General features: G+C 55.3%; 55 protein-coding genes and 2 pseudogenes (2 of these 57 only partly in view). 20 read left to right on the forward strand and 37 right to left on the reverse strand.

What is annotated here, in order from left to right:
* Window positions 1–254: the end of an MFS transporter gene (locus ACOKCT_RS17405; protein WP_103180036.1), read on the forward strand. 1,120 nt of this gene lie to the left of the window's left edge; 254 of the gene's 1,374 nt are visible here — the last part of the coding sequence; its start codon lies off the left edge, out of view; its stop codon occupies window positions 252–254.
* A 47-nt stretch (window positions 255–301) separates the two neighbouring features.
* Here ACOKCT_RS17405 and htpX read toward each other — a convergent pair whose 3' ends face one another.
* From htpX to ACOKCT_RS17425, 4 genes are all read right to left on the reverse strand, one after another.
* Complete coding sequence (gene htpX / locus ACOKCT_RS17410; protein ID WP_103180037.1) at window positions 302–1,183, reverse strand: protease HtpX; 882 nt, start codon at window positions 1,181–1,183, stop codon at window positions 302–304.
* A 195-nt stretch (window positions 1,184–1,378) separates the two neighbouring features.
* On the reverse strand, window positions 1,379–3,427 hold the full coding sequence (prc, locus tag ACOKCT_RS17415; protein WP_103180038.1) for a carboxy terminal-processing peptidase: 2,049 nt from the start codon (window positions 3,425–3,427) through the stop codon (window positions 1,379–1,381).
* 19 nt (window positions 3,428–3,446) lie between these two features.
* On the reverse strand, window positions 3,447–4,130 hold the full coding sequence (gene proQ / locus ACOKCT_RS17420; RefSeq protein ID WP_103180039.1) for an RNA chaperone ProQ: 684 nt from the start codon (window positions 4,128–4,130) through the stop codon (window positions 3,447–3,449).
* Window positions 4,131–4,227: 97 nt separating this feature from the next.
* Entirely contained in the window at window positions 4,228–4,725 is a 498-nt protein-coding gene (locus ACOKCT_RS17425) for a GAF domain-containing protein (protein ID WP_103180040.1), read from the reverse strand.
* Between the two features lie 131 nt (window positions 4,726–4,856).
* On the opposite strand from ACOKCT_RS17425, the gene yebS reads away from it, so the two are divergent.
* The 5 genes from yebS (at window position 4,857) to ACOKCT_RS17450 (ending at window position 10,900) form a co-directional block, all read left to right on the forward strand.
* Window positions 4,857–6,140: a membrane integrity lipid transport subunit YebS gene (gene yebS / locus ACOKCT_RS17430; RefSeq protein ID WP_103180041.1), complete on the forward strand. Its 1,284-nt coding sequence runs from the start codon at window positions 4,857–4,859 to the stop codon at window positions 6,138–6,140.
* The gene (locus tag ACOKCT_RS17435; RefSeq protein WP_156654707.1) at window positions 6,109–8,742 is read left to right on the forward strand and encodes a PqiB family protein; all 2,634 of its coding nucleotides are present in this window, start codon (window positions 6,109–6,111) and stop codon (window positions 8,740–8,742) included. Before yebS ends, ACOKCT_RS17435 begins: the two co-directional genes overlap by 32 nt.
* A gap of 76 nt (window positions 8,743–8,818) precedes the next feature.
* Window positions 8,819–10,261: a 16S rRNA (cytosine(1407)-C(5))-methyltransferase RsmF gene (gene rsmF, locus ACOKCT_RS17440; protein ID WP_263950620.1), complete on the forward strand. Its 1,443-nt coding sequence runs from the start codon at window positions 8,819–8,821 to the stop codon at window positions 10,259–10,261.
* A 103-nt stretch (window positions 10,262–10,364) separates the two neighbouring features.
* On the forward strand, window positions 10,365–10,604 hold the full coding sequence (locus ACOKCT_RS17445) for a YebV family protein (RefSeq protein ID WP_263950619.1): 240 nt from the start codon (window positions 10,365–10,367) through the stop codon (window positions 10,602–10,604).
* A gap of 104 nt (window positions 10,605–10,708) precedes the next feature.
* Window positions 10,709–10,900, forward strand: coding sequence for a YebW family protein (locus tag ACOKCT_RS17450; RefSeq protein ID WP_039030805.1), 192 nt, complete (start codon window positions 10,709–10,711; stop codon window positions 10,898–10,900).
* On the opposite strand, the gene pphA is transcribed toward ACOKCT_RS17450, so the two are convergent.
* On the reverse strand, window positions 10,901–11,545 hold the full coding sequence (gene pphA, locus ACOKCT_RS17455) for a protein-serine/threonine phosphatase (RefSeq protein ID WP_263950618.1): 645 nt from the start codon (window positions 11,543–11,545) through the stop codon (window positions 10,901–10,903).
* Between the two features lie 176 nt (window positions 11,546–11,721).
* On the opposite strand from pphA, the gene ACOKCT_RS17460 reads away from it, so the two are divergent.
* A complete protein-coding gene (locus tag ACOKCT_RS17460) occupies window positions 11,722–12,669 on the forward strand; it encodes a VirK/YbjX family protein (protein WP_236560459.1) in 948 nt (315 codons plus the stop codon).
* A gap of 399 nt (window positions 12,670–13,068) precedes the next feature.
* Here the strand turns inward: ACOKCT_RS17460 and ACOKCT_RS17465 are convergent, their stop codons facing one another.
* From ACOKCT_RS17465 to yobA, 3 genes are read right to left on the reverse strand one after another with little or no spacing between them, the layout of a single operon-like run.
* The gene (locus ACOKCT_RS17465; RefSeq protein WP_420193706.1) at window positions 13,069–13,407 is read right to left on the reverse strand and encodes a YebY family protein; all 339 of its coding nucleotides are present in this window, start codon (window positions 13,405–13,407) and stop codon (window positions 13,069–13,071) included.
* 14 nt (window positions 13,408–13,421) lie between these two features.
* Complete coding sequence (copD, locus tag ACOKCT_RS17470) at window positions 13,422–14,294, reverse strand: copper homeostasis membrane protein CopD (RefSeq protein WP_263950617.1); 873 nt, start codon at window positions 14,292–14,294, stop codon at window positions 13,422–13,424.
* A 1-nt stretch (window position 14,295) separates the two neighbouring features.
* A complete protein-coding gene (gene yobA / locus ACOKCT_RS17475) occupies window positions 14,296–14,661 on the reverse strand; it encodes a CopC domain-containing protein YobA (RefSeq protein WP_103180047.1) in 366 nt (121 codons plus the stop codon).
* A 136-nt stretch (window positions 14,662–14,797) separates the two neighbouring features.
* Here yobA and ACOKCT_RS17480 point away from each other — a divergent pair, with 136 nt between their 5' ends.
* The 3 genes from ACOKCT_RS17480 to exoX all read left to right on the forward strand — a co-directional run bounded on the left by ACOKCT_RS17480 (window position 14,798) and on the right by exoX (window position 16,479).
* A complete protein-coding gene (locus tag ACOKCT_RS17480; RefSeq protein ID WP_420193707.1) occupies window positions 14,798–15,028 on the forward strand; it encodes a DNA polymerase III subunit theta in 231 nt (76 codons plus the stop codon).
* Window positions 15,029–15,135: 107 nt separating this feature from the next.
* On the forward strand, window positions 15,136–15,792 hold the full coding sequence (locus ACOKCT_RS17485) for a nitrilase-related carbon-nitrogen hydrolase (protein WP_103181103.1): 657 nt from the start codon (window positions 15,136–15,138) through the stop codon (window positions 15,790–15,792).
* Window positions 15,793–15,816: 24 nt separating this feature from the next.
* On the forward strand, window positions 15,817–16,479 hold the full coding sequence (gene exoX / locus ACOKCT_RS17490) for an exodeoxyribonuclease X (RefSeq protein WP_103180049.1): 663 nt from the start codon (window positions 15,817–15,819) through the stop codon (window positions 16,477–16,479).
* Here the strand turns inward: exoX and ptrB are convergent.
* The 3 genes from ptrB to yebF all read right to left on the reverse strand — a co-directional run bounded on the left by ptrB (window position 16,461) and on the right by yebF (window position 19,715).
* Window positions 16,461–18,542 carry an oligopeptidase B gene (gene ptrB, locus ACOKCT_RS17495; protein WP_159339513.1) on the reverse strand — a complete coding sequence of 694 codons (2,082 nt, stop codon included), beginning with the start codon at window positions 18,540–18,542 and terminating at the stop codon, window positions 16,461–16,463. The two genes, exoX and ptrB, sit on opposite strands and share 19 nt — an antisense overlap.
* A gap of 90 nt (window positions 18,543–18,632) precedes the next feature.
* Window positions 18,633–19,280, reverse strand: coding sequence for a tellurite resistance TerB family protein (locus ACOKCT_RS17500; protein WP_214422143.1), 648 nt, complete (start codon window positions 19,278–19,280; stop codon window positions 18,633–18,635).
* 87 nt (window positions 19,281–19,367) lie between these two features.
* The gene (gene yebF / locus ACOKCT_RS17505; protein WP_325941140.1) at window positions 19,368–19,715 is read right to left on the reverse strand and encodes a protein YebF; all 348 of its coding nucleotides are present in this window, start codon (window positions 19,713–19,715) and stop codon (window positions 19,368–19,370) included.
* A 148-nt stretch (window positions 19,716–19,863) separates the two neighbouring features.
* Between yebF and purT the strand changes: the two genes are divergently transcribed.
* On the forward strand, window positions 19,864–21,042 hold the full coding sequence (gene purT / locus ACOKCT_RS17510; protein ID WP_420193708.1) for a formate-dependent phosphoribosylglycinamide formyltransferase: 1,179 nt from the start codon (window positions 19,864–19,866) through the stop codon (window positions 21,040–21,042).
* Between the two features lie 104 nt (window positions 21,043–21,146).
* Here purT and ACOKCT_RS17515 read toward each other — a convergent pair whose 3' ends face one another.
* From ACOKCT_RS17515 to zwf, 3 genes are all read right to left on the reverse strand, one after another.
* Complete coding sequence (locus tag ACOKCT_RS17515; RefSeq protein WP_039030817.1) at window positions 21,147–21,788, reverse strand: bifunctional 4-hydroxy-2-oxoglutarate aldolase/2-dehydro-3-deoxy-phosphogluconate aldolase; 642 nt, start codon at window positions 21,786–21,788, stop codon at window positions 21,147–21,149.
* A 39-nt stretch (window positions 21,789–21,827) separates the two neighbouring features.
* Window positions 21,828–23,639, reverse strand: a complete 1,812-nt coding sequence (gene edd / locus ACOKCT_RS17520; protein WP_103180054.1) for a phosphogluconate dehydratase — start codon at window positions 23,637–23,639, stop codon at window positions 21,828–21,830.
* Window positions 23,640–23,873: 234 nt separating this feature from the next.
* The gene (gene zwf, locus ACOKCT_RS17525; RefSeq protein WP_103180055.1) at window positions 23,874–25,349 is read right to left on the reverse strand and encodes a glucose-6-phosphate dehydrogenase; all 1,476 of its coding nucleotides are present in this window, start codon (window positions 25,347–25,349) and stop codon (window positions 23,874–23,876) included.
* A gap of 323 nt (window positions 25,350–25,672) precedes the next feature.
* Here zwf and ACOKCT_RS17530 point away from each other — a divergent pair, with 323 nt between their 5' ends.
* Window positions 25,673–26,578 carry a MurR/RpiR family transcriptional regulator gene (locus tag ACOKCT_RS17530; RefSeq protein WP_103180056.1) on the forward strand — a complete coding sequence of 302 codons (906 nt, stop codon included), beginning with the start codon at window positions 25,673–25,675 and terminating at the stop codon, window positions 26,576–26,578.
* Window positions 26,579–26,701: 123 nt separating this feature from the next.
* On the forward strand, window positions 26,702–28,144 hold the full coding sequence (gene pyk / locus ACOKCT_RS17535) for a pyruvate kinase (RefSeq protein WP_180209320.1): 1,443 nt from the start codon (window positions 26,702–26,704) through the stop codon (window positions 28,142–28,144).
* A gap of 111 nt (window positions 28,145–28,255) precedes the next feature.
* Here the strand turns inward: pyk and lpxM are convergent, their stop codons facing one another.
* The 3 genes from lpxM to znuA all read right to left on the reverse strand — a co-directional run bounded on the left by lpxM (window position 28,256) and on the right by znuA (window position 31,626).
* Entirely contained in the window at window positions 28,256–29,227 is a 972-nt protein-coding gene (lpxM, locus tag ACOKCT_RS17540) for a lauroyl-Kdo(2)-lipid IV(A) myristoyltransferase (RefSeq protein WP_156654755.1), read from the reverse strand.
* Window positions 29,228–29,343: 116 nt separating this feature from the next.
* Window positions 29,344–30,666 (reverse strand): murein DD-endopeptidase MepM, encoded by a 1,323-nt coding sequence (gene mepM / locus ACOKCT_RS17545; protein WP_103180059.1) that lies wholly within the window; start codon window positions 30,664–30,666, stop codon window positions 29,344–29,346.
* Window positions 30,667–30,681: 15 nt separating this feature from the next.
* Window positions 30,682–31,626, reverse strand: coding sequence for a zinc ABC transporter substrate-binding protein ZnuA (znuA, locus tag ACOKCT_RS17550; protein ID WP_159339660.1), 945 nt, complete (start codon window positions 31,624–31,626; stop codon window positions 30,682–30,684).
* A 77-nt stretch (window positions 31,627–31,703) separates the two neighbouring features.
* Between znuA and znuC the strand changes: the two genes are divergently transcribed.
* Window positions 31,704–32,459 (forward strand): zinc ABC transporter ATP-binding protein ZnuC, encoded by a 756-nt coding sequence (gene znuC, locus ACOKCT_RS17555; protein WP_103822382.1) that lies wholly within the window; start codon window positions 31,704–31,706, stop codon window positions 32,457–32,459.
* Window positions 32,456–33,241 carry a zinc ABC transporter permease subunit ZnuB gene (gene znuB, locus ACOKCT_RS17560; protein WP_103180061.1) on the forward strand — a complete coding sequence of 262 codons (786 nt, stop codon included), beginning with the start codon at window positions 32,456–32,458 and terminating at the stop codon, window positions 33,239–33,241. Before znuC ends, znuB begins: the two co-directional genes overlap by 4 nt.
* Before the next feature lie 101 nt (window positions 33,242–33,342).
* Here the strand turns inward: znuB and ruvB are convergent, their stop codons facing one another.
* The 6 genes from ruvB to aspS all read right to left on the reverse strand — a co-directional run bounded on the left by ruvB (window position 33,343) and on the right by aspS (window position 38,598).
* A complete protein-coding gene (gene ruvB, locus ACOKCT_RS17565) occupies window positions 33,343–34,353 on the reverse strand; it encodes a Holliday junction branch migration DNA helicase RuvB (protein WP_103180062.1) in 1,011 nt (336 codons plus the stop codon).
* Between the two features lie 8 nt (window positions 34,354–34,361).
* Window positions 34,362–34,973, reverse strand: coding sequence for a Holliday junction branch migration protein RuvA (gene ruvA, locus ACOKCT_RS17570; protein ID WP_103180063.1), 612 nt, complete (start codon window positions 34,971–34,973; stop codon window positions 34,362–34,364).
* A gap of 83 nt (window positions 34,974–35,056) precedes the next feature.
* On the reverse strand, window positions 35,057–35,578 hold the full coding sequence (gene ruvC / locus ACOKCT_RS17575; protein WP_103180064.1) for a crossover junction endodeoxyribonuclease RuvC: 522 nt from the start codon (window positions 35,576–35,578) through the stop codon (window positions 35,057–35,059).
* Window positions 35,579–35,612: 34 nt separating this feature from the next.
* Window positions 35,613–36,353: a YebC/PmpR family DNA-binding transcriptional regulator gene (locus ACOKCT_RS17580; protein WP_103180065.1), complete on the reverse strand. Its 741-nt coding sequence runs from the start codon at window positions 36,351–36,353 to the stop codon at window positions 35,613–35,615.
* 27 nt (window positions 36,354–36,380) lie between these two features.
* Window positions 36,381–36,824, reverse strand: coding sequence for a dihydroneopterin triphosphate diphosphatase (gene nudB, locus ACOKCT_RS17585; protein ID WP_103180066.1), 444 nt, complete (start codon window positions 36,822–36,824; stop codon window positions 36,381–36,383).
* Window position 36,825: 1 nt separating this feature from the next.
* Window positions 36,826–38,598 (reverse strand): aspartate--tRNA ligase, encoded by a 1,773-nt coding sequence (gene aspS, locus ACOKCT_RS17590; protein WP_103180067.1) that lies wholly within the window; start codon window positions 38,596–38,598, stop codon window positions 36,826–36,828.
* Window positions 38,599–38,838: 240 nt separating this feature from the next.
* Here aspS and ACOKCT_RS17595 point away from each other — a divergent pair, with 240 nt between their 5' ends.
* The 5 genes and pseudogenes from ACOKCT_RS17595 to ACOKCT_RS17615 all read left to right on the forward strand — a co-directional run bounded on the left by ACOKCT_RS17595 (window position 38,839) and on the right by ACOKCT_RS17615 (window position 41,654).
* Window positions 38,839–39,405: a hydrolase gene (locus ACOKCT_RS17595; RefSeq protein WP_103180068.1), complete on the forward strand. Its 567-nt coding sequence runs from the start codon at window positions 38,839–38,841 to the stop codon at window positions 39,403–39,405.
* A pseudogene (locus tag ACOKCT_RS17600) lies at window positions 39,402–39,497 on the forward strand (hypothetical protein); the annotation flags it as partial. The gene ACOKCT_RS17595 and the pseudogene ACOKCT_RS17600, both read left to right, overlap by 4 nt.
* Before the next feature lie 261 nt (window positions 39,498–39,758).
* Window positions 39,759–39,998, forward strand: coding sequence for a DinI family protein (locus ACOKCT_RS17605; protein ID WP_166182792.1), 240 nt, complete (start codon window positions 39,759–39,761; stop codon window positions 39,996–39,998).
* A gap of 100 nt (window positions 39,999–40,098) precedes the next feature.
* On the forward strand, window positions 40,099–40,839 hold the full coding sequence (locus ACOKCT_RS17610) for a HipA family kinase (protein ID WP_166182793.1): 741 nt from the start codon (window positions 40,099–40,101) through the stop codon (window positions 40,837–40,839).
* Complete coding sequence (locus ACOKCT_RS17615; RefSeq protein ID WP_166182794.1) at window positions 40,836–41,654, forward strand: DUF3037 domain-containing protein; 819 nt, start codon at window positions 40,836–40,838, stop codon at window positions 41,652–41,654. The genes ACOKCT_RS17610 and ACOKCT_RS17615 overlap by 4 nt, the downstream gene beginning before the upstream one ends.
* Before the next feature lie 926 nt (window positions 41,655–42,580).
* Here the strand turns inward: ACOKCT_RS17615 and ACOKCT_RS17620 are convergent.
* From ACOKCT_RS17620 to ACOKCT_RS17685, 14 genes and pseudogenes are all read right to left on the reverse strand, one after another.
* Window positions 42,581–42,898 (reverse strand): hypothetical protein, encoded by a 318-nt coding sequence (locus tag ACOKCT_RS17620; protein ID WP_420193709.1) that lies wholly within the window; start codon window positions 42,896–42,898, stop codon window positions 42,581–42,583.
* 336 nt (window positions 42,899–43,234) lie between these two features.
* Window positions 43,235–45,400 carry a GDSL-type esterase/lipase family protein gene (locus ACOKCT_RS17625; RefSeq protein WP_420193710.1) on the reverse strand — a complete coding sequence of 722 codons (2,166 nt, stop codon included), beginning with the start codon at window positions 45,398–45,400 and terminating at the stop codon, window positions 43,235–43,237.
* A 50-nt stretch (window positions 45,401–45,450) separates the two neighbouring features.
* The gene (locus ACOKCT_RS17630; protein ID WP_420193711.1) at window positions 45,451–48,540 is read right to left on the reverse strand and encodes a host specificity factor TipJ family phage tail protein; all 3,090 of its coding nucleotides are present in this window, start codon (window positions 48,538–48,540) and stop codon (window positions 45,451–45,453) included.
* A complete protein-coding gene (locus ACOKCT_RS17635) occupies window positions 48,537–48,917 on the reverse strand; it encodes a nitrite transporter (protein ID WP_420193712.1) in 381 nt (126 codons plus the stop codon). Before ACOKCT_RS17635 ends, ACOKCT_RS17630 begins: the two co-directional genes overlap by 4 nt.
* Before the next feature lie 9 nt (window positions 48,918–48,926).
* Window positions 48,927–49,415: a DUF1833 family protein gene (locus ACOKCT_RS17640; RefSeq protein WP_420193713.1), complete on the reverse strand. Its 489-nt coding sequence runs from the start codon at window positions 49,413–49,415 to the stop codon at window positions 48,927–48,929.
* A complete protein-coding gene (locus ACOKCT_RS17645) occupies window positions 49,412–49,879 on the reverse strand; it encodes a hypothetical protein (RefSeq protein ID WP_420193714.1) in 468 nt (155 codons plus the stop codon). Before ACOKCT_RS17645 ends, ACOKCT_RS17640 begins: the two co-directional genes overlap by 4 nt.
* A complete protein-coding gene (locus tag ACOKCT_RS17650) occupies window positions 49,879–53,373 on the reverse strand; it encodes a phage tail tape measure protein (protein ID WP_420193715.1) in 3,495 nt (1,164 codons plus the stop codon). The genes ACOKCT_RS17645 and ACOKCT_RS17650 overlap by 1 nt, the downstream gene beginning before the upstream one ends.
* A 46-nt stretch (window positions 53,374–53,419) precedes the next feature.
* Window positions 53,420–53,755: a zinc ribbon domain-containing protein gene (locus ACOKCT_RS17655; protein ID WP_420193716.1), complete on the reverse strand. Its 336-nt coding sequence runs from the start codon at window positions 53,753–53,755 to the stop codon at window positions 53,420–53,422.
* A 55-nt stretch (window positions 53,756–53,810) separates the two neighbouring features.
* On the reverse strand, window positions 53,811–54,089 hold the full coding sequence (locus ACOKCT_RS17660) for a phage tail assembly protein T (RefSeq protein ID WP_166182805.1): 279 nt from the start codon (window positions 54,087–54,089) through the stop codon (window positions 53,811–53,813).
* Between the two features lie 8 nt (window positions 54,090–54,097).
* On the reverse strand, window positions 54,098–54,481 hold the full coding sequence (locus ACOKCT_RS17665; protein ID WP_420193717.1) for a phage tail assembly chaperone: 384 nt from the start codon (window positions 54,479–54,481) through the stop codon (window positions 54,098–54,100).
* Between the two features lie 32 nt (window positions 54,482–54,513).
* Window positions 54,514–54,933: pseudogene (locus ACOKCT_RS17670) on the reverse strand (phage tail tube protein); the annotation flags it as partial.
* A 59-nt stretch (window positions 54,934–54,992) separates the two neighbouring features.
* Window positions 54,993–55,340, reverse strand: a complete 348-nt coding sequence (gp17, locus tag ACOKCT_RS17675) for a tail completion protein gp17 (RefSeq protein WP_420193718.1) — start codon at window positions 55,338–55,340, stop codon at window positions 54,993–54,995.
* Window positions 55,337–55,786, reverse strand: coding sequence for an HK97-gp10 family putative phage morphogenesis protein (locus tag ACOKCT_RS17680; protein WP_420193719.1), 450 nt, complete (start codon window positions 55,784–55,786; stop codon window positions 55,337–55,339). The genes gp17 and ACOKCT_RS17680 overlap by 4 nt, the downstream gene beginning before the upstream one ends.
* Window positions 55,783–55,982, reverse strand: the 3' portion of a protein-coding gene (locus ACOKCT_RS17685) for a phage head closure protein (RefSeq protein ID WP_420193720.1). It continues 139 nt past the right edge of the window; the window shows 200 of its 339 coding nt (coding positions 140–339); the start codon falls outside the window, past its right edge — the gene reads right to left on this strand; it ends in the stop codon at window positions 55,783–55,785. Before ACOKCT_RS17685 ends, ACOKCT_RS17680 begins: the two co-directional genes overlap by 4 nt.

Here is a 55,982-nt window from a genome sequence, read left to right on the forward strand (position 1 = left end):
TTGGCCTGTTTCAGTCACCGAATAACCATACCATTGTTACGGCAGCGCCTCGCCACCGCAGCGGCGGCGCCAGTGGGATGCTGGGCACTGCCCGCCTGCTGGGACAGAGTACCGGCGCGGCACTGGTGGCGTTGATGTTCAACCTGGCCGGACAAAGCGGCACGCATCTGGCGCTGTTGACCGCCGGCACGCTGGCCACCGTCGCGGCCATCATCAGCGGGTTGCGGGTGACCCAGCCTCATTCACAGCCATAAAAAAAGCGCGTCTTTGGACGCGCTTTTTTATTAGCAAACCGAGGCCGTTATTTCAGGTATTCACCGTTACGCAGCGCTGCGATACGCTTATCCAGCGGCGGGTGAGACATAAACAGCTCGCTCAGGGATTTTGATTTACCGTTGATGCAGAATGCCATCATGCTTGAGGCTTCCTGCGGTTCATAGCTGGTTTTCAGACGCTGCAGCGCAGCAATCATCTTCTCGCGTCCCACCAGTTTGGCTGAACCCGCATCCGCATGGAATTCACGGTGACGGGAGAACCACATGGTGATGATGCTTGCCAGAATACCAAATACCAGCTCCAGCACCATAGAGACCGCGAAGTAGATCAGTGGGTTACCGTTACTTGATTCGCCTTCCTCACGATCGCCCCCCATAAAGCCTGCGGCAATCTGGGCAATAATACGCGAGATAAAGATAACGAAGGTGTTCACGACACCCTGAATCAGGGTCATGGTCACCATATCGCCGTTCGCAATGTGGCTGATCTCGTGGGCGATAACCGCTTCGGCTTCATCACGGCTCATGTTCTGCAACAGGCCGGTACTCACCGCAACCAGAGAGGCGTCGCGACGCGCGCCGGTGGCGAAGGCGTTGATATCCGGCGCGTGATAGATCGCCACCTGCGGCATGGCGATACCCGCCTGACGGGACTGGTTAGCAACGGTGGTCATCAACCACTGTTCCATATCGTTACGCGGTTGCTCAATAACCTCGCCGCCAACGGACTTAAGTGCCATCCACTTGGACATCAGCAGTGAGATAAAGGAGCCACCAAAACCAAACAGCAGCGCCATAATTAACAAACCCTGAACGCTGCTCGACTGAATTCCTGTCAGGCTGAGCACCAGCCCGAATACCACCATGACCGCCAGGTTGGTGAGCAGGAAGAGCGCGATTCGCATCATAATATTCTTTTAACCTCAGTTTAACAAAACGCACTATGCGATTACCCACATCGTATGGGTATTCCGTATATTTTCAAGGATTGCAGCGGCGTAAGTCACCAGAAAGACACAACTTTACACAATAAAAGGAATGCCTGACGGCAGGATGCGGTTAACAAAAAAACAGGCACAATTTCTTGTGCCTGTCAGGGGAGATTATTTAGCCGGAGCGGGATTCCCGGCTGGCTTATCTTTTTCCAGTTTCGCCAGATCGATAGCGATTTTTACCGTCTCATCAAGATAGGGATCCGGCTCCTGATAATCCTTCGGCAGGTCATCCAGTTTTTTGAGGGCTGGCTTTCCTTCGCGTTTGAAGCGGTCGTTGATCCGCGCCAGACGCGTTGCATCATCCTCTTCGTTCTCTTTCAGACGCTGCGCGTAGTTCAGAGAGACGATATTGCGTTTCGCCTTCAGGGCGTTAAAGCGGGCAATATCTTTGATGATGTACTGGAACTCAGGATCTTTGGCGATGCGATCGTCATGCTGCTTCAGCAGCGCCGGACCAAACGGAGTCATGTCGCCCGACTTCACGAAGGTGGCAGCGTTTACGCTATCCCACGGCAACGCGTTATCTTCAAACTTCTCACCTGTTTCGGTCTCTTCGTTGCCCGTCGGCATGATGATATCCGGAGTCACGCCTTTACGCTGGGTACTGCCGCCATTCACGCGGTAGAACTTCTGAATGGTGTACTGCACCGAGCCCAGCGCTGGCCATTCCGGACGCAGCATCTGATCGTAAATACGGTTCAGGGAGCGATACTGCTGTACCGTACCCTTACCGAAGGTCGGTTCGCCAACAATCAGCGCGCGGCCATAATCCTGCATGGCGGCAGCAAAGATCTCTGATGCCGAAGCACTGAAGCGATCGACCATCACCACCAGCGGCCCTTTGTAGTAGACAACGCCATCGGTATCCGCGTCTTCACGCACTTTACCGTTATTGTCGCGAACCTGTACCACCGGACCGGACGGGATAAACAGACCCGAAAGCGAAACCGCCTCGGTCAGGGCGCCGCCGCCGTTGCTACGCAGATCGATAATTACGCTCTTAACGTTCTGTTTTTCCAGTTTCTGCAGTTGGACTTTGACGTCGTCCGTCAGGCCCACATAGAAACCAGGAATATCCAGCACGCCAACCTTGTCTTTACCCACGGTTTTCACCGACATTTTCACCGCGCGATCTTCCAGACGGATGCGCTCGCGGGTCAGGGTAACGATACGGGTCTTGGTGCCCTTGCCCGCTGGCAGAATTTCCAGACGGACTTTACTGCCTTTCGGCCCTTTGATCAGGGCAACCACATCATCCAGACGCCAGCCGATGACATCGACCATGCTCTGACCAACCTGACCGACGCCCACAATGCGATCGCCTACGCTTATCGCCTTGCTTTTGGCAGCCGGACCGCCGGCAACCATGGAGTTAATGACGGTGTAATCGTCGTCCATCTGCAGCACCGCGCCGATCCCTTCAAGGGAGAGGCTCATCTCGGTGTTGAACTGCTCGGTGTTGCGCGGAGAGAGATAGTTGGTATGCGGATCGATTTCGTGCGCGAAGGCGGTCATCGCCAGCGAGAAAACATCTTCACTGTTGGTCTGCGCCAGGCGACGAATAGCAAATTTGTAGCGGCGGGTCAGCGTTTCGCGGATCTCTTTCTCATCCTTACCGGTGAGTTTGAGGCTCAGCTCGTCATACTTAACTTTGCTGTCCCACAGCTGATTCAGCTCGGCTTCATCTTTTGGCCACGGCGATTTACTGCGGTCAAGATTAAAGGTGTCGTTACCCGTGAAGTCCATTGGACGTTCAAGCACCTTAAGCGCGTATTGATAGCGCTCAAAACGGCGTTTCTGCGACAGATTATACAGGTCGTAGAACAGGTCCAGCTTGCCGCTGCGTAACTCATCCCCGACCTGGGTCTGCTTTTTGGCAAATTGTTCGACATCGCTCGCCAGCAGGACGTTATGGCTGTAGTCCAGCAGGTTCAGATAGCGGTCGAAAATTTTTGTCGAAAAAGCCTGGTCGAGATCGAACTGACGATAGTGCGAACGGGTGAAGCGCGACGTGACGCGCTCACTCACCGTCGCGTGCTGAGTCTCTTCCTTCAGAACCGGAATCTGATCGACACGCGTAATCTCGTCCACAGCGAAAGCGTGGCCTGTTATCGCAAACAGGCCAGCCAGCGCGGTGAGCTTAAAAAATGTGTTCATGCCGGGCTTGGCCTCCGTTTTAGAACAACAAGTGTTCTGCGCGTACAATCATTGACAGACCAGAAGTCAGCTGTACACGAACGCCATCTTTGGTGATTTCCTGTACGGTGGCATCCATAGCATTGTTACCCGCTTTTACCTTCAGAGACTGACCGACGCTCAGGGCGTTAATGTCAGAAACCGGAGTGTGGCGCGGCTCTTCACGAGGCGCACGCGGGGCTTTTGCCGGTTGCTCAGCACGAGGCTTACGCTCGGTATTCTCTTTGCGACGCGGTGCAGGACGTGGCTTGCGCTCACGGCGAGGCGCTTCTTCCTGGCCATTGGCCGCAGCCGCTTCGCGTTTTTTCGCCTGCTGTTCAGCACGCTGAGCCTGAACGCGCGCTTTGGCTTCTTCAAGCTGCTTACGCGCATGCTCTACGTGCTGCTCGTCCAGCACGCCGCACGGGTTGCCGTCGAGGTCAACACGCGTTGCGCCCGCTTTAATACCGTAAAGGTAACGCCAGCTCGAAGTATAAAGACGTAAGGCGGAGCGGAGTTGGGTTTTGCTGAGGTTCATCTCACCTTCAACACGCTCTACCAGATCCTGAAAAATACCAATTTTCAGGGGACGAGCTTCGCCCTCGGCACTAAAACATTGAGGAAAACGTTCGGCCAAAAACGCGATAACTTCTTTACTGCTATTCAACTTAGGTTGATTTTCCATGAAATTTCCTGATTACAACGGACGTTGCCGACAAGCCGCAGGCATGAACAGGCGTCATTATAATGACGCCATCCGTAAATGCTACGTTATCCGTTGATTATCCTGCGACGCTCGCAAAGAATTTATGATAATCGGTCGCGGCGAGAACCTGTTCCAGATTCCCTACCACCTCGCGCAGCCCCTGTTCGTCCTCGGGGGTAAAGCGATTGAAGACCGTGCTGTCGATGTCCAGAACACCAATAATCTGATTCTCCACAGTCAGTGGCAGCACGATTTCAGCGTTGCTGGCGCTGTCGCAGGCGATATGCCCGTCGAACGCATGAACGTCATCCACGCGCTGCACCTGGTTTTGTGCTACCGCCGTACCGCAAACCCCGCGCCCAACCGGGATACGGACGCAGGCCAGTTTGCCCTGAAACGGCCCCAGCACCAGCGTGTCGCCTTCCAGCAGATAAAAACCGGCCCAGTTCACATCGGACAGACGTTCAAAGAGTAACGCGCTGGTGTTCGCCAGGGTGGCCAGGAAACTGGTTTCACCTGCCATCAATGCCTGGAAATCGCGGTTTAAGTCCGCGTAGAATTCTGTTTTGTTCATTATTCAATCACTTGGTTGTCTTACAAAATTACAGCATAGCCTATTAAAATACGCATTATTTGCGTTCATGCTCAAGATGAATCAATTCATGAGTTAAGATAACTATTAACTATCCCTTTTTAGCGCGACCGATGGCTCTTAAATCACCGAAAATAATGCCGACGAAAAAGATCACTGTGCACACGGTCGGCGATGCGCTGCCTCGTGCACATTATCAGCGTTGCCCGCAATGCGATACGCTTTTTACGTTGCCAAAGATGAAATCATACCAAAGTGCTTTCTGCCCGCGCTGCAACGCAAAAATCCGCGATGGCCGCGACTGGTCGCTGACCCGGCTGGCGGCGATGGCCGTGACCATGATGCTGCTGATGCCCTTCGCCTGGAGCGAGCCCCTGCTTCAGCTGCACCTGCTGGGCGTGCGCATCGACGCGAATCTGTTGCAGGGGATCTGGCAGATGACCCGCCAGGGCGATCCCCTGACGGCCTCCATGGTGCTCTTCTGTACCGTCGGCGCGCCGGTGGTGCTGGTGGCGGCGATAGCCTATCTGTGGTTCGGCAATATTCTGGGTATGAACCTTCGCCCGGTGCTCCTGATGCTTGAGAAGCTCAAAGAGTGGGTGATGCTGGATATCTACCTGGTAGGGATCGTCGTGGCCTCAATCAAAGTGCAGGACTACGCTTATCTGCAGCCGGGCTCTGGCCTGTTCGCCTTTATCGCGCTGGTGATATTGAGCGTCCTGACCCTGATTCACCTCAACGTGGAGCAGCTCTGGGAGCGCTTCTACCCGCAGCGCCCCGCCACCCGCTACGATCCGGCACTGCGGGTCTGTCTGGGCTGCCACTATACCGGCCTGCCCGACGCGCGGGGCCGCTGTCCGCGCTGCCATATTCCCCTGCGCCTGCGGCGGCATAACAGCCTGCAGAAATGCTGGGCGGCGCTCATCGCCTCGCTGATATTTCTGATCCCGGCTAACCTGCTGCCGATTTCGGTGATTTATGTCAACGGCGCGCGGCAGGAGGATACCATTATGTCGGGCATCGTCTCGCTGGCCCACAGCAACATCGCCGTGGCTGCGATCGTCTTTATCGCCAGTATTCTGGTGCCCTTTACCAAAGTGGTGGTGATGTTTACTCTGCTCGTGAGCATTCATTTCAAATGTGAGCAGGGGCTGAGAACCCGCATACTGTTGTTGCGTTTCGTGACCTGGATTGGCCGCTGGTCAATGCTGGATCTGTTTGTTATTTCGTTGATGATGTCGCTGATCAATCGCGATCAGCTCCTTGCTTTTACTATGGGACCCGCAGCGTTCTATTTCGGCTCTGCGGTGATTTTGACTATTCTTGCAGTGGAATGGCTGGATAGCCGCTTACTTTGGGATGCACATGAGTCAGGAAACGCCAGCTTCGCCGACTGAAGCGCGAGTTAAAACAAAACGTCGTATTTCGCCATTCTGGTTATTGCCGGTTATCGCTCTGATGATCGCCGGCTGGTTAATCTGGACCAGCTACGAAGATCGCGGCAATACCATCACCATTGACTTCCAGAGCGCCGACGGCATCGTTGCAGGCCGAACGCCCGTCCGTTTTCAGGGGGTTGAGGTGGGCACCGTCCAGGATGTTTCCCTGGACAAGAACCTGAATAAAATTGAGGTTCGCGCCAGCATCAAATCCGATATGAAAGATGCCCTGCGCGATGAGACCCAGTTCTGGCTGGTTACGCCCAAAGCCTCGCTGGCGGGCGTCTCCGGGCTGGATGCGCTGGTCGGGGGTAACTATATCGGCATGATGCCGGGCAAAGGTGAGCCAAAGGATCACTTTACCGCCCTCGACACGCAGCCGAAATACCGGCTTAACAATGGCGATCTGATGATCCATCTGCATGCAGCGGATCTGGGCTCCTTAAACAGCGGCTCGGTGGTCTATTTCCGTAAGATCCCCGTTGGCCGCGTATATGACTACGCCATCACCCCTAACAAGCAGGGGGTGGTTATCGATGTGCTGATTGAGCGACGCTTTACCTCGCTGGTGAAAAAAGGCAGCCGGTTCTGGAACGTCTCCGGCGTGGATGCCGACCTGAGCCTGAGCGGGGCCAAAGTGAAGCTTGAGAGCCTGGCGGCGCTGGTGAACGGCGCAATCGCCTTCGATTCACCGGAAGGTTCTGAGCCCGCTACCCAGGAAGATGATTTCGGCCTGTATAAAGATCTGGCCCACAGCCAGCGCGGCGTGATTGTGAAGCTCACCCTCCCCTCGGCGGATGGCCTGAAGGAGGATTCCACCCCGCTGATGTACCAGGGGTTACAGGTCGGGCAGCTCACCAAAATGACGCTTAACCCTGGCGGGCTGGTAACCGGTGAGATGACCGTTGACCCCAGCGTGGTCGATCTGCTGCGTAAAAACACCCGCATAGAATTACGTACGCCGAAACTGACGCTCAGCAACCCCAGCGTCAGCAGCCTGCTGACCGGCAGTACGTTTGAGCTCATTCCCGGCGGCGGCGAACCGGTTAACCAGTTTGTCATCGCCCCGGCCGATAAGGCGCTGCTGCAAAAACCCGGCGTGCTGACCGTGACCCTCAACGCACCGGAAAGCTACGGCATCGACGCCGGCCAGCCGCTGATTCTGCACGGGGTGCAGATTGGCCAGGTGCTTGAGCGCAACTTAACCAGCAAAGGCGTCACCTTTGCGGTGGCGATTGATCCGCAGTACCGCGAGCTGGTGCATGGCGACAGTAAATTCGTGGTTAACAGCCGGGTGGACGTGAAAGTCGGACTCGACGGCGTCGAGTTCCTGGCGGCCAGCGCCAGCGAGTGGATCAGCGGCGGGATCCGTATCCTGCCGGGTGAGAAAGGCGCCATGCGCGACAGCTATCCGCTGTATGCCAATCTCGATAAAGCCCTGGAAAACAGCCTGAGCGATCTGCCGACCACCACCCTGACGCTGGTGGCCGACACCCTGCCGGATGTGCAGGCGGGCTCGGTGGTGCTGTATCGTAAATTTGAAGTGGGTGAAGTGATCCTGGTGCGCCCGCGCGCCAATGCCTTTGATATCGAACTGCATATCAAACCGGAATACCGCAAGCTGTTGACCAGCAACAGCGTGTTCTGGGCTGAGGGCGGGGCCAAAGTGCAGCTTAACGGCAGCGGCCTGACGGTGCAGGCCTCTCCGCTCTCCCGCGCCCTGCGCGGGGCCATCAGCTTCGACAACCTGAGCGGGGCCAGCGCCAGCCAGCGTAAAGGCGACAAGCGGATCCTCTATCCTTCTGAGACCGCAGCGCGTGCAGTCGGCAGTCAGATCACCCTGCATGCCTTTGACGCGGGCAAGCTCTCCGAAGGGATGCCGATACGCTATCTGGGGATCGATATCGGGCAGGTCCAGAGCCTGAAGCTGATCACCGCCCGCAATGAAGTGCAGGCCACGGCGGTGCTCTACCCGGAATATGTCGACAACTTCGCCCGCACCGGGACGCGCTTCTCGGTCATCACCCCGCAGATCTCCGCGGCGGGCGTTGAGCATCTCGATACCATTCTGCAGCCCTATATCAACGTGGAGCCCGGACAGGGTAAATCGCGCCGCGACTTCGAGCTGCAGGAGGCGACCATCACCGATTCACGCTATCTCGATGGCCTGAGCATTGTGGTGGAGGTCCCGGATGCAGCATCCCTTGATATCGGTACACCGGTGCTGTTCCGCGGTATGGAAGTGGGTACGGTCACCGGCCTGTCGCTGGGGACGCTCTCGGATCGGGTGATGGTAGCCCTGCGTATCAGCGATCGCTATCAGCACCTGGTGCGTAACAACTCCGTCTTCTGGCTGGCCTCCGGCTACTCGCTCGACTTCGGCCTGACCGGCGGGGTGGTGAAAACCGGGACCTTTAATCAGTTTATCCGCGGCGGTATCGCCTTTGCGACGCCGCCTGGCACCCCGCTCGCGCCGAAATCTCAGCCTGGCAAGCACTTCCTGCTGCAGGAGAGCGAACCGAAAGAGTGGCGCACCTGGGGAACGGCCCTGCCACGATAACCCCTACGCTCCGGTGTCAACCCACCGGAGCGTTTGTGGTACACTGCGCGCCTCTTTGACTCCCTGTGGTGCGCTCGTGTCTCAACGTTCCGTCTATTTGCCAGAAGAATTTCTGGCACAAATGCGCCAGGCTCTGCCTGACCCTCTCTCTCTTGATGCGTTTATCGCTGCCTGCCAGCGCCCGCTGCGCCGCAGCCTGCGCGTCAATACCCTGAAAATCAGCGTGGCGGATTTTCTCACGCTTGTCGCCCCCTACGGCTGGCAGCTCACCCCTGTGCCGTGGTGCGAAGAGGGATTCTGGATCGAGCGTGACGACGAAGAGGCGTTGCCGCTGGGCAGTACCGCAGAGCATCTGAGCGGGCTCTTCTATATTCAGGAAGCCAGCTCCATGCTGCCGGTTGCTGCGCTGTTTGCCGATGGCAATATGCCCGCCCGGGTGATGGACGTGGCGGCCGCCCCCGGCTCCAAAACCACCCAGATCGCCGCGCGGATGAACAACCAGGGCGCGATCCTCGCCAACGAGTTCTCCGCCAGCCGCGTTAAGGTGCTGCACGCGAATATCAGCCGCTGCGGGATCAGCAACGTGGCGCTCACCCATTTCGATGGCCGCGTGTTTGGCGCCGCCCTGCCGGAAGCTTTCGATGCGATCCTGCTGGACGCCCCCTGCTCCGGCGAAGGGGTGGTGCGAAAAGATCCCGATGCGCTGAAAAACTGGTCCGTTGCCAGCAACCTGGAGATCGCCGCCACCCAGCGCGAGCTTATCGACAGCGCCTTCCACGCCCTGCGTCCGGGCGGCACGCTGGTCTACTCCACCTGCACCCTTAATCGCGACGAAAACGAAGCCGTTTGTCTGTGGCTGAAAGAGCAATACCCGGATGCCGTTGAATTCCTGCCGCTCAACGACCTGTTCGCCAGCGCCGGGGACTGCGTTACGCCTGAAGGCTTCCTGCACGTCTTCCCGCACATTTACGACTGCGAAGGCTTTTTCGTGGCGCGCCTGCGTAAAAAGGCCGCCGTTGCACCGCTGCCCGCTCCCAAATATAAGGTCGGAAACTTCCCGTTCACGCCCCTTAAAACCCGCGAAGCCCAACAGATTACTGCTGCCGCTAACCAGGCGGGCCTGTACTGGGACGACAGTCTGCGTCTGTGGCAGCGAGATAAAGAGGTGTGGTTATTCCCGACAGAGATTGAGCCGCTGATCGGCAAAGTGCGCTTCTCCCGTCTTGGCCTGCGCCTGGCGGAGACGCACAACAAAGGCTATCGCTGGCAGCATGAAGCGGTGATCGCGCTGGCAGGCCAGCACAACACCTTTGCCTTAACCCAGGCGGAAGCGGAAGAGTGGTATCGCGGACGCGATGTCTGGCCACAAACAACCCCGTCCGGGGATGATGCGGTAGTGACCTGGCAGGGCTTCCCAATAGGCATGGCGAAAAAAGTGGGCTCGCGGCTTAAAAACAGCTATCCGCGCGAGCTGGTTCGCGATGGCCGCTTGTTTACCGGTAACGGTGAAACGCGCTAAAAAAAGCACTTTTTTACTGGCGCTTTTGCTCTTCATTGTCCAGGCTGAAAAGTGGGCGACTATACTGGTCGTACCAGAACACAGCGTGATCATGGAGAGCATTATGACGAAAACCAATGTGCGCATTGGCGCATTCGAAATCGATGATGCCGAGTTAAGCGGCGATACGCAGGGCGAACGAACGTTAATCATCCCCTGCAAGTCCGATCCCGACCTTTGCATGCAGCTCGATGCATGGGATGCAGACACCAGCGTCCCGGCAATCCTCGATGGCGAACACTCAGTCCTTTACCGTGAGCATTACGATCAAAGTTCCGATGCCTGGATCATGCGCCTTGCCTGATTCAAAGAGAACCCGCCCGCAGGCGGGTTATTTATTCTCATAATCTCCTCTTCCCTGAATCATCCCCTACAATATCAATATGGTAGTAAATGCTGAGGGGCATGATGTACGCACTGGTGTTATTTATCTGTTATCTGGACGCAGGCTGTGAAGATCTGGTGGTGGATGTGTATCGCACCGAACCGCAGTGTGAGGCCTCGATGGACGATCAGCGTATTCGTCACGGCGGCTGTTATCCGGTTGAAGACTTCATCGACGGCTTCTGGCGTCCTGCGCAGGAGTATTCCGACCTGTAATCACTGTAGCTGCGCCAGGGTCAACGCGCCGCCAAATACCGCCCCGGTGTCGATATAGTGCAGGTTCTGGCAGTCATAACGTGTTTTGAGCGGTGTGTGCCCGAACCAGAAGTGATCCGCCCCAGCGATCCCCGCCTCGTTGCCGCTCATCAGTTCCCGCAAGCGTGCCCTGTCCCAGAGGACGCTTTGCTTGTTGACCGGCTTGTCCCGCACGTAGTGGGAGGACGGGTAATTGGCATGAGCAATAACATTCACGCCGTTGGCGCAGGCAATTTCGATAATCCACGGCAGGGTCTCACTGCGCCTGAGCAACGCCAGCGCCTGCGCCTGCTGTTCACCCTTTAATTGTGCTAACCAATTGCCGCCATTCATCATCCACAGGCCAAAATCATTATTCTGCAGCGCGTCCAGCGCCATCTGCTCATGGTTGCCCCGCACGGCATAAAACCACGCTTCATTTATTAACTGCAGGCATTTCACGCTATCTGGTCCGCGATCGATTAAATCGCCAACGCAAATAAGTAAATCCTCATACGGGTTAAAATGCCGCTGCCGCAGATCTGCCATAAGCATTTGATAACAACCGTGAAGATCGCTTACCACCCAGACGTGTCGCCAGTTGTGACCATCAAGATTGAGATACATAGCGCCCCCTCATGATCAGTATAGCCCCTGGAATGCTGACAATAAGATGAGCGGTAACTGGGGTTAGGAATAACCTCAATCGACATTAAACAAAGCGGAAATAAAGGTTTAGCAACGCTTAAATGATTATCCGATGGCCTTTAAGATAATTGCAGAAATATAAAGAGGTCTTCATCGTGTCTAATACCATCCTGCCTGCTGAGCTGTCTTTAACGCACCGTTCTTCTGTTATTTTCGCCCTGGCGAAGGGCGAGTTTATGCCCGGCCCGCTGTGGCATAAACGCGATTACAGGCTGAAATTTTTCCTGCGCTCCCTGCTATTCTGGTCCTCAACCACCCGCATGCTGGAGACGCTCTCCCGTCGCGATGATTTTCCGCTGTTGTTAAAAGCACAAACTACGCTACCGGTAAAAACCCAGCGTCAGTATCTCACTCGCGGATTTCGTGCCGGTGAGCGGGCTAACGCCATCCTGCACCATTACGCCTGGCTTGATGCGCTGCCGGACGCCAGCCTTGCGCGGAGCTTTAGCAGCCCGACTCCACTTTCGCTGCTGCAGTTCGCCACTAAAGACGATGCGCACTATACGATTTACGCCAGCAGCGCGGTGAAGGCCGAACGCGAGGGCGAAACCACGCTCTGGCTACGGGCCGGGGATAACACCCTGCTGGCGAGCCTGACCTTCAGCGTTGTTGAGGAGAAGGGCCAAAGTGCGCTGGTGATTGGCGGCCTGCAGGGGCCGCGTAAGGACGTAGGGCGGGAGACGATCAAAAATGCCACCCGCGCCTGTTATGGCCTGTTTCCAAAAAGGATCCTGCTGGAAGCGATCTTCAATCTGGCGAAGCAGTCAGGTATCAGCGCCATTTATGGTGTGAGCGATGAAGGCCATGTTTTTCGCGCCCTGCGCTATCGTCTGAGTAAAGGTCGTCATCTGCATGCCAGCTATGACGAATTCTGGCAATCGCTGGGCGCTAAGTCGTGCGGTGCATTTCGCTGGGCCCTGCCAGCAGGTATGGAGCGCAAAGCGATCGACAGCATTGCCAGTAAAAAACGCGCGGAATACCGCCGCCGTTTTCAACTGCTTGATGAGATTGAATGCGGCATCAGCGCACGTTTTTGCCGCTAATCTCTGCTTTCATCGGTAACAGCTAAAAATTTAACAAAACCGCTAAAAAGCACTGGACTTCCGCCGGGCGTAGTGTGGTATGGTTTAACGAAGAACAGAGAATGTTGCCCATCTGTTAAAGTCCGCAACGGGAAAAGGCGTTTACTTTCAACAGATAAAAAGAGACCGAATACGATTCCTGTATTCGGTCCAGGGAAATGGCTCTTGGGAGAGAGCCGTGCGCTAAAAGTTGGCATTAATGCAGGCTAAGTCGCCTTGCACTTTAAGAATAGATGACGACGCCAGGTTTTCCAGTCCGCAGCAAAAGTGGCCTGAAAAAAAGCGTTAGTCTCTCCTTAAACATAAAAACCGCAATGCTTCCGAAGAGAAGCCTGCGGTTTTTTTATTGGAAGCGGGAAGCTAGCAGAGCGTCTTCGCGCGCTCGATAAATGGCGCCAGGCTCATCTTTTGCCCCGGGTTTGCCGGATCGTCAATCTGAATAACCGAGATGGGCTGGCCGTTGCTTTTACCGCTGTCGACCTGCTGCTGCGCCACGTCGTTCAGGGGATACTGCACCAGGGTGCTGGGGTTAATGGCATAGAGCGCGTGTCCCGGACGGCAGATCAGCATCACCTCTTCACGGTTGAACGCCCATTTGTCTTTACCCACTTCGAACCGGCTGACGGTGATCACCTGCGGAGCTGCCAGTGCCGCGCCGGAGCAGGCCAGCAATAAGAAAGAAAGTACTGTTTTTTTCATTGTATTCCACCTCGTCAGAAGGGTTCCCAGGTCGCGAACAGGCTGACTGCCGCCAGCACCAGCGCCCCCAGCACAACCTCACTCTGCGTCATCCTGATAAAATAGCGTTGCTCGCGTCCGTCGCCAGAACGAAACCGCGGCACCAGAACATACCGATTCACCAGGGCAATTACCACCATCATTACCACCAGCGCACATTTCACCAACAGCATTTTCCCCCAGGCCGAGTGCCACGGCAGCACCCACCCCTGGATCAGTACAATATTTGCCATTCCGGTGAGGATCACCCCCGCCACCGCCAGATGCCCGTAGCGCGAGAAGCGCATCATGGTGTGAACGGCGGCTCGCCGCCAGCGTCCACGGGACAGGCGCAGGCAAAACAGCAGCGGCAGCAGGCCCCCCAGCCAGCCTGCGGCACATAAAAGATGCAGGCCATGGTTGCTGCGCTGCATCAGGCCCGTTATCCCATCATGCAACGCCGCATGCCCGGTTCCTGCCAGCAGGAAAAACTGCGCAGCGGTAAAGAACAGCATCAGCAGCATGGTTTTTCCCGGCTGCATCCAGGCGACCCAGAGTGTAATCAGGGCCAGGATCATCTGCCATAACCAGATCCGTCCAAAATGGGTCGTGAGTACCGCCTGCCAGATAGATGGGCTGACCACATCTGGCCAGCCGTTACCCATCATGCCGCCCTGTAGCGCCAGCATCATCAGCGCCGCGAGCAGGCTGATAAACGCGATCTTTTTTTGCTGGCCGCGAAAGCGACGCACCATCAGCCGCCGCAGCGCAACGGGCGCCAGCCATGCACAGTACAGGGCATTGCCAAACAGCACCATCAGGGCAGCAAAATGCGCGAAGCGCAGCGTAACGTAGCAGAACGCCAGCATCTTACTTCACGCTAAAACGATAGCTGCCCTCGGTCTTATGACCATCTACGGAGACCACATGCCACTTCACCTGATAAGTACCCGCCGTCAGTGAAGAGGTCATCGGCACGATCAGCTGGGTCGGGTCTTTCTCGTTGCGTTTTACCGCCCCGAGTGCGACGGGCTGCTGTTTATCATCGGTGAGGGTGACGCCGCTAAAACGGGGTTCGATCCCCTCGGAGAAGTTCAGGGTCAACGCCTGAGGCGCCGCATCTACAGCAGCGTCTGCCGCGGGATATTGATGCTGTAAATGAGCATGAGCAAAAACAATGGGTGTCGTGAGCGTCGCCAGCAGCAACGTCAGGGTGCAGGTAAGGTGTTTAGTCATCACATATATTCCTTTTTGTTATGCCTGATTACCAGAGGATAACGCTGTATAATGGTCCAGTCGAGGATCATCCTGCCCGGGCTTGTCAACGCCCCGCCGTTTGGGTAACGTTGGCCCGCAAATGAAGGAGACGGTAATGCATATTAATCTCGCCACCCTCCCCCAGGAGGAGATGGACAAAGTGAATGTTGATTTGGCGGCCGCAGGTGTGGCGTTCAAAGAGCGCTATAACATGCCGGTGATCGCCGAAGTGGTGGAGCGTGAGCAACCGTCGCACCTGCGTGACTGGTTTCGGGAGCGCCTGATTGCCCATCGATTAAACTCCGTCAACCTCTCACACCTGCCGTGGGAGCCAAAAGTTAAGTAAGCTTAACCAGCGTTACATTTCCTTACACCGTTTATGCCAGGATAGAAATCCATGTTATATTCATGGACTTTATGAATCTCTGCGACTCGGTGTATAAGGAAATCACGATGTCTCACTGGAATATTGCTGCCGCACAGTACCGCCTGAACCATCACCGCGTTGATGAACACATCGCGCATCACCTGCGTTTTATCTCCGCCGCCTCGAAGCTTGAGTGCAATTTAGTGCTTTTCCCGGAGCTCTCTTTAACGGGCCCTGCCCTGCCCGATGGCCAGCTTCCTGCTCCGCCCGACAGCCATCAGCTGGCGCCGCTTGTTGATGCCGCCTGCGCCCATAACGTCTCGGTGATTGCCGGAACGACCGTAGAAGTGAGGGGAGAGCGCCAGCCTGGCCTGGCCTGGTTTACCCCGGACCAGCCTGATGCTGCCCTTTATCCCCATGGCGCAGGGGCCTGCCTGGAGAGCAGGCATGGTGGCCTGAGTATCGTTGATTCTCACCCCGATTTGCCCAATATCGCTCCCGATGCCGCCCTGTTTACCCGCGGCATGGCGGTAAGTGAAACAGGCTGGTCAGCCACCTTTTCCCAGCTACAGCGTTTTGCCCATCGCTATGCTATCGCCGTATTGATGGCGAACCGTGATGGCGGGAGCGCGCTGTGGGATGCCCGTGGGCAATTAATCGTCCGCGCCGATCGGGGTGAGCTATTATTGACCGGGCGCTTTGTTGAGCAGGGTTGGCAAGGTGATATCATTCCATTACGCTAAGCCTTTTACGGCCAGGAGAGAGCCATGCTACGTGTCATCGACACCGAAACCTGTGACCTGCAGGGGGGGATTGTGGAAGTGGCATCTGTCGACGTTGTGAACGGGCAGATCGTCAATCCACGCAGCCATCTGGTACGTCCGGATCGCCCCATCAGCCCGCAGGCGATGGCTATCCACCGCATCACCGAGGCGATGGTCGCCGATAAACCCTGGATTGAAGAGGTGATCCCGCAGTACCACGGGAGCGCCTGGTATGTGGCGCACAATGCCAGCTTCGATCGCCGTGTACTGCCCGAGATGCCCGGGGAGTGGATCTGCACCATGAAGCTGGCGCGGCGCTTATGGCCGGGCATTAAATACAGCAATATGGCGCTCTACAAATCGCGCAAACTGAGCGTCCGGACGCCGGAAGGGCTGCACCACCACCGGGCCCTGTATGACTGCTACATCACCGCCGCGTTGCTGATCGATATCATGAACACCACCGGCTGGACGCCGGATGAGATGGCCGACATCACCGGACGCCCGGCGCTGCTGACCACCTTTACCTTCGGCAAATACCGCGGCAAAGCGGTGGCGGAAGTGGCAGACAAGGATCCGGGCTATCTCCGTTGGCTGTACAATAACCTCGACAGGATGAGTCCCGAGCTGCGTCTGACGCTGAAGCACTATCTGGGCGGATCCTGATCGACCTCTGCCGCCTGGCTGGTTAACGTCTCCTGGGCCAGGCCAACCAGAAAGGCATACTCCAGGGCCACCCCTTCGTAGGATTTGAAGCGACCGGATTTCCCGCCGTGCCCGGCATCCATATCGGTGCAGAGCAGCAGTAAATTATTGTCGGTCTTCATTTCCCGCAGCTTCGCCACCCACTTCGCTGGCTCCCAGTACTGAACCTGGGAGTCATGTAAACCGGTGGTAACCAGCATGTGAGGATAGGCTTTCGCGCCAACGTTATCGTAGGGGCTGTAACCTTTCATGTAGCGATAGTAGGTCTCATCCTGCGGGTTGCCCCACTCTTCATATTCGCCAATGGTCAGCGGGATAGATTCGTCCAGCATGGTGGTCAGGACATCCACAAAGGGCACCTGCGCTATCACCCCTTTAAAGAGTCCTGGACGTTCGTTAATCACGGTGCCCATCAGCATGCCGCCCGCGCTGCCGCCCATGGCAAAGCACTGTTTGCGATCGCCATAGCCCAGCTCCAGCAGTCCCTCGCAGACATCCAGGTAGTCATTGAAGGTGTTTTTCTTTTTCAGGAATTTGCCATCTTCGTACCATTTTTGCCCCAGCTCGCCGCCGCCGCGGATATGGGCGATGGCGAAGACAAACCCCCGGTCGAGCAGGCTCAGGCGGCTACCGCTGAAATCCGCGTCAATACTGGAGCCATACGAGCCATAGCCGTAGATGAGGATCGGGTTTTTACCTTTGCGAAAATGGTGCTTGTGATAGACCAGTGAGACGGGCACTTCGGTGCCGTCGCGGGCGACAATCCATACGTGCTCGCTGCGATAAAGATCGGCGTTAAACCCTTTCACCTCAGCCTGCTTCAGCACCCGGCGCTGCCCGGTGTCCATGTCCAGTTCAAACAGGGTGTCCGGGGTGGTCATGGAGGAGTAACCGTAACGCAGGCGCGACGTTTCCGGCTCGGGGTTATAGCCAATCCAGGTGACATAGGCGGGGTCGTCAAAGGCGATGCCAATCACTTCGCGGGTTTTACGGTTGATTTGCCGCAGGCTGGTGAGCCCGCGCTGGCGCTCTTCAACCACCAGCCAGTCGGTAAAGAGGGTGAAGCCTTCAAGCATCACCTGATCCCGCGGCGGGATCAGCACTTCCCATTTGCGTTCATCTCGTACCTTGGTCTTGTAGAGGCCAAAGTTTTTCCCCTCCCGGTTGGAGCGCAAATAGAAGGTGTGCTGGAAGTGATCGAGGCTGTACTCATGATCCTTGCGACGCGGCATAAAGCACAGCGGCTGAGCGTCCGGCAGCTCGGCATCCAGCAGCAGCACCTCAGTAGTGGTGGCGCTGGCGAGAAAAATAATCACATAGTGTTTGGAGGTGGTTTTATGCAGGCTGACGTAAAAGGTTTCGTCTTTCTCCTCATATACCAGTTCATCACTTCTCGATGAAGTACCGACCGTATGCCGCCAGACCTGATAAGGATGCAGGGTAGTGGCGTGCTTTTTGATGTAGTAGACGGTTTCAGAGTCGTTGGCCCAGATAAAGTCGGGTGAAACGTTATCGAGCATCTCCGGATACCAGTTGCCGGTCTCCAGATTGCGGAAACGCAAACCATACTGTCGTCGGGAGAGGTAATCTTCCGCCAGCGCCATGATGGCGTTATCCGGCGATACCGCCATGCCGCCCAGGGTATAAAACTCGCTGTGCGCCGCACGCTGGTTGGCATCCAGCAGCGTCTCCCACTCTTCCCATTCGGCGCAAAGTACCGACTGGCGCTGGTAGATGGCATATTCGTTTCCGGGCTCATAAATGTGCCGGTAACGATAGCCATTTCGACTCCAGGGGGCCGAGACGTCACGCTGCGGGACACGCTCAACCATTTCGCTGAGCAGACGATCCTGCAGCGCCTGCTGCGTCGCCATGATCCTTCGGCCATAATCGTTTTCGTCGTGGAGGTAGTCCAGCACCTCCGGCTTGGAGCGGGTATCGTCGCGCAACCAGTAATAGTTGTCGATACGCGTATCACCGTGCATGGTGAGAGCGTGCGGTATGCGTTGGGCTTTAGGTGGCATGGCGTTATGATTCTTCTACGTTTAACACCCTATAAGGTTGGCAAAACATGCGCACGATGCAAGCGAAACGGCTCCGCAAGGCGTAAAAAACTAGCCGGGGAGCGCTTGTTTTTGCTGGCGAATATCCTGCTCGATCCCATCCCGCACGTCTGCCGGGATTTTCAGCGCATCGCCCAGCGCATTAAGATAGCTGCGCTCCATAAAGTGATCGATATCGATAGCCGCACAGCTCAGGAAGTAAAGTTCGAGAGCCTCCTCTTCATTCTGGATCCCCTGGGCCAGACGTGCAGGATCGAGCGGCTCCTCAATAGCACGTGCCACCAACGCCCTGCCCTGTTCTTCCACGCCCGCTTCGCGCAACTGCTGCTCGATGGCCGCCCGCTCTTTATCGTCGATGTGGCCATCACTCTTTGCGGCAAAGACCAGCGCCAGGATCAGCCTTTCGCTGCGCACGTCCAGCGGCGACGCCTGCTGGCCAAACTGCGGCTCGCCCTGATGCGCGCTGCGAATCTTCTCTTTGTACTTGTTCCAGAGCACGGTACCGGCAACGGCACCGCCCCCGGCAAGCAGCGCGCCGGTGCCATATTTGCTCAGTAATTTACGCGAGGATTTATTCGCTACCAGTAATCCGGCCAGGCCGCCAAGCGCACCCGGCGTCAGCAGTTTGCTCAGGCCTTCACCGGATGACGACCCTTTCTGCCCGAGCAGAGACTGTAATTGATTCAGCCAGTTTGACATGTTTACCCTCACTTAACGGTGGATGAATTTCACAGCGTAAGCGAGGGGATGTCAGGAAATGTCTATGGCGACAAAAGAAGCGAAAATTCACCTCTTCGACGACTGATACTGCGCGCTACCCGCTTTACAGTCGATCTTCACCTGATAATGGATATCGGTGTTTTTGCCTCGCACCGTCAGCGGCACCGTCCAGCGCTCTTTCTCGCCTTTCACCTGCTTAGGGTTGATCCAGGCCACCGGATCGGCCTGTCCCAGGGTTTTCTGATCGTCCGCCCAGCGCACGATGCGGTTTTGCAGATAATCCCGCTTCACGCTGGCGGCAATACCTTCGGCATTCTGCCCTTCGCAGGTGGGAAATTTCACGGTTTTCTCCTCTGCGGCCTGCGCCGTCAGGCTGGCGGCCAGCAGTGCTATCGCTACCCCTGTTTTTTTCATCATGCTCTCCTGTTTTGGTTCAACAAAAGCATGGTCGAAAAATGCCGCGATGCAAATAACCCTCCGTCAGCGCGACAGATTTTCGCAACACAAGACAGACGCAAACGTTTTCGTTTATACTGCGCGCAACTTTTTCAGGGGAATCATTATGACTCGTATAGGAACTGCGCTGCGTCCGGCAGCAACGCGTGTGATGCTGCTGGGCTCAGGTGAACTGGGTAAAGAGGTGGCCATTGAGTGCCAGCGTTTAGGTATCGAAGTGATTGCTGTCGATCGTTATGCCGATGCGCCAGCGATGCACGTTGCGCATCGTGCCCACGTCATTAATATGCTCGACGGCGATGCCCTGCGCGCCCTGATCAATGAAGAAAAACCGCACTTCGTGGTGCCGGAAATCGAAGCCATCGCCACCGATACCCTGCTGGCGCTGGAAGCCGAAGGCCAGCGCGTGGTGCCCTGCGCCCGCGCTGCGAAGCTGACCATGAATCGGGAGGGTATCCGGCGTCTGGCGGCGGAAGAGCTCTCCCTGCCCACCTCACGCTATCGTTTCGCCGACAGCAAAGATGATTTTTTGCAGGCTGTCGCTGACATTGGCTACCCGTGCATCATTAAACCGGTGATGAGCTCCTCCGGTAAAGGACAGAGCTTTGTGCGCAGCGCCGAACAGCTGGATAACGCCTGGGATTACGCCCAACAGGGAGGGCGCGCCGGAGCCGGACGCGTGATCGTCGAGGGTGTGGTGCAGTTTGACTTTGAGATCACCCTGCTGACCGTCAGCGCCGTGGATGGGGTCCACTTCTGCGATCCGATTGGTCATCGCCAGGAAGATGGCGACTACCGTGAATCCTGGCAGCCGCAGCAGATGAGCCCGCTGGCCCGGGCGCGCGCCGAAGAGATCTCCCGTAAAGTGGTGCTGGCGCTGGGCGGCCATGGGCTGTTTGGCGTGGAGCTGTTCGTCTGCGGCGACGAGGTCATCTTCAGCGAGGTCTCCCCTCGCCCGCACGACACCGGTATGGTGACCTTAATTTCGCAGGATCTCTCCGAGTTTGCCCTGCACGTTCGCGCTTTCCTTGGTCTGCCGGTTGGCGGCGTGCGTCAGTACGGCCCGGCAGCGTCGGCGGTGATCCTCCCGCAGCTGACCAGCCAGAACGTCACTTTCGATAATGTCGATGCCGCGGTGGGCGCTGGCCTGCAGCTGCGTCTGTTTGGTAAGCCAGAAATTGACGGCTCGCGTCGTCTGGGCGTGGCGCTGGCGACGGGCGACAGCGTGGAAGAGGCCGTTGAGCGGGCGAAAACCGCGGCCGCCAGCGTGCAGGTAGCAGGATAAAAAAAACGGGCCGATTGGCCCGTTTTGTATGGCATTTGACGTTTATCGTAGGCCGGGTAAGGCGAAACCGCCACCCGGCAAAAAACGCGCACAATACCTGAATCTTACTGCTGCGCGCCTTCTACCGCTTCGCGCGCCAGCTTAGTGATGCGATCCCAGTCGCCCGCTTCCATGGCATCCGCCGGCACCAGCCAGGAGCCACCGATGCACAGCACGCTTTTCAGCGCCAGGTAGTCACGGTAGTTCGCCGGAGAGATACCGCCAGTCGGGCAGAAACGGACGTTCGCGAACGGACCTGCGATAGCCTGCAGCGCTTTGGTGCCGCCGTTCGCTTCCGCCGGGAAGAATTTGAACTCCTGCAGACCGTAGTCCAGACCCAGCATCAGTTCAGACACGGTGCTGATGCCCGGGATCAGAGGAATGGAGCCTTCGGTTGCGGCTTTCAGCAGAGGCTCGGTCAGGCCCGGGCTGATGGCGAACTGCGCACCGGCTTCGGTAACCTCAGCCAGCTGCTGCGGATTCAGTACGGTACCCGCACCGATAATCGCTTCCGGCACTTCTTTGGCGATGGCGCGAATAGCATCCATTGCACAGGCAGTACGCAGCGTGACTTCCAGTACGCGTACACCGCCCGCAACCAGCGCTTTCGCCATCGGGACTGCGTGTTCCAGCTTATTGATCACGATAACCGGCACTACCGGGCCAGTTTTCAGGATTGCTTCTGCACTTGTATTCCAGTTTTTCATCAGAGTTTTTCTCTCGCCAGATCGATAATTCTTGTCGTCTTAAAACGTAATACAGGTCGCGCCCTGTTCTGCACCCGAGAGGTTCTCGCGTAACGCGCTGAACATTTCGCGTCCCGTTCCCACGCGCGATGCGCTCAGGTCAGGAATATGCGGCTTACGTGCGGCCAGGACCGCCTCATCCACCAGTAAGGTCAACTCGCCTGTCTGACCATTAACGCGGATGATGTCGCCATCGTACACTTTCGCCAGCAGTCCACCGTCGTAAGCTTCCGGGGTGACATGAATAGCGGAAGGCACTTTACCCGATGCACCGGAGAGGCGTCCATCGGTAACTAATGCAATTTTGAAACAGCGGTCCAATAATACACCAAGTGGCGGCATTAGTTTATGTAATTCTGGCATTCCGTTCGCTTTTGGACCCTGATGACGGACAACAACGACGCAATCTTTGTCCAGCAGACCGGCTTCAAAAGCCGGCAGAACATCATGCTGGCTTTCGAAAACCACTGCCGGGGCTTCAATGATCTGGTTTTCCACCGGCACCGCGGAGGTCTTCATCACCGCCCGGCCCAGGTTGCCGGTCAGCACTTTGGTGCCGCCGTGGTGGGAGAAAGGCTTGTCGAAGGTGGCGATGACGCTGTCATCCAGCGAGGCCTGGGCCCCTTCACGCCAGTCCAGCTCGCCCTCGTTCAGCCACGGCTCCAGGGTGTAACGCTGCAGGCCGAAACCGGCCACAGTGTTGACATCTTCATGCAGCAAGCCGCCCTTCAGCAGCTCGCGCATCAGCACCGGTACACCGCCCGCCGCCTGGAAGTGGTTGATATCGGCCGGACCATTCGGGTAAAGACGGGTCAACAGCGGAACCACTTCAGACAGATCGGAGAAATCATCCCAGTTGATCTGGATCCCGGCGGCACGCGCCATCGCCACCATATGCATGGTGTGGTTAGTGGAACCGCCCGTCGCCAGCAGGGCCACGATACCGTTCACCACCACTTTTTCATCCACCATTTTACCGAGCGGCATCCACTCGTTGCCGTTACCGGTCAGGCGGGTCACCTGACGGGCAGCGGCCGCGGTCAGCGCTTCGCGCAGCGGAGCATCCGGATGGACGAACGACGAGCCCGGCAGCTGCATCCCCATAAACTCCACCACCATCTGGTTAGTGTTGGCGGTGCCGTAGAAGGTACAGGTCCCCGGGGCATGGTAAGAGGCAGCCTCGGATTCCAGCAGCGCCATGCGGTCAACTTTGCCTTCGGCGTAAAGCTGACGAATACGGACTTTCTCTTTATTGGCGAGACCACTGGCCATTGGGCCTGACGGCACAAACAGCGCAGGCAGATGACCAAACGACAGCGCCGCCATGGTCAGGCCCGGGACAATCTTGTCGCACACGCCGAGGTAGAGCGCGCCGTCAAACATGTTATGCGACAGACCAACCGCCGTGGACATGGCGATCACTTCGCGGCTCAGCAGCGACAGCTCCATACCATCTTGCCCTTGAGTCACGCCGTCGCACATGGCGGGCACGCCCCCCGCTACCTGGCCTACCGCGTTGGCCTGATGCAGCGCCTTGCGGATGATATCCGGGTAGGTCTCATATGGCTGGTGTGCCGAGAGCATGTCATTATAGGAGGTGATGATCGCGATATTGTTACGCAGCATACTTTTCAGCGAGGCTTTATCTTCTGGCTTACAGGCGGCAAAACCGTGCGCCAGGTTGCCGCAGGCCAGCTGCGATCGATGGACCGTATCGGACTTCGCCTGCTGGATGCGCGCAAGGTAGGCAGAACGGGTCTGTTTCGAACGCTCAATAATGCGCTGTGTTACCCGTAACAAAGTCGAATTCATAGAAGCTCCTGTCATTTATCTGTCCGCGCTCTGGAATTAACAAAGTGTTTAGCAGGCGATAACATCGCTGAAACGCTTGATTGCCGGAGCCCTGGGGCAAAATCGCTGCTGGCAGTGTAATAAAAAAAGCCCCGGGTGGAAATCCACCCGGGGCTTAAATGATTAAAAATCGCACGCTGGCCTGAGCCAGATCATGTTACCGGTAAAATACCCCGTAGGGATTAGCGGTCCGCCTTACTCAAACTCGTTCCAGGAACGGCCATCACGGGTGATCATCGCCACCGAGGCGACTGGTCCCCAGGTGCCCGCCTGATACGGTTTCGGTGCATCCTGATCCGCTGCCCACGCTTCGGTGATGGAGTCGACCCACTTCCACGCCTCTTCCACTTCGTCACGACGGACGAACAGCGCCTGGATACCGCGCATGGTTTCCAGCAGCAGACGTTCGTACGCATCCGCCAGATGGGTCTGGTTGAAGGTTTCGGAGTAGCTCAGATCCAGTTTGGTGGTCTGGAGGTTGTGTTTGTGGTCCAGGCCCGGCACTTTGTTCAGCACCTGAATGTCCACGCCCTCGTCCGGCTGCAGACGGATGGTCAGTTTGTTCTGCGGCAGCTCCTGCCAGGACTCTTTGAACAGGTTCAGCTCTGGATTTTTGAAATAGACAACCACTTCAGAGCATTTAGCGGGCAGACGTTTACCGGTACGCAGGTAGAACGGAACCCCCGCCCAGCGCCAGTCATCAATGTCCACGCGGATCGCCACAAACGTCTCGGTGTTGCTGGATTTGTTCGCGCCCTCTTCTTCCAGATAGCCTGGCACTTTTTTGCCCTGCGCAAACCCGGCGGTGTACTGGCCGCGTACCGTCTTCTCACGCACGTTGGAGCGGTCGATACGGCGCAGTGACTTCAATACTTTCACTTTCGCGTCGCGGATGCTGTCCGCAGTGAGATCCGACGGCGGAGACATGGCGATCATACAGAGTACCTGCAGGAGGTGGTTCTGGATCATGTCGCGCATCTGCCCGGCCTGGTCGAAGTAACCCCAGCGCCCTTCAATACCGACCTCTTCTGCCACCGTGATCTCAACGTGATCGATGGTGCGGTTATCCCAGTTATTCACAAACAGGGAGTTCGCAAAGCGCAGCGCCAGCAGGTTCAGCACCGTCTCTTTACCCAGATAGTGGTCGATACGGTAAACCTGGCACTCTTCGAAGTACTCGCCAACCTGGTCGTTGATTTCGCGGGAGGTGGCAAGGGAGGTGCCCAGCGGTTTTTCCATCACCACGCGCGCAGGTTTGGCGTTGAGGTTCGCTTCACCCAGCCCTTTGCAGATGGCGCCGAAGGTGCTTGGCGGCATGGCAAAGTAGTTAATGGTGACGCGATTTTTTTGATCGAGCATTGCGCTCAGGTTGGCAAATGCCGACGTGTCGTTAACGTCGAGGTTGCAGAAATCGAGACGTCCGCTCAGCTTGTCCCACAAACTTTCATCGATTTTCTCTTTCATGAAAGTTTCCAGGGCTTCGCGCACGACTTTGGTATACGCGTCTTTATCCCAGTCCGCACGGCCCACGCCCAGGATGCGGGTCTCCGGGTGGATTTGACCCGCTTTTTCCAGTTGATACAGGGAAGGCAGCAATTTACGGCGTGCAAGATCGCCTTTCGCGCCGAAAATGACCAGGTCACATGCCTGGGCTGTTTGCGTTACCGCCATGTCATTCTCCTCAGTTGGATATCCTGGTGCTTTTGCCAGAATATAGTTGTAATTTTATTACAATGCACTCTACTGCTTTTACGTCATTCCCGAAACCATTTGCGCTTATCCTCCCGTGCGATACGGCGATATTTCGCCCGGAGCGCGCAGCAGCGAAGGTAAGGGCGATGAAACTGGTGAAACTTTGCTCAGTCACGCCGTTGCTAAAATCCGACAGCGATCAAGTAATGAAAAAAAACAACAACATTTTTTCCATGGTTTGTCCTTTTCGGACTATCACAGGCGTATATTCTTGCTAATTCGAATCGCGATTTCACCCATTTATGAAATCGCTTCCACCGATGAGCGCTGTGTTAATAATGAACATGCTGGAAAAAATCCAGTTTCAACTGGAACACCTTAGCAAATCCGAGCGAAAAGTGGCTGAAGTAATTCTCGCCGCGCCCGCTCAGGCCATTCATTCCAGCATTGCCGCCCTGGCACAGGAGTCCGGGGTCAGTGAACCGACCGTCAACCGGTTCTGCCGCAGCATGGAGACGCGCGGATTTCCCGATTTTAAACTGCATCTGGCGCAAAGTCTGGCGAACGGTACGCCCTATGTGAACCGCAATGTCGATGAAGACGACAGCGTGGAAGCCTATACGGGCAAAATTTTCGAATCGGCCATGGCGACGCTGGATCAGGTTCGCCAGTCGCTGGATATGACCTCGGTTAACCGCGCTGTCGATCTGCTGACCCAGGCGAAGAAAATTGCTTTCTTTGGCCTCGGTTCCTCCGCCGCTGTCGCTCACGATGCGATGAATAAATTTTTTCGCTTTAACGTCCCGGTTATCTATTCCGACGACATCGTGCTGCAACGCATGAGCTGTATGAATTGTAACGAAGATGACGTGGTGGTGCTGATATCACATACTGGCCGCACCAAAAGTCTGGTCGAACTGGCCCAGCTGGCGCGTGAAAACGATGCCATGGTGATCGCCCTCACCTCCACCGGGACGCCGCTGGCGCGTGAAGCGACGCTGGCGATCACGCTCGACGTGCCGGAAGACACCGATATCTACATGCCGATGGTGTCCCGTCTGGCGCAGCTCACCGTCATCGATGTGCTGGCGACCGGTTTTACCCTGCGCCGCGGGGCGAAATTCAGAGATAACTTGAAGCGTGTCAAAGAAGCGCTCAAGGAATCGCGTTTTGATAAAGAATTGTTCATCAAGGGTGACATTCCCTGATTTCAATTACAAAGTTGTTACTTTTTTCGGCATTCGGTAAGTTTGCTGTTGCTATTAAAGACGGACAACGTGCCGAATCATCGTTCACGCAACACCAGGTTGTTTTAGACAACGGAGTATTACATGTCCAGAAGGCTTCGCAGAACCAAGATCGTTACCACCTTAGGCCCGGCTACTGACCGCGATAATAACCTTGAGAAAATTATCGCCGCAGGGGCCAACGTCGTGCGTATGAACTTCTCTCACGGTACGCCAGAAGATCATAAATTACGTGCAGACAAGGTCCGTGAGATCGCGGCAAAACTGGGACGTCATGTCGCTATCCTCGGTGATCTGCAGGGTCCAAAAATCCGTGTATCCACCTTCAAAGAAGGCAAAGTTTTCCTCAATATCGGGGATAAGTTCCTGCTGGATGCCAACCTGAGCAAAGGCGAAGGCGATAAAGAGAAAGTGGGCATCGACTACAAGGGCCTGCCCGCTGACGTGGTGCCGGGCGATATCCTGCTGCTGGACGATGGTCGCGTTCAGCTGAAGGTGCTCGAAGTTCAGGGCATGAAGGTCTTCACCGAAGTGACCGTTGGCGGCCCGCTCTCCAACAACAAAGGCATCAACAAGCTGGGCGGCGGTCTCTCTGCTGAAGCCCTGACCGAAAAAGACAAAGCTGACATCATCACCGCCGCGGATATCGGCGTGGATTATCTGGCCGTCTCCTTCCCGCGCTGTGGCGAAGATCTGAACTATGCCCGCCGTCTGGCGCGCGACGCTGGCTGCGATGCCAAAATCGTGGCGAAAGTAGAACGTGCTGAAGCGGTCTGCAGCCAGGATGCTATGGACGATATCATCCTGGCGTCTGATGTGGTGATGGTTGCCCGTGGTGACCTGGGCGTTGAGATTGGCGACCCGGAACTGGTCGGGATCCAGAAAGCGCTGATCCGCCGTGCGCGTCAGCTTAACCGCTCCGTGATCACCGCAACCCAGATGATGGAGTCGATGATCACCAACCCAATGCCGACCCGTGCGGAAGTGATGGACGTGGCGAACGCCGTCCTCGACGGCACCGATGCCGTGATGCTCTCTGCGGAAACCGCTGCCGGCCAGTACCCGGCGGAGACCGTGGCTGCAATGGCGCGCGTCTGCCTGGGTGCAGAGAAGATCCCAAGCATCAACGTTTCTAAACACCGTCTGGACATTCAGTTCGACAACGTCGAAGAAGCGATTGCGATGTCCGCCATGTACGCGGCGAACCACCTGAAGGGCGTGACGGCGATCATCACCATGACCGAATCGGGCCGTACTGCGCTGATGACCTCCCGTATCAGCTCCGGCCTGCCGATCTTCGCCATGTCCCGTCATGAGCGCACCCTGAACCTGACCGCGCTCTATCGCGGCGTGACGCCGGTGTTCTTCGACAGCAATAACGACGGTGTGGCCGCGGCGAACGACGCCGTGAACCTGCTGCGCGACAAAGGCTATCTTGTCTCCGGCGATATCGTTATCGTCACTCAGGGCGATGTGATGAGCACCATCGGCTCGACCAACACCACCCGCGTGATGACCGTCGAATAATCCGACGGTTTCGCCGGGTGGCGCTGCGCTTACCCGGCCTACAGGTCCGTAGGCCCGTGCAAGCGCAGCGCCGCCGGGCAATAAAAAAATCCCCCGTTTCCGGGGGATTTTTTATTTCTTCGGATAGAGCTCTTTACGCTTATAGGGCTCTTTCTCGCCGGGCTTGCGCGTCTTCAGCAGTTTCAGGATCCAGGTGTACTGCTCCGCGTGGGGCCCCACCAGAATCTCCACCTCTTCGTTCATCCGGCGTGCAATAGTGTTGTCGTCCGCGGTGAGCAGATCGTCCATCGGTGGGCGGACTTCAATCGTCAGGCGATGGGTTTTGCCGTCGTAAATGGGGAATAACGGGATCACCCGCGCCTGACACACCTTCATCAAGCGGCCAATGGCGGGTAACGTCGCTTTATAGGTGGCAAAGAAATCGACAAACTCGCTATGTTCCGGCCCGTGATCCTGGTCCGGCAGATAGTAGCCCCAGTAGCCCTGGCGTACGGACTTGATAAAGGGTTTGATCCCGTCGTTACGGGCATGCAGGCGTCCGCCGAAGCGACGACGCACGGTGTTCCAGACATAATCAAAGACCTTATTTCCCTGATTATGGAACATCGCCGCCATTTTTTGCCCTTGCGAGGCCATCAGCATCGCCGGAATATCCACGCCCCAGCCGTGCGGCACCAGGAAGATCACCTTTTCGTCGTTGCGACGCATCTCTTCGACGATCTCCAGCCCCTTCCAGTCGACCCGGCTGGTCACTTTTTCCGGCCCGCGTAAGGCCAGCTCAGCCATCATCGCCATCGCCTGCGGCGCGGTAGTAAACATCTCATCAATGATGGCTTCGCGTTCTGCCTCGCTCTTCTCCGGGAAGCAGTAAAACAGGTTTATCTGGGCGCGACGACGGGCGCTTTTGCCCAGTTTGCCCGCCAGGCGCCCCACTTTGCCGAGCAGCGGATCGCGCAGGGCGGGAGGCAGCATCGCAATACCTGCAAACGCATAGACACCCAGCCAGGCGCCCCAGAAGCGCGGATGACGAAACGATTTCTCAAATTCAGGAATGTATTCACTATTGTTCTTTTTGGTTTCCATGCTTTTTCCAGGGCGGGTGATGCTTTAAAGAGTGATGAGATAGTTTAGCGAGGCCATGTGCAACGCACAAAAGAAAAAGCCGGTGCAGGAGTGCACCGGCTTTTAACGCTGCTGAATTAATTCAGGGTCAGCTGGGGAATAACCTCTTTGACCTGCGCCAGATAATCGGTGCGGTCTTTACCGGTCAGCCCTTCGGTGCGCGGCAGCTTCGCCGTTAACGGGTTGACCGCCTGCTGGTTGATCCACACTTCATAGTGCAGATGCGGGCCGGTAGAACGCCCGGTATTGCCCGACAGCGCAATACGGTCGCCACGTTTCACTTTCTGGCCCGGCTTCACCAGCAGCTTACGCAGGTGCATATAGCGCGTAGTGTAGGTGCGACCGTGACGTATAGCGACATAATAGCCCGCCGCGCCGCTGCGTTTTGCCATTACCACTTCGCCGTCACCGACAGCCAGAACCGGCGTACCCTGCGGCATGGCGAAATCCACCCCACGGTGCGGCGCAACACGGCCAGTGACCGGATTCAGACGACGCGGGTTAAAGTTCGAAGAGACGCGGAACTGTTTCGACGTCGGGAAGCGTAAAAAGCCTTTCGCCAGACCCGTACCGTTACGATCGTAGAATTTACCGTCTTCGGCGCGGATGGCGTAATAATCTTTACCATCCGTGCGTAGACGGACGCCCAGCAGCTGGCTCTGCTCGCGCTTGCCGTCCAGCATTTCGCGGGACATCAGCACCGAAAACGAATCGCCTTTTTTCAGCTTACGGAAGTCCATCTGCCACTGCATGGCTTTGATCACCGAGCTGATTTCACCGCTGGTCAGCCCCGCATCACGGGCGCTGGCAACAAAACTGCCGCCACTTAAGGTACCTTTGATGGCGCTGTTAACCCAGTCACCCTGCTGCATTTCGCTGCTCATCTTGAAACCGTTTTCAGTACGATCGTAAGTACGGGTTTCACGACGGGAGACTTCCCAGGTCAGGCGCTGCAAGTCACCGTTATCGGTGAGGGTCCAGGAGAGCTGTTGACCGATTTTCAGGTTCCGCAGATCTTTATCAGACGCAGCAAGCTGGCTGATTTCACCCATTTCAATGCCGTACTGGTTCAGAACGCTGCTTAATGTATCGCCCGTTGACACGACATATTCGTGTACGCCCACTTCGGCTTCGGTCTTTTCATCAAGCTCATCCTGCGGAATCGCTTCTTCTTCCTGCGGGGCCTGGTCGATAGGTTCACTGGCTTCCGGCAGCAGGGAGCGAATTTCACTCTTTTCCAGCTCAATGGTTCTGATAACTGGCGCGGAATTTGGGTGGTATACAAAGGGCCGCCAGACGGCGACCGCTAAGGTGAGAACTGTAAGCGACCCCAGCATGACGCGGTGGGGCCGGGGCAGATTGTTAAATGCCAGGGCGACAGAGCGGGCTATCTGTTGCACGTAATCACTTCCTCGTTAATCTCCTTTCAGGCAGCTCGCATACTGGTTCGCCAGTTGGCTGAGGAACTGTGAATAGCTCGCTTTGCTCAACTGGATAGAGGTTCCCAGTGGGTCAAGGGTGCCCATACGGACGGACGTTCCCCTTGCCACGGCTTCAACGACCGCTGGCCTGAACTGTGGCTCAGCAAAAACGCAGGTCGCTTTTTGCTCAACCAACTGTGTTCTGATTTCATGTAAACGCTGCGCACCAGGTTGAATTTCTGGATTCACGGTGAAGTGGCCAAGCGGCGTAAGACCGTAGTGTTTTTCGTAGTAGCCATAGGCATCATGAAAAACGAAATATCCCTTACCTTTCAATGGTGCGAGCTCGGTACCCACCTGCTTGTCGGTTGCGGCAAGTTGTGCCTCAAAATCCTTCAGGTTGGCGTCTAGTTTGGCTCGACTTTGCGGCATAAGTTCCACTAATTTTTCATGGATTGCAACCGCTGACAGCCGCGCTATTTCTGGTGAAAGCCAAAGGTGCATGTTGTAGTCACCGTGATGGTGATGCTCGTCACCTTTTTCCTCGGCACCGTGGCCATGATCGTGGTCGTGTTCGTCATCATCCGCCCCTTTCATGAGAAGCGGTTTCACACCTGCAAGGCCAGAGATGTTAACCTGTTTAGCGTCAGGCAACTGACTCGCTGACTTCTGCATGAAGGCTTCCATCTCCGGGCCAATCCATACAACTAAGTCCGCGTTTTGTAAACGTTTTACGTCCGAAGGGCGCAGGGAGTAGTCATGCTCTGACGCGCCATCAGGCAATAAAACCTGGGTTTCGGTGACGCCATCTGCGATAGCGGAAGCGATAAAACCGAGCGGTTTAAGCGAAGCGACAACGGCGGCGTTAACATCTTGTACTGCGGTACCCCAAAGAGCAGCGGATAATGCTGCGAAAAGAAGCGTATTTTTCTGTAACATAATGCGACTAATCATCGTAATGAACATGTGGAATGTGATATTATAACATTCGATGACTTCTGCAAGCATAAATTGATATGACGACTTTGGTTTCTCTCGAAAATATTTCGGTTTCATTTGGCCAGCGCCGCGTCCTCTCTGACGTTTCGCTGGATCTGAAGCCTGGCAAAATTCTGACGTTACTCGGCCCCAACGGCGCGGGTAAATCAACGCTGGTGCGGGTTGTACTCGGCCTGGTAGCACCCGATGCGGGCCTGATCAAGCGTGATCGGCAGCTACGTATTGGCTATGTCCCTCAGAAACTGCATCTGGACGCCACGCTGCCGCTGACGGTCAGCCGTTTCCTGCGTCTGCGTCCCGATACGCGTAAAGAGGATATTCTTCCGGCGCTCAAGCGGGTACAGGCCGGGCATCTTATCGACGCGCCCCTGCAAAAACTCTCCGGCGGCGAAACCCAGCGCGTGCTGCTGGCCCGCGCCCTGCTGAATAAGCCGCAGCTGCTGGTGCTCGACGAGCCGACTCAGGGCGTGGATGTCAACGGTCAGGTTGCCCTGTATGACCTCATCGATCAGCTACGTAAAGAGCTGGACTGCGCTGTGCTGATGGTGTCGCACGACCTGCATCTGGTCATGGCGAAAACGGACGAAGTGCTTTGTCTTAACCATCACATCTGCTGCTCCGGCACGCCGGAAGTGGTCTCCATGCATCCGGAGTTTATCTCGATGTTTGGTCCTCGCGGTGCCGAACAGCTGGGCATTTATCGCCACCATCACAACCACCGCCATGATTTGCAGGGACGCATTGTCCTTCGCCGGGGAAACGGTAACTCATGATTGAACTCTTACTGCCCGGCTGGCTGGCCGGGATGATGCTCGCCTGCGCGGCGGGTCCACTGGGCTCGTTTGTTGTCTGGCGCCGGATGTCCTACTTTGGCGATACGCTGGCGCACGCTTCCCTGCTGGGGGTGGCGTTTGGTTTGCTGCTGGATGTGAATCCATTCTACGCGGTGATTGTGGTTACGCTGCTGCTGGCCGCCGGCCTGGTCTGGCTGGAGAAGCGCCCGCACCTGGCGGTGGATACGCTGCTTGGGATCATGGCCCACAGCGCCCTGTCGCTGGGTCTGGTGGTGGTCAGCCTGATGTCCAATATCCGCGTGGATCTAATGGCCTATCTGTTTGGCGATCTGCTGGCGGTGACACCTGACGATCTGATCGCCATTGCCATCGGGGTGGTGATTGTCCTCGCAATCCTGCTGTGGCAGTGGCGTAACCTGCTGGCTATGACCATCAGCCCGGATTTAGCCTTTGTAGATGGCGTGAAGCTGCAGCGCGTGAAGCTGCTACTGATGCTGGTCACTGCCCTGACCATTGGCGTGGCGATGAAGTTTGTCGGGGCGCTGATCATCACCTCACTGCTGATTATCCCAGCCGCCACCGCCCGTCGTTTTGCCCGTACCCCGGAGCAGATGGCCGGTGTAGCCGTGGGTGTAGGGATGATTGCCGTCACCGGCGGGCTCACCTTCTCGGCGTTTTACGACACCCCTGCCGGACCGTCGGTCGTGCTGTGCGCGGCAGTGCTGTTTATCTTCAGCATGATGAAGAAACCAGCCAGCTAAGGTCATTAATTGCCCGGTGGCGCTACGCTTACCGGGCCTACAGGATCGCGCTTTTGTAGGCCGGATAAGGCGCAGCCGCCATCCGGCAACTTCCGCCGAGGTTACGGCATCTCCGGCGGCGTAATGCCAAAGTGATCCCAGGCCCGCACCGTCGCCATGCGCCCGCGCGGCGTACGCTGCAAAAAGCCCTGCTGGATCAGATAGGGCTCCAGCACATCTTCAATGGTCTCACGCTCTTCGCCAATCGCCGCCGCCAGGTTATCCAGCCCGACCGGCCCGCCAAAGAATTTATCCAGCACCGCCAGCAGCAGCTTGCGATCCATATAGTCGAACCCTTCAGCATCGACGTTCAGCATATCCAGCGCCTGGGCGGCGATCTCATGCGAAATAGTGCCGTCGTGCTTCACCTCGGCAAAATCACGCACCCTGCGCAGCAGCCGGTTGGCGATACGTGGCGTCCCGCGGGAACGCTTCGCCACTTCAAAGGCCCCCTCTTCGCTCATATCCAACCCCATAAAGCGCGCGCTGCGGCTGACGATATGCTGGAGATCGGGCACCTGATAAAACTCAAGACGCTGCACAATGCCGAAACGATCGCGCAGCGGTGACGTTAACGACCCGGCGCGGGTGGTGGCGCCAATCAGCGTGAAAGGCGGCAGATCGATCTTAATCGAACGCGCAGCCGGACCTTCGCCAATCATGATATCCAGCTGGTAATCTTCCATCGCCGGATAGAGCACCTCTTCCACCACCGGTGACAGGCGGTGGATCTCATCGATAAACAGCACGTCGTGGGGTTCAAGGTTGGTCAGCATCGCCGCCAGATCCCCTGCCTTTTCCAGCACCGGGCCGGAGGTGGTGCGCAGGTTAACGCCCATCTCATTGGCGACGATATTTGCGAGGGTCGTTTTCCCGAGCCCCGGCGGGCCGAAAATCAACAGGTGATCGAGGGCATCGCCGCGAAGTTTCGCCGCCTGGATAAAGATCTCCATCTGCGAACGCACCTGTGGCTGGCCAATATACTCATCAAGCAGTTTCGGGCGGATCGCCCTGTCCACCAGATCTTCTGTCTGAACACTGCCTGCCGAGACCAGACGGTCTGCTTCAATCATCCTTTACCTCACAATGCGGCGCGCAGCGCTTCACGAATCAGGGTTTCACTGGTGGCGTCCGGTTTAGCCACTTTGCTAATCATCCGGCTCGCTTCCTGAGGTTTATAGCCCAGCGCCACCAGCGCGGCAACCGCTTCCTGTTCCGCATCGTCTGTTGCCGGGCCAGCCGGTGAGGTCAGCACCAGGTCGGCGGCAGGGGTAAACAGATCGCCATGCAGACCTTTAAAGCGATCTTTCATCTCGACAATCAGGCGCTCGGCCGTTTTCTTACCGATGCCAGGGAGCTTAACCAGAGCAGCGGGATCTTCACGCTCTACGGCGTTAACAAACTGCGGAGCCGACATCCCGGAGAGGATGGCCAGCGCCAGTTTTGGCCCTACGCCGTTGGTTTTAATCAGCTCTTTAAACAGGGTGCGCTCCTGCTTGTTGTTAAAGCCATACAGCAGCTGGGCATCTTCACGCACTACAAAGTGGGTAAAGACGATCGCTTCCTTGCCCGCGTCCGGCAATTCATAGAAACAGGTCATCGGCATATGGACTTCATAGCCCACGCCTCCGGTCTCAAGCAGCACTATCGGGGGTTGTTTTTCTAGAATGATGCCTCTGAGTCTGCCTATCACGTGACGCTCCTGCGTTAAGGGCTAAAAGTTACCGCTGCCATAATAAAAAAAGGCTGGATAAACATCCAGCCTGATTTTTACATTTAGCGCAATCGACCGCGCGCCAGATTGAGCCGCGATTCGCTCATCTGCACCGCATTCTGGCTGATGTGGCAATGGGTAATGGCGATCGCCAGGGCATCGGCAGCATCCGCCTGCGGATTGGCGGGCAGTTTAAGCAGGGTACGCACCATGTGCTGCACCTGGCTTTTTTCCGCACTGCCAATTCCCACCACGGTCTGCTTAACCTGCCGTGCGGCGTATTCAAACACCGGCAGATCCTGATTCACCGCCGCGACAATCGCCACGCCGCGCGCCTGGCCAAGCTTCAGCGCCGAGTCGGCGTTTTTCGCCATAAATACCTGTTCAATGGCAAAATAGTCCGGCTGGAACTGGGTGATGATCTCCGTCACGCCCGCATAGATCAGCTTCAGGCGCGACGGCAGATCGTCCACTTTGGTACGGATACAACCACTGCCCAGGTAGGTCAACTGTCGCCCGACCTGACGGATAACGCCATAACCGGTGATGCGTGAGCCCGGGTCAATACCGAGAATAATTGCCATCACGCCGCTCCGGTTAATGGTTTACGTTGGGCCATTACAGCGTAGCCGCAACCTCGTCGGAGATTTCACCGTTGTGGTAGACTTCCTGCACATCGTCGCAGTCTTCGAGCATATCGATCAGACGCAGCAGTTTTGGTGCGGTTTCCGCATCCATATCCGCTTTGGTGGACGGGATCATGGAGACTTCAGCCGCGTCGGCTTTCAGGCCAGCGGCTTCCAGTGCATCACGCACCGCGCCCATCTCTTCCCATGCGGTATAGACGTCAATCGCGCCGTCGTCATAGGTCACCACATCTTCAGCACCCGCTTCCAGCGCCGCTTCCATGATCACATCTTCGTCGCCTTTCTCGAAGGAGATGACGCCTTTTTTGCTGAACAGGTAGGCAACGGAACCGTCGGTACCCAGGTTGCCACCGGTTTTGCTGAAGGCATGACGCACTTCCGCCACGGTACGGTTACGGTTGTCGGACAGACACTCAACCATGACCGCCGTACCGCCAGGACCGTAACCTTCATAAATGATGGTTTCCATGTTCGCGTCTTCATCGCCGCCTACGCCACGGGCGATAGCACGGTTCAGGGTGTCACGGGTCATGTTGTTGCTCAGCGCTTTATCGATCGCTGCGCGCAGACGCGGGTTGGAACCGGCATCGCCGCCACCCAGACGGGCTGCGGTAACCAGCTCACGAATGATTTTGGTAAAGATCTTACCGCGTTTGGCATCCTGTGCCGCTTTGCGGTGTTTGGTGTTGGCCCACTTACTATGACCTGCCATAAAAATATCCTCAAAGAGCGCGCCCTTTCAGGCGGCGTTAATTACAAATTCTTCAATCGCCTGCCGGTTGCTCCACGACTTGGTTAACGCCGCGGCTTCGGTCGCATTAACCCAGCGGTAGGTCAAATGTTCGGTGAACACGATCTCCCGTTCGTGGGGAAGCGCAAGGCAGAACCAGGATTCTGTATTGCGTTCAGTCCCCGGCGCATAGCGATGACGTAAATGACTAAAAATTTCAAACTCCACCGTGCGCTGACAGTCCTTCAGGGTCAGTTGCTCGCGAGCAACGTCAATGGTGACCTCTTCCTTTACTTCGCGCGCGGCGGCCTGCAACGCGGTTTCTCCCTCCTCCAGGCTGCCGGTTACCGACTGCCAGAAGGCGGGATCGTCGCGTCGCTGCAACATCAGCACCCGCTTCGTGTCTTCTGCATAAATGATCACTAACACGGAAACGGGAAGCTTATATGCCATATCAGTTTTTCTCTTCCTTTTTCACCACTTCGATACCCAGCTCGCTTAAGGAGGCAGGGTTAGCAAAGCTTGGCGCTTCGGTCATCAGACAGGCCGCGGCGGTGGTTTTCGGGAAGGCGATAACATCACGAATGTTGTCGGTACCGGTCAGCAGCATGGTCAGACGATCCAGACCAAACGCCAGGCCCGCGTGCGGTGGAGTACCGTACTTCAGGGCGTCCAGCAGGAAGCCAAACTTCTCGCGCTGCTCTTGTTCGTTAATGCCCAGAATACCAAACACGGTCTGCTGCATTTCACCGCTGTGAATACGCACGGAACCGCCACCCACTTCGTAGCCGTTGATGACCATATCGTAGGCGTTCGCCACGGCCTCTTCCGGCGCCGCTTTCAGCTCTGCCGCGCTCATATCTTTCGGCGAGGTGAACGGGTGGTGCATAGCGGTCAGGCCGCCTTCGCCGTCGTCTTCAAACATTGGGAAGTCGATAACCCACAGCGGCGCCCATTTGGCTTCGTCGGTCAGGTTCAGATCTTTACCCAGCTTCAGACGCAGTGCGCCCAGCGCGTCGGCAACCACTTTCTTGTTGTCTGCGCCGAAGAAGATCATGTCGCCGTCCTGGGCTTCGGTGCGCGCCAGGATGGATTCGACGATCTCAGCATTCAGGAATTTCGCCACCGGGCTGGTGATGCCTTCGATGCCTTTCGCGCGCTCGGTGACTTTGATGTAAGCCAGGCCTTTCGCGCCATAAATCTTGATGAAGTTACCGTAGTCGTCAATCTGCTTACGGCTCAGGCTCGCACCGCCCGGTACGCGCAGGGCAGCCACGCGGCCTTTCGGATCGTTAGCCGGGCCAGAGAAGACCGCAAACTCAACGCCTTTCAGCAGGTCGGCAACGTCCACCAGCTCCATCGGGTTACGCAGGTCTGGCTTGTCGGAACCGTAGCGGCGCTCGGCTTCGGCGAAGGTCATGATCGGGAAGTCGCCCAGATCCACACCCTTCACGTCCAGCCACAGGCTGCGCACCAGCGCTTCCATCACTTCACGCACCTGCCCGGCGGTCATGAAGGAGGTCTCGACGTCTATCTGGGTAAATTCTGGCTGACGGTCAGCACGCAGATCTTCGTCACGGAAGCATTTGACGATCTGATAGTAGCGATCGAAACCGGACATCATCAGCAGCTGTTTGAACAGCTGAGGAGACTGCGGCAGCGCGTAGAATTTGCCTTTATGAACGCGGGATGGCACGAGGTAGTCGCGCGCGCCTTCCGGGGTCGCTTTGGTCAGCATCGGGGTTTCGATATCGAGGAAACCGTGATCGTCCATAAAGCGGCGCACCAGGCTGGTGATTTTTGCACGGGTTTTCAGGCGCTGGGCCATTTCCGGGCGACGCAGATCGAGGTAGCGGAATTTCAGACGCGCTTCTTCGGTATTGACGTGGTTGGAGTCCAGCGGCAGCGATTCTGAACGGTTGATGATGGTCAGATCGGTCGCCAGCACTTCGATTTCGCCGGTCGCCATGTCGCTGTTGATGTTTTTCTCGTCACGCGCACGCACGGTACCGGTCACCTGGATGCAGAACTCGTTACGCAGTTCAGCTGCCAGCTTTAACGCATCGGCGCGGTCTGGATCGAAAAACACCTGCACGATGCCTTCACGGTCGCGCATATCGATAAAGATAAGGCTGCCAAGATCACGACGACGGTTGACCCAACCACACAAGGTCACCTGCTGTCCGACGTGGGACTGACGCAGCTGCCCGCAATATTCTGTACGCATGAGATATCCCTTAACTTAGCCGCAGGCTACTATGTCGCAGCTTTTTGTATGTCAAACTGGATGAAAAAAGGCGGCTATTATACTGGAAATTCCGCCAGACGATAAGAGAGAAGCGCGCCATGCGCGCGTTTGCTGCTCGCATCTTGCATATTCTCACAAAATTTAACAAAAATATCAGACCTGGAACAGGCTGGCTCAGCGTAAGGTATTAGCATGGCTCACTATTTAACAGGAAAAACCATGTTCACACTCGACGCTGCCCGTACCGCCCTTGTGGTGATTGATTTACAGGAAGGGATCCTGCCCTTTGCCGGTGGCCCGCATACCGCTCAGGATGTGGTCAGCCGCAGTGCTCGTCTGGCGGAAAAATGCCGCACCAGCGGTTCGCCGGTGGTGATGGTCCGCGTGGGCTGGTCCGCTGATTTCGCCGAGGCGCTGAAGCAGCCGGTAGATGCACAAGCCCCTGCCCATGCTCTGCCGGAAAACTGGTGGGACTACCCGCTGTCACTGGGTAAGCAAGAGAGCGATATCGAAGTGACCAAGCGCCAGTGGGGCGCGTTTTACGGCACCGATCTTGAGTTACAGCTGCGTCGTCGCGGCATCGATACGATCGTTCTGTGTGGGATCGCCACCAATATTGGCGTCGAATCCACCGCCCGTAACGCCTGGGAGCTGGGCTTTAACCTGGTGATCGCCGAAGATGCCTGCAGCGCAGCTTCGGCCGAGCAGCATCTCGGCAGTATGACCAATATCTTCCCGCGTATTGGCCGGGTACGCAGCACCGAAGAGATTATCAACGCACTATGATCTATCTGGGGTTACCCCAATGGTCGCACCCGAAATGGGTGCGGCTGGGCATAACGGGTCTTGAAGAGTACGCCCGCCACTTTAATTGCGTGACGCGGTAATTTTTCAAATCACTAAAGAACGCCCAAGAGCATGTGTTTTCTTTAGCTTAATCAATGCATTATAAACAGCTATCATATGAAATTCGGTAAAGTTCGTATGAGCTAAAATGTCCCAACCATGCCCCAAAACTGGCATTTATGCCCCATCCCTGCCCCAAAAACCCCCCTCAAAAAGCCGCGCTCCCCACCGTTGACACTGTATGGATAAACAGTATAAATTGTTTAGTAAATTATTGTTGTTTTGGAGGAGTTATGTTCGTTGAGTTGGTGTACGACAAACGGAATGTAGAAGGATTAACAGGTGCCAGAGAAATAATTCTAAATGAGCTAACAAAGCGGGTGCACCGGATCTTTCCCGCTGCAGAGGTGAAGGTTAAGCCGATGCAGGCGAACGGCTTAAACAGCGATGCCAGCAAAAGTGATCGGGAAAAGCTGAATCGTATGCTTGAAGAAATGTTTGAAGAGGCGGATATGTGGCTTGTTGAAGAATAAAACCTCGAAAACCCTGATAAAACTCCAGGTTATCACGATAGAGGTTTTCGACTAATATCCGTCATCAAAATGCCAAAAGAAAAGGATATTCGTCAATTCCATGTCCATCGAACCATTGCGCGTTACTGAAATTATTAGACGGATACCTGACTGTGCAACTGAGCCGTTCCTCTGTAAATGTGACGATGGCGAGCTTTATGTTGTAAAGGGCATGCCTAGCGTTCCTCGGGTGCAGCTTATTGCAGAATGGGTATCAGCTCACATTGGCCTGGAATTGGGGCTTTCATTACCTGATTTTGGCATGGCATACGTAGACAGAGCATTAACCCAGTATGTGCCTCAATGGCGAAATGCCTTAAATGAGGGGTACGCATTCGCAACAAAATTTATCCCAGGCGTGGCACCTATAACTTTTACCCAGGCTCATACTAATGTTGCCGAGCAGGAACAGAAGAAAATCTATCTCTTTGATAGATGGATAAATAACTCAGATCGAACCCTATCACCTCAAGGTGGTAACGTTAATATTATTTTCGATTACCGTAACAATAGATTTTACCTGATTGATCACAATCTTGCCTTTGACCAAAATGATACCGATGATGCCTTTGACTATCATGTGTATGCACCGCGTCATCGCAAGTGGTTGTTCGACATTGTAGACAGGCCCCAGTCTGAAGATGAACTTACCCGTACTAAAGGAATCCTACCTTTATGTGTGGAATGCATCCCTGATGAATGGCTGCCTGAGACTCAAGATGAGCGTGAAGAGTGTTTTGGTCGGATTGAAAAGCTATTGAACCGTAACGATACGGATTTATTTTGGAGTAAAATCACATGACTACGCCATGTCTATACAGCATTGTAAGATATGCGCCGTTTGCTGAAACTGAAGAGTTTGCAAACATAGGCGTAGTCGTCTGTGCGCCACAAAAACACATACTTCTCTTTCGACTAACTCAAAGCAATGATGCCAGGGTTACATCTTTCTTCAAAGACGACACTATCTTCCCATTGGCCAAAGATGCTGTTGCTAGGGAGCTGGCCTTTGCTCAAGAGCAGACGAAACACGTTAAAACAGCCGATGACGTAGCAAATTTTTTCAGCTATTTGACTGCGAGACGGGAGTCAATTTTCCACTTCAGTTCAACACGTGTCGTTCTTGCTGAAAGCCCCGAGCAAGAGTTACAGCGCTTGTATGCAAAATTTGTTAACCATACAGATTACAACAAAGAACGTAGAGAAGAGATCCTTACCAGAGAGCTAAAAGGGCGTTTGAATTCTTATGCAGAACTGCAGAATATTTTCCGCAAGGAAACATTTGGCGGAGACTTGATTAGGTTTTCAATGCCGTTTGTTGCTAAGCAAGAGGATGAAGTACTTTGTGCTATCAAACCCTTGGCGTTCGTACAACAGGAGCCCGGTAAGATGATGGAGCACTGTGACTCATGGGTATCAAAAGTTAAGAGAGCGGCTGATGAGCAGTTACTAAATCTAGCTAACGTTCTTTTTACTATTGACGGTCATAAAAATCCCAACACGTCAGAAGTAAAGGCAATGGATGAGATTAGGCGAACATTTGATCGCAATAACCTCGCTCACTTTAGTCACAACGATGAAAAATCTATCATCGAGTTTGCGAAAGCATCCATCTAGTCGACCCGGCCACCGCGCCGGGTTTCTCTTTCCTCCCTCAAATTACTGGGGAGCAGTCCTCGGCCTGTGCATGCCCGGTGAAGTACGACACCGTGTTCACGACCTCGCGCATCTATACCACCCGTTTAGGCCAGCGCCTTTTGCGTGGAGTTGGAGAGATGGAGCGCGTAGTCAGCCGTGTACCACATACGGAACATACCGCACCGTGTGGCAGGTTTAACACGGGATTGAAGGAAGTGAAAAAGAACCGGTTGCTTTTACATGCAGGACAGATGAATTTCATAACGGGTATAACGCCTCACGCCGTTTGCTGAACTGACATCATACACAGTTTCTTTATAACTAAAGGTGCAATGATTAACATTTCTTAATGTTTTCTTAGCCTGGCTTAAAAGCACTGACTAACAAATATGACCAAGTGCAATTAGCCAGCAGCGCTCGCAGTTTATGGTAGGGCCACGCGTCATCCGGGACGATTTAATGTTGCTCCGGACCGCACCAGATATTTAATAACGTTCTCAAAAGACTGATAAGACCTGACACGATCACCACAAGCCAAACGGCTAAAAATGCAAAACTTGCCATCTGAGCCTCCATCAGGGCCGTAAAAAAAAGCCTGCTGATTAGGCAGGCAAATGAAATCAGCACAAACAAACAGCTTAAGGTGCCGGGTGCCTCCCGGTGACTCGTTACCAGTTATACGAGCCGCAGGCATATTTACACGAACAGCAACTGGATTGCCCCGCCGCACAGGGGGATTCACCTTCATTAAAGGTAGATGATTTTAAACGAAGCGCTAATACCCCCTACCTAAAGTTATGGCTCATGCTGCCGATACGTTAACGACCTGCGTCATGAGCGCGGGGTTGATAACAAAACTAAGGGATTTGTGCCCGCTCCCGTGCGGGCTTTTTTATAGGCTGCATTTACACAGGGCCTTCATCAGCGTCCGTGCTGTTGATGAAGTACGTCACCCGCCCCAGCACTTCCACCTCTTCCGCTGCAGATCCCTCTATCACTTCGCCATCATCACAAATCAGCGCCCTGCCCATGACCCGGGCAAACTGAGTCCGGCCGCCGGACAAAATCAGCAGCACCTGATTCTGTACCAGTCTGGTGCACGGCTCGATGACAGCGAACCCACTCGAAGTCTCCAGGATGCGGCTGTCCATGCCTATGCCGCAGATACGCTCCGGTGTTAACCGCTGCTCTACGTAATCGCCAGCTGGTGAGGGGAACCCCATGATATGCACTCCTTTTACTGTTTTTATATACAGTAGTTTTAAAGGCGGTGCAGATCAATGCGGCGATACCTATCAATTCATCCAACTGCAATGTGGGGTGGCGCACGCATGCGCTATCCTTTTAATGAAGTAATCCAATATCAGGAGAACGTATGGTGATTGCACTGCTGGTAGCTGGCATCCTTGCCGTGGTCATTGCTCTTCTGGTGATCCTGTCCGCTATGCAGGATATTAAAGGCGATTACTGAGCCTCCAGTTTCACCAGCCGGGCTTAAATTTCATCCATGCGTCCAGAACCTTTGTAATAAACCTGATGGCTTGCTCATATGGCAATGTTTAATACATAAAGTTACCATTCGAGTTGAGTAACGCGCTGCATTCAACCTCAATGCTGAAGTAACCCTCAGGCGCATCAGGGAAGTCGATAAGCAAATACATCAGCTTGTTTTGAGGGCTGGATGTTGGATAACCAACATTTATCGTTCCGGAAGCATCGTTTGGGTCTTCCCAGCCGTATTGAATCAGCGATGGCTGAATGCAACCTGGCACCGTGGTATAAAGGGTTTCAATACTGAAACGCCCAGTTGTTGCGAGCGGCCTGCATAGCATTTTCCTTGTTCCGTTATTCGTTGCTCCCCCTGCGCTTTCGATAGTTGTAATGTCTATCTCAAACTTCATCATGTCGTAGAAAGACGTCCAGTTATGCGTCTGTCGGTACAGCCCCTTTGGCAACGGGAATATCACCCTGGAAGGCATTTTTACAGCTGAGGGAACCGTTGTCTGCGGCGTAGTAATATCTGCTACTGGGGTTTTGTAGACCTGTATCTCTTTGCGGGCTGGCACAACCCCGGAATTTAACTGCACCACCTCGTCAGGCAGGGTCGGTTCAATTATTAACTGGCTGCAAAAAATACCCGCGGCGGACGCAACATCCTGCTCAACATAAACAGTTTTCCACCCACGACCAACAAGTGAGCCAACCCATGATTTATAACCAGATGGTCGGGTTGAGACCTGATAATCCGTGGTTTCAGCGATAGTTTTTCTGAAAGATTTTGCCTGAATCCTGTTTACGGCCTGCACGCCGTTAGCCGCGGTAACAGGATCAGACAAGTGAATTTTCGCGCCCGGCAATTGACCCACTATGTAAATATTGGCGGCATCGGTGTCCAGGAAGAAACTGAACGAATGGATGCCACCGGAAGAGCCATTGATGCCCCCTGTCTGACCGTTCCACTGGTAAGAGGCGGAGATGTTGGTTGACAGGTATGCACCGCCCGCACCGTACCAGCCAATTCCCTCCGTTGAACGCCCAGGCTGATGATTCGTGGGTGACGAAACCGGACGAACCTCCCTGACCCAACCGCTGGCCAGAATAAAAGCCGCAACAGCATCCCCGTATTTCGCATATCCCGCCTTGTTGAAATGCGTACCATCACTGTACACAGAGTCATAACGGCAGTACTGGTGTACACCTTCGCTTTCAAAGACAGGGCATCCATAACTGGCAGCAATCACTCGCGCATATTGCGTAAACCGTGCTCCGCCAGCATTGCCATTGTTATACGTCTGAGCGGTGGATGTGTGAATCACCACGCCGTGACCCCAGTCAATGTAACGCCGGATAAGCTTTTCGATATAGTCGCCATATTCCGTAAAATCACCGTTAGCATCGTTAATGCCGAGCATGATATGGGCGACATGGCAACCTGGGTTCACGGTCCAGCGATTAAAGCACTGCTTCGCCGTATCTCCGCTAAAGCCATAATTTTTAACCGTCACCACACTGCGGGTGAATTTATTCAGACGTTCCTGCAGGCGTACAGGATACTGAATCGGGGCCCGGGTGCGGATGTGACCGCCATCTGCCGGAGGGGGAATAATGTCAGACGAGGTAACATCATAGCCATAGGTAATTGAATCACCCACACAGACAATGTTTACGGCCTCCCCGCCACGGAGTTTGTTATTGGCCACGCCTAATAGCCGGCGGTTCCTGATTGAATACGCAGCTGTAGCCAGATCAGACAGAGCAGTTTCGATTCCCGTGCTGCCAGTGGCGTTAATGATGAGTGAGCTGAGGGCAGCATAACCAACACCCACCCACGCGCCGGTTGCAATGCCTCCCGTACCCGCGGGTGTAGACCCTGCAGGTACCGCTTTCGGAAGTGGCCCATCCCATCGGTAATACTCCTGACTGACTTCATCAAAAAGTACCTGATTAGCCAGGGTAAGACGATTTGACGGCAGAGGAGCGCCCGCCTGAAACGATTTCAGCGTGATAAGACCAAAGGATGCCAAAGCCTGGCGCGCAGCATCTGCAAAAGTGGTTAATGCTGCAGCACTTTCAACCTCAAACGCACGCCATGTTTTCCTGTTTTTCCCTAACCGATCAGGCCAGAGAGTCTTCGTGAGGCTGTTAATGGCAATATCGAAATTTTTTGAATTTAAAAGCAGGACCTGAGGTGACTGCGAGCCCAGTGGTTCGTCATTTGCTGCCATATTTGCTCCATAAAAAAACCCGCCGAAGCGGGTTAGTAATTTTGTGAGGTTTATGCGACATCGCCGGGATAGGTGGCGTCGTCGTACTGATACTTGCCGGGGTGGTACTGGATAGCCGATACGCTGCTGGTACCGTCACTGCCGGGGGTTATCTCCCCCACCAGTGCGTCGTACCCAACCCGGGATGAAGAGCAGAACAGCAGGCGCGGCGGCTCAATGTACGGACTGTCCATCTCCCATTCTTCCGGTGCCAGCGCGGCGCTGTATGGAATACTCAGGGTGTAATCATCGATGCGCGTCGGAACCTGCAGCGGCGACGCCCGACCGTCCTGGTGGCGGATAACCACTCGGGGATTTGGAAAACTCCAGTCCGGCGGCTCGCTGAGCGACATGATGATCGCAGTGCTGTCCCAGCTCATTTCAGTGATCAGGCAGCTCAGTGTCTGGTTGCCTGGAATATCATCAGTGAGGATGATGCGGTCCATAAACTGGTAGCAAAGCGCATCCATTTCAGTGCTGGTTGTGTGCTGCAGGCGCTGTAGCTGATACCCGCGCAAACGGCGCATGCCAATTCGGTACGCACGATCCTGATCCACAACCCCTTCCAGCTTGTAATCCTCCACTTTCACTGGCGTGGGATTTCCGGACTGGCGGCACTGAACCGTCTCCTCCGCCCAGGTTGTGCCGTTGATGTATGTAACATCCACGCCGTCATAATCGTCCTGACTCGGGGCCTTGAACGCGGTCTGCAGCTCTTCGGTAGTCTCCTGGGGGGTGATCATCCCGGTCCAGTTCTTCACGCCTTCCCGTCCGGCGGAGACCAGGCCATCAGACAGCAGGAAATACCCCATCCCCGCCCCGGTGATGATTTTCAGTACCTCCAGCGCGGATTTACTGTCGCCTGTTGCCCAGTCGAACGTTTCCCCGCGAGGGGTCCACCAGGTCTGTTCGAGCGCGTCAATCGCTGCGCGGTCAATCTGTTCAGGGCGGAAACCCAGAGATTCCAGGACGTGGTACAGCGCCCCGCTGATGCTGCGTGAAGGGTGTCCGTTGTACAGCCGTGTAGGAATGACGTTAACGCGGCGATCGGACTGGGCCGCCAGGCGGTTACCGGTTCGTACCGTCAGCGCAAGAGTGGTCACGCCTGCATAGCTCCCAGGGCGTTTGCTCAACCGCGAGCGCATCGCCTGCCAGTAAAGGTTGTTCACCGTCCTGGAGCCGCCAATTTTCGTCGTGCGTCGCACGCGGACCTCATACTGTGCCGCCGCCAGACCGCTGATGCGCCGGGTATAACCGTGGCCGTCAGCGGTTTTGTTGGTGAAGTTATAGACCACCTGTGACCATGCCCCCGCAGTTGCGGCATTGCGGTACTGAACCAGCACCCGCACGGTGTGCGACTGAGGATCCCCGTTCTTTTTGTACTGGATGTGGCCATTGGGGAAGATGAAGTTGTTTTCGATGGCGGTCGTGGTCTCTCCGTCCGGGCAGGCAAGGAACGGGCCGAGCCAGGCATAGTCATCATTCACGCCGGTGACCTGGGCATCGAGCAGCGTACGCTCGCTAAACCCCGGCCAGGCCGCATCTACAGTGACGACATCATTACCACTGGCGTCCTGGGTGACGACCACCCGCTCAACCGTGATGGTCTGATCATCGATATCCGTAATGCGGAACTGGCCGTCGGCGTAGCCGATGCCGATCCGCTGGACTCCGTCCGGGATGCCCGTGAATGGCTTCCCTGTCCCGCTGTCATATGCCAGCGTGATATGTGCCTCCACCGCTGCGGTGCCGCCTGTCGATGCCACGCCGGTCACATCGACCGGCGCACTGCCGAAAACGGAGACCGGGAGCGCGCTGTGGCTGACAGTGCCTCCGGCAAACGGGCTGCTTTCCTCGGCAATCTGCAACCGACCACCATTATCGCGCGCGATCAGGCCGGAGCCGGTGAGCTGGTTTGATATGGTATTAACCAGCCCGGACATCGTGACGTAACTGGTAATGAGTGAGATGGCATACGTCGTGCCTTTCCATCCGATCGTGAACGTAACCGGCGTTGCCGTGAAATCGTACGTGGTGGGCGCGGCGCTGGCGGTAATGCTCGCTGTCGAACCACCCACCCCGGGCACCGCCGGAACGCCAGCCGCGTAACTGGCAATATACAGATCGTAAGTCGACTCATTAAAAGCCACCGAAACAGGCATGCCTGTAGCTGGCCGTAACTCAGTGACATCACCATAAATCACGCTGTGTCCGCCGGTATTGGCAACCCGGTAGGAGTCTGGCGCAACAACCGTGACTACTGTGCCAACAACCCAGGCCGCCGGGATCTCCGTTTCTCCGTCGCTGGCCGTGGCTGCAATCAGGGAGATGGTGTTACCGCTCACCAGAATGGCGTCCGAGATGATGCTCACCGTCTGCGGCCCGGTTGAGCCGAGGTCGAGGCCTGCGGTACCTGAGGTGGTATTCCCGACCTCGCCGCTGTTGAACCAGTTCTCGGAGCGACTGTCGGCCGCAACGCTGGCACCCGGTGGATAGATGGTGGCACTGACATCACTGCCGAACGCGGATGCGGGCGTTGAGCCGATGCGTATCGCCGACGCCGGCAGCGCCATGTCGCCAACCCCCACACATAAAAACATGCTGGTCACGTACTTCTTGGGATCGGCAGAATCAAAGCGCGAAACCGGCTGAACGACATAATCGGGCCACACCTTATAGCGACCAAAAATCTCGCGGATGGGATCGCCCAGTTTTGCCATATTGGCTTTGGCCGGGTTCAGCTCCAGCTGGTCACCACTGGAAGGCTGGCTGGCGCCGCCGGTCTGCATGGTGCTCATCATGTAAATAGAGTAAGCCGCTGAAGCGACGGCCACGCTGACGGCCACCCACAACGCGATTTCTGCACCCGTACCGTATGGCACCGGATACATCCTTACATCGCTGTCAGGACGAATGGCGCACAGCGCCCACTCAGCCGGCGGCACCGGAACGCCGTCGATTTCAACCGCAACCGGATGCTGCTGATCCGGCCCCCATCCCTCAACGTTCTGCGAAAACCAGGCGCTGAGCGTCAGGGTTTCATGATGGTGGGTTTCCAGCGGTTCGCCGGGCAACCGGGACGGATAGATTCGGATCGTCACTGGTAATACTCCACGCGAATGAAGCGGCGCGCAAACCGCGCCAGCGGCAGGAAGGTTACATTTGTGCGGGGATTGCACTCGGCGGCATGCAGCACACCGTCAATCTCCACGACGATGGCGACATGCGTTACCACAGAGCCGGAATAACAGGCAATGCCCGCGCCAGGGGAAGGATCGCAACGCTGCAGGTCGGCCATCAGTCCGCGCGCCTCCCGGTCGAGACCGTTGTCGTCTTTTGTGACTCCGGAGAATTCAGGCCAGGGGGTCAGGCCCAGATCGCGCCGTATTTCGTTAACGATGCCAAAGCAGTCGAGCGCAGGGAACGCGCGCCCGCCTTTCAGCCATGTGACTGAACGGTATTTGTCAGGATTGAACATGGTGATTTCCTACTGGAGGTAACAAAGTCCCGGGAAGTCTGCCAGTGTGTAGCGATAGCGTGGCCACGCGGTATCGAGGATGTTCATATAGCCAGCGGTGATCTGCACCTCAGTTGCGGTCCAGGAGCCCTCTTTTATGGCGAGGGTGAACGGCGGCGCGGCGGGTGCTGACAGATCCGTAGAAACGTACCGGCGAAACGTTAAAGACGCGCTGGAAAGGTTATCAAGAGCATTGCGGATCGCAGTCGAAACCACGCCGTCGATATTGCTGATCGCGAATTTTAGATCCTGCGTGCCGTCGGAATTGCGCGCCGGCAGCGCCACGTCGATTGCCGAGCCGATAAACGTCGCTTTGTCACCCGTTTCCAGAATAACGGTAATGTCCTCCCAGCCGCGGGTCAGCCAGTAGCTCTGTCCGCCGACGGTGATTTGCAACGTGTCCAGAATCACCTCATCACCGCCGGATGCGTAAAGCCGGTTGAGAACTGCGCTGGTCATGCTTCGGGCCACTCCTTATTCAAGGCCAGATCGATAATATCCGACCCTGCCACCAGTTCAGGGAAAAGCCCCCAACCTGACGGAAGCAAAGGACGCTCCCATAATTCAAGCTGAGCGCTGTAACGCCAATATTTTGGAGGAACCAACGTCGGCCCCTCATAAATATCTGTGAAACGGCATTTGTACGTTTGCTGGCAGCCCAGCGGGGTTTGGAGTCTCATTAGAAACCATGCCGCCCCATCTGTTAGCGCATCACGAAACCAGGCTTCAAAAAGCTGCGCCTGATTATGTTTCGTGAAAATCCAGTTCACGGTGGCAATGGTCGGTGTTGACGTATACTTGCGCCGCTGCCGGGCGCGGCCGGATGTGGTTTCAGTTCGCTTTAGGGGGCTGACAGGTTTGAAGCCATATCCATCCTGCAGCGGCATTGGCAGGTAATCATGTGGGTAGACAATATCTGCCATTATCCTCGTCTCCGGTTCGGGTAAACGGACTGCAGCGCCCGGCCAAAGTCCCCGTCAGGTTTGACAACCTGGGCGGCCAGTTCTTTACGGAGCGAAACGGCTAATTGCCGGTTCCGCTGGTCGATAGCCATTAACGTCGCATCGTCGGGTTTGCCGGTGAATGAATTTTGAATATGGAAGGTGCCGCCTGCAGAAGCCTGCCGTGACTGCTGCACCTTCTCCAGGGTCGCGTCAAGCTTGGCCGACGTGCTGGCCGTGACCACGCGTTCTCCCTTTTGCAGTAACCACGTGCCTGTTTCCGGCACCCGGTCAATCCCGTCGTGCGCCATGCCTGCGAGTGTTTGCCCGGCAATCATGGCCACTGAGGCGTAACCTACTGCGCGAATCGCGGTTGCCGCCGGGATCCCCATAATCATGCCGCCTTCAGCCATAGCTTTAGTTGCTGCCAGCTCGGTGTTGATCACGGCCTGGGCCATAGCGGCGGCCTTGCTGGCAATGAACAATGTTTTGTAAGCGAGACTGCCTTCCTGACCGATGCTCTGCAGCAGCTGCGCCGACTGGCCAGCGAGATCTGAGAACATGGAAAGGCTGGCAGATGTATATCCCGCCTGGATATCCTCTAATTGCGAAGCATTCGTCTTGTTGATTTCAGCAACACGATCCGCATAGGTTTGCTCGTTAATCTCCTTTTGATCGAGCAACTCCTTCTGCATTTCAAGCTGTGTTTCGTACCACTTTTCCAGTTCTTTTTGCGCATCAGCGACACGAACAAGTTCACCGCTGGCACCGCCGACGGATGAATCGATACCGCCAAATTTCGGGGCGTCCTGAATCGAAGCTTTCGATATGCGATCCATCGTTTCGCGATATTCTTCAGTCGCAGGTGCTGCTTCGCGTAACAATTTAATGCGCTCGCGAGTGTTCTTTAGCAGAGCCTCCTCGGGCTTCAGCAGTTCTTGATTCAGGGATTTAAGGCGTTCAACAGCATTAAGATGATCAAGCGCGGCGGAGTTGCGCAGAAGCTCTGTCTTCTGAGTTTCAGACAAAGCCCCCAGTTCACCCTGGGTTACCTGATATTTGGTTTTAGCGAGCTCCGTACTCTGGCCAGCAAGCGCGAGCTGTTCCTGCTGCTGGCTGATGAGGCGCTTGTAAGACTCCTCGAGTTTCTCCGATGTCTTTTGCTCATCAGATTTGGGCATCTTTTTCTGAGGTTTGTTGGCCTCATTATTTCGCCATTCCAGCAGACCGTTATTAATCAACTCCTGACGGCCTGTCTGGAATTGTGGATCACTGGTTAATCCCAGATCGTCGGCGGCATAACTGAGCCGTAAGCGCTCCTTTTCTTCACCCTTAAGGCGTGATAACTCCAAATCCCTACGGCTCTTTTCAAGTGCATCGGTTTGCTTTTTATCGAGATCGGCCTGAGGCAGCCTTAGCGGAACGTTAGCCAGCCCCTGACGGGCCATGAGAAGTTGGTTTCCCAGCCCCAGCAGTCGGTTAAATTCGTCATGCTGTCCATTCATTAACAGGAGAGATTGGTAAGCCCTATTTTGATTAGCGGCCTCTTCTCGAATTAGCGTTACCCGGCGATGCTCAATTCCTTCAAGAACCTGTTGAATAGAAGCTGATTTCTCCTGCATCTGAGCCAGTCTTTCCTGCTCTACAGATAGCTGTTCTGTAGCAGTCGCTAGCCCCTGAGTAACAGTATGCAATGAGGTCAAGTGGTTAATCATGAAACCACCGCTGGTAGTCGGACCAGGGTTACTGATCACGGACTGATAACCAGCTATCTGCTCTTTCAGGCTTTCAATTTTTCCTTTTTGTTCATCAATCAACCTGTTTTGTTCATTCAGTGCAGCACGAGTTTTCTCTGCATTATCTGAAGCTTCAGGTAGTGTCATTTCTCTCGACTTTTTGCTGACTTCATCTATCGTGCTGGCATAGTCCTGAGCAGAACGCCGAGCCTGTTCCTGATTTTGATACACCGCATACCATGCGCCGGCACCAAGCATCACCAATCCCGGAACGCCGCCAATGAGCCCAAGAGCACCGCTTAAAAGACGGGTGCCCACAGATGTCACACTGTTGAGATTGCTTTGGGTGGTGACACGATTTGCAAGGTTCCGGTCTCTGGCAGCCTCAGCAGCAGCCAAACGTCTTTCGGCGATAGCCTGAGCGTCGGAATTTTTGGCCGCAGCCAGACCTGCCTGCGCACGCTCAAGAGCTGTTCTGGCTCTGACTTTTTCTGCGGCAGTACCACTGGCAAGCGCGGTAGTCAGCCTAGTCTGGGTTGCAGTGACTTTTGCTTCCGCTGCGGCGATTTTCTCTTGTTGAGCAGCCTGAACCTCTGAACTGCGGGAACGCTGAATAGCTTGCTGGGCCCGATAGACTTCAGCTCTTGAGGCGGCAACAGCAGACTGAGCCGCTTTATCCTGTGCAACAGCAAGAGCAACTTCTGATTTGGCAGCAGAAATCAGTGCGCCTGTTGCACTCGTAGCACTGGTTGCCACTCCACTGAGATATCTTGCCAGACCAACACCAACAAGCGCACCAGCAACTGTTGTGATTGTTGACATATTGTCAGCGACGTCACTCAAAGCACCACTTACCGCTGAGGAAGTAAAAGAGTCTAGCGTCTGTGCGACGCTATCCAATCCGCCAGACAGCGCATCGGTGGCACCAGTGGCCTGGTTGACACCGCCAACCCAGGCCATGAATGAGTTGGTAACTTTTTGCAGTGAACCGGACACGGTTTGCGGCATGTTTGCAAATTCACCCTGCAATGAGCCCAGCTGGCTCATTAAAGCTGGAACAACCTTATCAATAGTTAGCTGCCCCTGATCAGCCATACTTTTCAGGTCTTTGCGAGCCACGCCCATTCCTGCGGCAAGTGCGCGTATCACGCGATCACCTGCTTCGTTAACGGCGTTAAATTCTTCTCCGCGAAGAACGCCTTGTGCAAGCGCCTGGCTGAATTGTGTGATAACAGAACTTGCTTCCTGGGTGTTTGCTCCTGAAAGTTTAAGTCCGGTTGAAACAGCCTCGGTAATTTTCAGAACTTCATCAGAGCTATACCCGTATTCGCGCATTGAAGCTGCTGCACGTGAAAAAAGGTTTGCGTTATCGGAAAATGCCGTGCCGGTTCGCTGGCTAATTTCCATTAACTGACGCTGAGAGACTGCAAAATCATCAGCAGAAGATGATGCCTGTTTAAGGCGCGCATTTACAGAATTCCATTCGTCGGCAATCTGCACAAGCTTACCAGTTGCAAAAGCTGCCGTAGCGGCGGCGGCGGCCCTTCCTGCCGATGCAAATCCATCAGTTAGGTCGGATAATGCTCTTTCGCTTTCGCGCGCTGCGGCTGCGGATTGTCGACCGCCATTTTCCATGGTGCGGTAATAGTCCTGCCCCATGCGCGAGGCGCGGGAAATTTCCGTCTGGAATGATTGCGAGTTAGCGGAAATTTTGATTATTAACTCACGTAAAGTTGCCATTTAGTCTAACTCCAGACGTAAAAAAACCGCCGAAGCGGTTTCGTTGTTATTTTTTCCAGACCTTCTGCCTGGCCTCTTCGAGGTATTCTTCATCTGTCTTAGCCGGTGGTGAAGAGGCAGACAAATCACTACCACAGTGTTTACATTTAATGGCTTCGCTTTTGATTAACTCTGCGCAGAATGGACATTTCTTCATACCCTCGTTTTCAATAAGATCTTTTTCTTCTGCAACAACATCCTTTTTTATAACCAGAGAATGCACAAACGCAATAATAAAAAGGAGCGCTCCATACACCCACCAGGCGAAGAAAGAACGGCCTTTACTTTGAGCAATTAAAGCTGGAATTAATCCAATAACAATCGAAACTAGCAATATTTCCATTTTTTGCACCCCAGAATTATTAGTTGAAGAATCCTAATATTTTCTGGGTTAAAAGTCACTGAGTCGCGGCAGTAAGCGCCTCTTCAAGACCAGCAAAGGGGTCTTCAGGTGCTGATTGCTCGCCACCATCCCAGCGCAGGATTGCATCTTCCAGAGGCACCTTTACCCCCTGAGAACCGTAAACGGCAGAGACTATCTGTGCGGCCTGAATATCACCACGAACATCTCCAACAGGGCTTTGCCTGTCGAACTCAATCCACATCAGAAGCTCGCTTGCTGTCATGCTCTGCCTAAGCTCTGAGAGCGTGCGCCCCATGCGGAGCGCAAGCGACATCAGGAACTTTACGCCAGGGGTTGAGACTTTTCCCGCGCTTCTTCCGCGTTGCTGATCAGGTCAAGGGCCTGTTTAAGCAGGCGCGAATGCACGGGACCGTAAATTTCGCGGACCTGCTCTTCTTCGTCGACGCTGAAGACCGGTTGCTTATCGGTGTCGCACAGGACGTCAATGAAGAGAACCACGTCAGCGCAAAGGTTACGGTGCGCCTTTTCAGATACCGACACATTTTCATCATCAGCACCCGCTTTCACCACTTCCTGCCAGCGCAGCCAGGCTTCACCAGACGGCTCACGGAGAACCACTTTGACGTCTTCCCACTCAGGAACGGCGACCGTCTTATGACGAAAGCCCGACATCTTTGCCAGGGCGAGGTTTTTAATATTTTTCATGCAACCCCTCAGGAACCAGATTCGATGTTTTCAGGCTTACCCTTCAGGCGCAGGGAGAATGTTGCCGCCACTACGCCGTTGGTACCGGAAGACCATGTGTGCTGGCGGATTTCAGCCAGGAACTTAAAGCCCCTGCCGGACGGGAAAATGACCTGGAAAGCGTAGGTCGTATCGTTGTCATACGCATCGCGCAAGGCGTCCTGCGCCGGATTCTTATAGAAGTTACCGGAAAGAGAGATTTCTGACGGCGAAGGCAGACCGTTAATGTTCTCCTGCTCGGTAGAGCAAAGAGTTGTTACGTCAATATCCTGCTTCTGACCGCCTGTGAACTGAATTTCTTTGATGGTACAACTCAGATCGAGGAAGGTTGCGGAGTCCATCGTTTCTTTGGTGGCTGGCGCAGAGGAAATAAGGATCTTCGTCAGCTGCGATTTTTCGTAAAGTGCAGACATAGCTGTCTCCTGGAAAAAGAAAACCCGCCATTAAGCGGGTTCGTTTGGTGAATGATTTATCAGGGGGTAACTTTAAAATCCAGGGTGGCGCGGTAGAGCCGATAATCTGGTTCGTATCCGGGGATTTTTACCACCTCTGTAGGGTTCAGCGGCTTAAGCGAGGCAAGCGCCAAATCCCTCAGCGCTCGCGATTCTGTGATTGTTGTGGAATACACATCGACCTGAACGGAAACCCTGCTCTCTGCCTGACCACACAGCACGTCTGCAGAAACATCTGAGACGATGGAGTAGATTATCCAGGGTGGGGAGACAGATGGTTTACCGTCATTACTTAATGGCGCGACGTAAGGATACACCCGGCCTTCTGCCAGGGGAGAAAGCAAGGCGTAGAGATCATCTTCATTCACTTGCTAAGCACCTCATCAATAGCCTGATTCATCCTGGCAATAGCAGCACTTGCAGCCTCTTCTTCGCGAGTATCGTAAGCTGGCCGCACAAATGGATGCGCTGGCATGTTCGCGGTTCCCAGCTCTACAAAGCGCCAGTAAAAGGCATTTCTCGGGTTATCCGCCTTCATCGAGTTATCGCTGTTGCCGGTATAAGGGTTAACGCCACGGATATGCACACCAGAAGAAATTTCACCGCGGCGGCGGCCTTTCTGTGTCACCACCACCACGTTTTTCTTCAGCTTGCCGGTGCGTACCGGGGCGCGGGCGATCACCTCTTCCTTAAGCACTTCCGCGCCGGCGCGCGTGGCATCGCGAAGAACCTTGTTATTTTCTGCGCGGCTGAGTGCTTCAAGGTCTTTAGCGATGTCGGCCAGTCCGGAAAAATCAAGGCTCGTTCCGATCACTTTTCAGCTCCTGTTTTACACAGAATTTCCAGGCGAGTACCGTTCGGGTTGGCGACAGGTGGACCGATAATATTCAGAAACTGGCCTTTGTATGGGCCGCTGAGCACCTCTACGCGGGAGGAAGCATGTACCTCAGGCCTGAACCGCATCCAGATGCGAATCGTTGCCTGTGCCATCTCCGCGCCACCTGACATTT

This window comes from Leclercia sp. M-A074-M (assembly GCF_965195605.1).
GTDB lineage: Bacteria > Pseudomonadota > Gammaproteobacteria > Enterobacterales > Enterobacteriaceae > Enterobacter.

Excerpts from the sequence above, each read along its gene's own strand:
- htpX (WP_103180037.1), bottom strand. The coding sequence starts at position 1,183 with ATGATGCGAATCGCGCTCTTCCTGCTCACCAACCTGGCGGTCATGGTG.
- prc (WP_103180038.1), bottom strand. The coding sequence starts at position 3,427 with ATGAACACATTTTTTAAGCTCACCGCGCTGGCTGGCCTGTTTGCGATA.
- proQ (WP_103180039.1), bottom strand. The coding sequence starts at position 4,130 with ATGGAAAATCAACCTAAGTTGAATAGCAGTAAAGAAGTTATCGCGTTT.
- ACOKCT_RS17425 (WP_103180040.1), bottom strand. The coding sequence starts at position 4,725 with ATGAACAAAACAGAATTCTACGCGGACTTAAACCGCGATTTCCAGGCA.
- yebS (WP_103180041.1), top strand. The coding sequence starts at position 4,857 with ATGGCTCTTAAATCACCGAAAATAATGCCGACGAAAAAGATCACTGTG.
- ACOKCT_RS17435 (WP_156654707.1), top strand. The coding sequence starts at position 6,109 with ATGAGTCAGGAAACGCCAGCTTCGCCGACTGAAGCGCGAGTTAAAACA.
- ACOKCT_RS17445 (WP_263950619.1), top strand. The coding sequence starts at position 10,365 with ATGACGAAAACCAATGTGCGCATTGGCGCATTCGAAATCGATGATGCC.
- ACOKCT_RS17450 (WP_039030805.1), top strand. The coding sequence starts at position 10,709 with ATGTACGCACTGGTGTTATTTATCTGTTATCTGGACGCAGGCTGTGAA.
- pphA (WP_263950618.1), bottom strand. The coding sequence starts at position 11,545 with ATGTATCTCAATCTTGATGGTCACAACTGGCGACACGTCTGGGTGGTA.
- ACOKCT_RS17465 (WP_420193706.1), bottom strand. The coding sequence starts at position 13,407 with ATGAAAAAAACAGTACTTTCTTTCTTATTGCTGGCCTGCTCCGGCGCG.
- copD (WP_263950617.1), bottom strand. The coding sequence starts at position 14,294 with ATGCTGGCGTTCTGCTACGTTACGCTGCGCTTCGCGCATTTTGCTGCC.
- yobA (WP_103180047.1), bottom strand. The coding sequence starts at position 14,661 with ATGACTAAACACCTTACCTGCACCCTGACGTTGCTGCTGGCGACGCTC.
- ACOKCT_RS17480 (WP_420193707.1), top strand. The coding sequence starts at position 14,798 with ATGCATATTAATCTCGCCACCCTCCCCCAGGAGGAGATGGACAAAGTG.
- ACOKCT_RS17485 (WP_103181103.1), top strand. The coding sequence starts at position 15,136 with ATGTCTCACTGGAATATTGCTGCCGCACAGTACCGCCTGAACCATCAC.
- exoX (WP_103180049.1), top strand. The coding sequence starts at position 15,817 with ATGCTACGTGTCATCGACACCGAAACCTGTGACCTGCAGGGGGGGATT.
- ptrB (WP_159339513.1), bottom strand. The coding sequence starts at position 18,542 with ATGCCACCTAAAGCCCAACGCATACCGCACGCTCTCACCATGCACGGT.
- ACOKCT_RS17500 (WP_214422143.1), bottom strand. The coding sequence starts at position 19,280 with ATGTCAAACTGGCTGAATCAATTACAGTCTCTGCTCGGGCAGAAAGGG.
- yebF (WP_325941140.1), bottom strand. The coding sequence starts at position 19,715 with ATGAAAAAAACAGGGGTAGCGATAGCACTGCTGGCCGCCAGCCTGACG.
- purT (WP_420193708.1), top strand. The coding sequence starts at position 19,864 with ATGACTCGTATAGGAACTGCGCTGCGTCCGGCAGCAACGCGTGTGATG.
- ACOKCT_RS17515 (WP_039030817.1), bottom strand. The coding sequence starts at position 21,788 with ATGAAAAACTGGAATACAAGTGCAGAAGCAATCCTGAAAACTGGCCCG.
- edd (WP_103180054.1), bottom strand. The coding sequence starts at position 23,639 with ATGAATTCGACTTTGTTACGGGTAACACAGCGCATTATTGAGCGTTCG.
- zwf (WP_103180055.1), bottom strand. The coding sequence starts at position 25,349 with ATGGCGGTAACGCAAACAGCCCAGGCATGTGACCTGGTCATTTTCGGC.
- ACOKCT_RS17530 (WP_103180056.1), top strand. The coding sequence starts at position 25,673 with ATGAAATCGCTTCCACCGATGAGCGCTGTGTTAATAATGAACATGCTG.
- pyk (WP_180209320.1), top strand. The coding sequence starts at position 26,702 with ATGTCCAGAAGGCTTCGCAGAACCAAGATCGTTACCACCTTAGGCCCG.
- lpxM (WP_156654755.1), bottom strand. The coding sequence starts at position 29,227 with ATGGAAACCAAAAAGAACAATAGTGAATACATTCCTGAATTTGAGAAA.
- znuA (WP_159339660.1), bottom strand. The coding sequence starts at position 31,626 with ATGTTACAGAAAAATACGCTTCTTTTCGCAGCATTATCCGCTGCTCTT.
- znuC (WP_103822382.1), top strand. The coding sequence starts at position 31,704 with ATGACGACTTTGGTTTCTCTCGAAAATATTTCGGTTTCATTTGGCCAG.
- znuB (WP_103180061.1), top strand. The coding sequence starts at position 32,456 with ATGATTGAACTCTTACTGCCCGGCTGGCTGGCCGGGATGATGCTCGCC.
- ruvB (WP_103180062.1), bottom strand. The coding sequence starts at position 34,353 with ATGATTGAAGCAGACCGTCTGGTCTCGGCAGGCAGTGTTCAGACAGAA.
- ruvC (WP_103180064.1), bottom strand. The coding sequence starts at position 35,578 with ATGGCAATTATTCTCGGTATTGACCCGGGCTCACGCATCACCGGTTAT.
- ACOKCT_RS17580 (WP_103180065.1), bottom strand. The coding sequence starts at position 36,353 with ATGGCAGGTCATAGTAAGTGGGCCAACACCAAACACCGCAAAGCGGCA.
- nudB (WP_103180066.1), bottom strand. The coding sequence starts at position 36,824 with ATGGCATATAAGCTTCCCGTTTCCGTGTTAGTGATCATTTATGCAGAA.
- aspS (WP_103180067.1), bottom strand. The coding sequence starts at position 38,598 with ATGCGTACAGAATATTGCGGGCAGCTGCGTCAGTCCCACGTCGGACAG.
- ACOKCT_RS17595 (WP_103180068.1), top strand. The coding sequence starts at position 38,839 with ATGTTCACACTCGACGCTGCCCGTACCGCCCTTGTGGTGATTGATTTA.
- ACOKCT_RS17605 (WP_166182792.1), top strand. The coding sequence starts at position 39,759 with ATGTTCGTTGAGTTGGTGTACGACAAACGGAATGTAGAAGGATTAACA.
- ACOKCT_RS17610 (WP_166182793.1), top strand. The coding sequence starts at position 40,099 with ATGTCCATCGAACCATTGCGCGTTACTGAAATTATTAGACGGATACCT.
- ACOKCT_RS17615 (WP_166182794.1), top strand. The coding sequence starts at position 40,836 with ATGACTACGCCATGTCTATACAGCATTGTAAGATATGCGCCGTTTGCT.
- ACOKCT_RS17620 (WP_420193709.1), bottom strand. The coding sequence starts at position 42,898 with ATGGGGTTCCCCTCACCAGCTGGCGATTACGTAGAGCAGCGGTTAACA.
- ACOKCT_RS17625 (WP_420193710.1), bottom strand. The coding sequence starts at position 45,400 with ATGGCAGCAAATGACGAACCACTGGGCTCGCAGTCACCTCAGGTCCTG.
- ACOKCT_RS17635 (WP_420193712.1), bottom strand. The coding sequence starts at position 48,917 with ATGTTCAATCCTGACAAATACCGTTCAGTCACATGGCTGAAAGGCGGG.
- ACOKCT_RS17640 (WP_420193713.1), bottom strand. The coding sequence starts at position 49,415 with ATGACCAGCGCAGTTCTCAACCGGCTTTACGCATCCGGCGGTGATGAG.
- ACOKCT_RS17645 (WP_420193714.1), bottom strand. The coding sequence starts at position 49,879 with ATGGCAGATATTGTCTACCCACATGATTACCTGCCAATGCCGCTGCAG.
- ACOKCT_RS17650 (WP_420193715.1), bottom strand. The coding sequence starts at position 53,373 with ATGGCAACTTTACGTGAGTTAATAATCAAAATTTCCGCTAACTCGCAA.
- ACOKCT_RS17655 (WP_420193716.1), bottom strand. The coding sequence starts at position 53,755 with ATGGAAATATTGCTAGTTTCGATTGTTATTGGATTAATTCCAGCTTTA.
- ACOKCT_RS17660 (WP_166182805.1), bottom strand. The coding sequence starts at position 54,089 with ATGTCGCTTGCGCTCCGCATGGGGCGCACGCTCTCAGAGCTTAGGCAG.
- ACOKCT_RS17665 (WP_420193717.1), bottom strand. The coding sequence starts at position 54,481 with ATGAAAAATATTAAAAACCTCGCCCTGGCAAAGATGTCGGGCTTTCGT.